Source organism: Paenibacillus sp. ClWae2A (genome assembly GCF_032452295.1).
Classification (GTDB): domain Bacteria; phylum Bacillota; class Bacilli; order Paenibacillales; family Paenibacillaceae; genus Paenibacillus.
Window position 1 is genome coordinate 1 of sequence record NZ_JAULSQ010000019.1, and the last position, 57671, is coordinate 57671.

Annotated in this window: 48 protein-coding genes and 1 riboswitch (1 of these 49 running past the window's edge); of the genes, 35 read left to right on the plus strand and 13 right to left on the minus strand. The window is 46.6% G+C overall.

Going from position 1 to position 57671, the window contains the following annotated elements:
* The first annotated feature begins 231 nt into the window (after positions 1-231).
* The 8 genes from xylB (at position 232) to QVE09_RS29310 (ending at position 15604) form a co-directional block, all read left to right on the plus strand.
* Entirely contained in the window at positions 232-1725 is a 1494-nt protein-coding gene (xylB, locus tag QVE09_RS29275; RefSeq protein ID WP_315939675.1) for a xylulokinase, read from the plus strand.
* Between the two features lie 227 nt (positions 1726-1952).
* Positions 1953-2669, plus strand: coding sequence for a glycosyltransferase family 2 protein (locus tag QVE09_RS29280; RefSeq protein WP_315939676.1), 717 nt, complete (start codon positions 1953-1955; stop codon positions 2667-2669).
* 1082 nt (positions 2670-3751) lie between these two features.
* Positions 3752-4822: a glycosyltransferase gene (locus tag QVE09_RS31600; protein WP_397387121.1), complete on the plus strand. Its 1071-nt coding sequence runs from the start codon at positions 3752-3754 to the stop codon at positions 4820-4822.
* 247 nt (positions 4823-5069) lie between these two features.
* A complete protein-coding gene (locus QVE09_RS29290; protein WP_315939678.1) occupies positions 5070-5696 on the plus strand; it encodes a bifunctional 4-hydroxy-2-oxoglutarate aldolase/2-dehydro-3-deoxy-phosphogluconate aldolase in 627 nt (208 codons plus the stop codon).
* 166 nt (positions 5697-5862) lie between these two features.
* Positions 5863-6789 carry an alpha/beta hydrolase gene (locus QVE09_RS29295; protein WP_315939679.1) on the plus strand — a complete coding sequence of 309 codons (927 nt, stop codon included), beginning with the start codon at positions 5863-5865 and terminating at the stop codon, positions 6787-6789.
* A gap of 226 nt (positions 6790-7015) precedes the next feature.
* Positions 7016-9409: an S-layer homology domain-containing protein gene (locus tag QVE09_RS29300; RefSeq protein WP_315939680.1), complete on the plus strand. Its 2394-nt coding sequence runs from the start codon at positions 7016-7018 to the stop codon at positions 9407-9409.
* Positions 9410-9801: 392 nt separating this feature from the next.
* On the plus strand, positions 9802-10929 hold the full coding sequence (locus tag QVE09_RS29305) for a transglutaminase domain-containing protein (RefSeq protein WP_315939681.1): 1128 nt from the start codon (positions 9802-9804) through the stop codon (positions 10927-10929).
* 163 nt (positions 10930-11092) lie between these two features.
* Positions 11093-15604, plus strand: a complete 4512-nt coding sequence (locus QVE09_RS29310) for a collagen binding domain-containing protein (RefSeq protein ID WP_315939682.1) — start codon at positions 11093-11095, stop codon at positions 15602-15604.
* Positions 15605-15737: 133 nt separating this feature from the next.
* Here QVE09_RS29310 and QVE09_RS29315 read toward each other — a convergent pair whose 3' ends face one another.
* The 3 genes from QVE09_RS29315 to QVE09_RS29325 form a co-directional block, all read right to left on the minus strand.
* Positions 15738-16379 (minus strand): class D sortase, encoded by a 642-nt coding sequence (locus tag QVE09_RS29315; protein ID WP_315939683.1) that lies wholly within the window; start codon positions 16377-16379, stop codon positions 15738-15740.
* 278 nt (positions 16380-16657) lie between these two features.
* A complete protein-coding gene (locus tag QVE09_RS29320) occupies positions 16658-18139 on the minus strand; it encodes an amino acid permease (protein WP_315939684.1) in 1482 nt (493 codons plus the stop codon).
* Positions 18140-18255: 116 nt separating this feature from the next.
* A riboswitch (Lysine riboswitch) is annotated at positions 18256-18471 on the minus strand.
* Between the two features lie 147 nt (positions 18472-18618).
* A complete protein-coding gene (locus QVE09_RS29325; protein ID WP_315939685.1) occupies positions 18619-19761 on the minus strand; it encodes a virulence factor in 1143 nt (380 codons plus the stop codon).
* 242 nt (positions 19762-20003) lie between these two features.
* Between QVE09_RS29325 and QVE09_RS29330 the strand changes: the two genes are divergently transcribed.
* A complete protein-coding gene (locus QVE09_RS29330; protein ID WP_315939686.1) occupies positions 20004-20423 on the plus strand; it encodes a hypothetical protein in 420 nt (139 codons plus the stop codon).
* Positions 20424-20471: 48 nt separating this feature from the next.
* Here the strand turns inward: QVE09_RS29330 and QVE09_RS29335 are convergent, their stop codons facing one another.
* Positions 20472-21170 carry a response regulator transcription factor gene (locus tag QVE09_RS29335; protein ID WP_017692253.1) on the minus strand — a complete coding sequence of 233 codons (699 nt, stop codon included), beginning with the start codon at positions 21168-21170 and terminating at the stop codon, positions 20472-20474.
* Between the two features lie 344 nt (positions 21171-21514).
* Between QVE09_RS29335 and QVE09_RS29340 the strand changes: the two genes are divergently transcribed.
* From QVE09_RS29340 to QVE09_RS29365, 6 genes are all read left to right on the plus strand, one after another.
* Positions 21515-24364 carry an ATP-binding protein gene (locus tag QVE09_RS29340; protein WP_315939687.1) on the plus strand — a complete coding sequence of 950 codons (2850 nt, stop codon included), beginning with the start codon at positions 21515-21517 and terminating at the stop codon, positions 24362-24364.
* Positions 24365-24747: 383 nt separating this feature from the next.
* Positions 24748-26094, plus strand: coding sequence for a cytochrome ubiquinol oxidase subunit I (locus QVE09_RS29345; protein ID WP_253440938.1), 1347 nt, complete (start codon positions 24748-24750; stop codon positions 26092-26094).
* Positions 26091-27125 carry a cytochrome d ubiquinol oxidase subunit II gene (locus QVE09_RS29350; RefSeq protein WP_315939688.1) on the plus strand — a complete coding sequence of 345 codons (1035 nt, stop codon included), beginning with the start codon at positions 26091-26093 and terminating at the stop codon, positions 27123-27125. Before QVE09_RS29345 ends, QVE09_RS29350 begins: the two co-directional genes overlap by 4 nt.
* Before the next feature lie 8 nt (positions 27126-27133).
* Positions 27134-27331 (plus strand): cytochrome bd oxidase small subunit CydS family protein, encoded by a 198-nt coding sequence (gene cydS / locus QVE09_RS29355; protein ID WP_315939689.1) that lies wholly within the window; start codon positions 27134-27136, stop codon positions 27329-27331.
* A 71-nt stretch (positions 27332-27402) separates the two neighbouring features.
* Positions 27403-28449 (plus strand): MBL fold metallo-hydrolase, encoded by a 1047-nt coding sequence (locus QVE09_RS29360; protein WP_315939690.1) that lies wholly within the window; start codon positions 27403-27405, stop codon positions 28447-28449.
* Between the two features lie 215 nt (positions 28450-28664).
* Positions 28665-30290, plus strand: a complete 1626-nt coding sequence (locus tag QVE09_RS29365) for an ABC-F family ATP-binding cassette domain-containing protein (RefSeq protein WP_091038559.1) — start codon at positions 28665-28667, stop codon at positions 30288-30290.
* Positions 30291-30404: 114 nt separating this feature from the next.
* Here QVE09_RS29365 and QVE09_RS29370 read toward each other — a convergent pair whose 3' ends face one another.
* Entirely contained in the window at positions 30405-30593 is a 189-nt protein-coding gene (locus QVE09_RS29370; protein WP_017692261.1) for a hypothetical protein, read from the minus strand.
* Positions 30594-30883: 290 nt separating this feature from the next.
* On the opposite strand from QVE09_RS29370, the gene QVE09_RS29375 reads away from it, so the two are divergent.
* Entirely contained in the window at positions 30884-31771 is an 888-nt protein-coding gene (locus tag QVE09_RS29375) for a cation diffusion facilitator family transporter (RefSeq protein ID WP_315939691.1), read from the plus strand.
* Between the two features lie 91 nt (positions 31772-31862).
* Here the strand turns inward: QVE09_RS29375 and QVE09_RS29380 are convergent, their stop codons facing one another.
* Together QVE09_RS29380 and QVE09_RS29385 are read right to left on the minus strand one after the other, a co-directional pair.
* Complete coding sequence (locus QVE09_RS29380; protein WP_315939692.1) at positions 31863-32372, minus strand: hypothetical protein; 510 nt, start codon at positions 32370-32372, stop codon at positions 31863-31865.
* 372 nt (positions 32373-32744) lie between these two features.
* The gene (locus tag QVE09_RS29385) at positions 32745-32909 is read right to left on the minus strand and encodes a DUF1328 domain-containing protein (RefSeq protein ID WP_017692264.1); all 165 of its coding nucleotides are present in this window, start codon (positions 32907-32909) and stop codon (positions 32745-32747) included.
* 220 nt (positions 32910-33129) lie between these two features.
* Between QVE09_RS29385 and QVE09_RS29390 the strand changes: the two genes are divergently transcribed.
* The 11 genes from QVE09_RS29390 (at position 33130) to QVE09_RS29440 (ending at position 45589) form a co-directional block, all read left to right on the plus strand.
* Entirely contained in the window at positions 33130-33639 is a 510-nt protein-coding gene (locus QVE09_RS29390; protein WP_017692265.1) for a DUF948 domain-containing protein, read from the plus strand.
* A gap of 68 nt (positions 33640-33707) precedes the next feature.
* A complete protein-coding gene (locus QVE09_RS29395; protein ID WP_315939693.1) occupies positions 33708-34241 on the plus strand; it encodes a hypothetical protein in 534 nt (177 codons plus the stop codon).
* A gap of 94 nt (positions 34242-34335) precedes the next feature.
* A complete protein-coding gene (locus QVE09_RS29400; RefSeq protein WP_017692267.1) occupies positions 34336-34680 on the plus strand; it encodes a YflT domain-containing protein in 345 nt (114 codons plus the stop codon).
* A gap of 534 nt (positions 34681-35214) precedes the next feature.
* Positions 35215-36384, plus strand: a complete 1170-nt coding sequence (locus QVE09_RS29405; protein ID WP_315939694.1) for a PP2C family protein-serine/threonine phosphatase — start codon at positions 35215-35217, stop codon at positions 36382-36384.
* Positions 36381-40106, plus strand: a complete 3726-nt coding sequence (locus QVE09_RS29410) for a response regulator (RefSeq protein ID WP_315939695.1) — start codon at positions 36381-36383, stop codon at positions 40104-40106. The genes QVE09_RS29405 and QVE09_RS29410 overlap by 4 nt, the downstream gene beginning before the upstream one ends.
* An 86-nt stretch (positions 40107-40192) precedes the next feature.
* Positions 40193-41065: a CheR family methyltransferase gene (locus tag QVE09_RS29415; RefSeq protein ID WP_017692270.1), complete on the plus strand. Its 873-nt coding sequence runs from the start codon at positions 40193-40195 to the stop codon at positions 41063-41065.
* Positions 41066-41081: 16 nt separating this feature from the next.
* Complete coding sequence (locus QVE09_RS29420) at positions 41082-42758, plus strand: response regulator (protein WP_315939696.1); 1677 nt, start codon at positions 41082-41084, stop codon at positions 42756-42758.
* Between the two features lie 86 nt (positions 42759-42844).
* Positions 42845-43183, plus strand: coding sequence for an STAS domain-containing protein (locus QVE09_RS29425; RefSeq protein WP_036606989.1), 339 nt, complete (start codon positions 42845-42847; stop codon positions 43181-43183).
* 18 nt (positions 43184-43201) lie between these two features.
* Positions 43202-43654 (plus strand): anti-sigma B factor RsbW, encoded by a 453-nt coding sequence (rsbW, locus tag QVE09_RS29430; RefSeq protein ID WP_315939697.1) that lies wholly within the window; start codon positions 43202-43204, stop codon positions 43652-43654.
* The gene (locus QVE09_RS29435) at positions 43651-44424 is read left to right on the plus strand and encodes a sigma-70 family RNA polymerase sigma factor (protein WP_047841571.1); all 774 of its coding nucleotides are present in this window, start codon (positions 43651-43653) and stop codon (positions 44422-44424) included. The genes rsbW and QVE09_RS29435 overlap by 4 nt, the downstream gene beginning before the upstream one ends.
* A gap of 136 nt (positions 44425-44560) precedes the next feature.
* On the plus strand, positions 44561-45589 hold the full coding sequence (locus tag QVE09_RS29440; RefSeq protein ID WP_397387122.1) for a magnesium transporter CorA family protein: 1029 nt from the start codon (positions 44561-44563) through the stop codon (positions 45587-45589).
* Between the two features lie 20 nt (positions 45590-45609).
* Here QVE09_RS29440 and QVE09_RS29445 read toward each other — a convergent pair whose 3' ends face one another.
* The 4 genes from QVE09_RS29445 to QVE09_RS29460 all read right to left on the minus strand — a co-directional run bounded on the left by QVE09_RS29445 (position 45610) and on the right by QVE09_RS29460 (position 47625).
* Positions 45610-45975: a DUF5665 domain-containing protein gene (locus tag QVE09_RS29445; protein WP_017692276.1), complete on the minus strand. Its 366-nt coding sequence runs from the start codon at positions 45973-45975 to the stop codon at positions 45610-45612.
* 84 nt (positions 45976-46059) lie between these two features.
* Complete coding sequence (locus tag QVE09_RS29450; RefSeq protein WP_315939699.1) at positions 46060-46467, minus strand: YtxH domain-containing protein; 408 nt, start codon at positions 46465-46467, stop codon at positions 46060-46062.
* A gap of 64 nt (positions 46468-46531) precedes the next feature.
* Complete coding sequence (locus QVE09_RS29455; protein WP_017692278.1) at positions 46532-46789, minus strand: GlsB/YeaQ/YmgE family stress response membrane protein; 258 nt, start codon at positions 46787-46789, stop codon at positions 46532-46534.
* Between the two features lie 134 nt (positions 46790-46923).
* The gene (locus QVE09_RS29460; protein WP_315939700.1) at positions 46924-47625 is read right to left on the minus strand and encodes a phosphatase PAP2 family protein; all 702 of its coding nucleotides are present in this window, start codon (positions 47623-47625) and stop codon (positions 46924-46926) included.
* Between the two features lie 177 nt (positions 47626-47802).
* On the opposite strand from QVE09_RS29460, the gene QVE09_RS29465 reads away from it, so the two are divergent.
* On the plus strand, positions 47803-48822 hold the full coding sequence (locus tag QVE09_RS29465; RefSeq protein WP_091038570.1) for an asparaginase: 1020 nt from the start codon (positions 47803-47805) through the stop codon (positions 48820-48822).
* A gap of 139 nt (positions 48823-48961) precedes the next feature.
* Positions 48962-49687 carry a pirin family protein gene (locus tag QVE09_RS29470; protein WP_315939701.1) on the plus strand — a complete coding sequence of 242 codons (726 nt, stop codon included), beginning with the start codon at positions 48962-48964 and terminating at the stop codon, positions 49685-49687.
* A 148-nt stretch (positions 49688-49835) separates the two neighbouring features.
* Here the strand turns inward: QVE09_RS29470 and QVE09_RS29475 are convergent, their stop codons facing one another.
* Positions 49836-50060, minus strand: a complete 225-nt coding sequence (locus QVE09_RS29475) for a DUF1128 domain-containing protein (RefSeq protein ID WP_017692283.1) — start codon at positions 50058-50060, stop codon at positions 49836-49838.
* A gap of 158 nt (positions 50061-50218) precedes the next feature.
* On the opposite strand from QVE09_RS29475, the gene yyaC reads away from it, so the two are divergent.
* The 5 genes from yyaC to QVE09_RS29500 all read left to right on the plus strand — a co-directional run bounded on the left by yyaC (position 50219) and on the right by QVE09_RS29500 (position 56651).
* Positions 50219-50776, plus strand: a complete 558-nt coding sequence (gene yyaC / locus QVE09_RS29480) for a spore protease YyaC (RefSeq protein ID WP_315939702.1) — start codon at positions 50219-50221, stop codon at positions 50774-50776.
* A gap of 60 nt (positions 50777-50836) precedes the next feature.
* Positions 50837-51628, plus strand: coding sequence for an alpha/beta fold hydrolase (locus tag QVE09_RS29485; protein WP_315939703.1), 792 nt, complete (start codon positions 50837-50839; stop codon positions 51626-51628).
* Between the two features lie 270 nt (positions 51629-51898).
* Positions 51899-52603, plus strand: a complete 705-nt coding sequence (locus QVE09_RS29490; RefSeq protein WP_315939704.1) for a DUF6483 family protein — start codon at positions 51899-51901, stop codon at positions 52601-52603.
* A 95-nt stretch (positions 52604-52698) separates the two neighbouring features.
* Complete coding sequence (locus tag QVE09_RS29495; protein ID WP_315939705.1) at positions 52699-53946, plus strand: class I SAM-dependent methyltransferase; 1248 nt, start codon at positions 52699-52701, stop codon at positions 53944-53946.
* A 191-nt stretch (positions 53947-54137) separates the two neighbouring features.
* Complete coding sequence (locus QVE09_RS29500) at positions 54138-56651, plus strand: O-antigen ligase family protein (RefSeq protein WP_315939706.1); 2514 nt, start codon at positions 54138-54140, stop codon at positions 56649-56651.
* Positions 56652-57107: 456 nt separating this feature from the next.
* Here QVE09_RS29500 and QVE09_RS29505 read toward each other — a convergent pair whose 3' ends face one another.
* Positions 57108-57455, minus strand: coding sequence for a dehydrogenase (locus tag QVE09_RS29505; RefSeq protein ID WP_315939707.1), 348 nt, complete (start codon positions 57453-57455; stop codon positions 57108-57110).
* A gap of 160 nt (positions 57456-57615) precedes the next feature.
* On the opposite strand from QVE09_RS29505, the gene uptA reads away from it, so the two are divergent.
* A protein-coding gene (gene uptA / locus QVE09_RS29510) for an undecaprenyl phosphate transporter UptA (RefSeq protein WP_264932937.1) crosses the window boundary here: on the plus strand, positions 57616-57671 show its beginning. Its footprint extends 559 nt past the window's final position; only the first 56 of its 615 coding nucleotides appear in the window; the start codon lies at positions 57616-57618; its stop codon lies off the right edge, out of view.

Genomic DNA, 57671 nt, shown 5'->3' on the forward strand with positions numbered 1-57671 from the left:
TACTGTTTTGATATAAATGGTTGTCTAAGATGGTGCATGCAAAACGGAGTGAACAGAAAGGACCCGAGGAAGCGAAGCGTGCGCATTTATCCCCGGATTTCACCCTTGCCAAAGGGTATAAAGGAAATCCGGGGGTAACGGCGATCCAAGGGTTTTCTGATCACGGAGTGGCCACATGAGCATCAAGGGTTTCATTTATACAATCCTGTTACAAACGAGAGGAGTTAACCTATGAGTTACGTAATTGGCGTCGATCTTGGAACCAGCGCGGTTAAAACGGTGCTGGTCAATCGTGAAGGAAAAGTGGCATTTGAAGCATCCGAAGCATATCCGTTGTACCAGCCCAAGGCCGGATACAGTGAACAAAATCCCGAAGATTGGGTAGAGCAGACCATTGTTTCCTTGCGTAAATTGCTCGAAGTGTCTGGCGTACAGCCTTCGGAAATCGAAGGATTGAGCTTCTCAGGTCAGATGCACGGCCTGGTCTTGGTGGATGCTGAAGGCAAACCGCTGCGTAATGCAATCCTGTGGAACGATACACGCACAACGGCTCAGTGCCGCCGGATCGAAAAAGTGCTGGATGGCAAGCTGTTAAGCATTGCCCGGAACCGCGCCCTTGAAGGCTTTACATTGCCAAAAATTCTGTGGGTTCAGGAGAACGAGCCTGAATTGCTGCAGCAAGCATCCTTGTTTCTGTTGCCAAAAGACTATGTGCGTTATCGCCTGACAGGGGATTACGCCATGGATTATTCCGATGCAGCGGGTACCTTGCTTCTGGACGTAGCAGGCAAGCAGTGGAGCAACGAGATTGCAGAAGCATTGGATTTACCGATCTCCCTTTGTCCACGTCTTGTGGAATCGTTTGAGGAAGTGGGCACCTTGTTGCCTGAGATTGCGGACCAAACGGGTCTGGCGACTGCGACAAAAGTATATGCAGGTGGCGCGGACAATGCATGCGGTGCCATTGGCGCAGGCATTCTGAGTGAAGGACAGACGATGTGCAGCATCGGCACGTCCGGGGTTGTGCTTTCCTACGAAGAGCGTAAAGATCTCGATTTCGAAGGCAAAGTACACTTTTTTAACCACGGAGAGAAGGATGCCTTCTATATTATGGGTGTAACGCTTGCCGCAGGATATAGCCTGTCCTGGTTCAAGGATACGTTTGCAGCGGACAAATCCTTTGATGTGCTCTTGCAGGGCATTGATCAGATTCCGGTGGGCAGCAACGGATTGTTGTTCACACCATATATCGTTGGGGAGCGTACACCTCATCCGGATGCGAATATCCGTGGCAGCTTCATCGGTATGGATGCGGGACACAAGCTGGAGCACTTTGGACGTGCGGTGATGGAGGGCATTACCTTCTCGCTGCGGGAGTCGATTGATATTCTGCGTGGTGCAGGTAAAACCGTCAATGAAGTCATCTCCATTGGTGGTGGTGCCAAAAATGAAGCCTGGTTGCAAATGCAGGCGGATGTCTTTAACGCCACGATTGTGAAGCTGGAGAGCGAACAGGGTCCTGCGATGGGTGCAGCCATGCTGGCTGCCTATGGCTGTGGCTGGTTCCCGTCCTTGCAGGAATGTGCAACGGCGTTTATTCGTCCAGCGAAGTCCTATGAGCCGAACCCGGAAACGGTTGCCGTCTATTATGGACTGTTCGCACTGTACCAGGAAGTCTATGGGCAGACACGTAGTCTTAATGATCGTCTGGCTGAATACCGTTAATTCATTCACTTCACTATTCACTACATTAATCTTGTGATTACACTAAAAGCATCCGCGAAGGCGGGTGCTTTTTTGTCGTTCATTAAGATTAACCCCATGAAAGGTTTCCTTGGCCTGCATATCCGTATTCCGACTCTGCATAGATTGGGAATAGAGGATTGTGATTCGTCCAGGCATCGTGTGTCCGACATTTTAATAGGTAGAAGCTTGAGCATGGGGGTGAAGCTTTGGATGGACATGAGGAACATGGAAGACCACATATTACCTTGTCGATGATCGTTCGTAATGAAGAGAATCGGTATCTTAGGCAGGCACTGGAGAGACATCGTCCTTGGATTGATCGCGCAGTAATCATTGATGACGGAAGCACGGATGGAACGGTCGCGCTGTGCAGGGAACTTCTGGACGGTATTCCACTCGTATTAGTGGAGAACACAGCTTCACGTTTTGCAGACGAGGTAAGCCTGAGAAAACAACAATGGGAAGAGACGGTGGCGACCGATCCGGAGTGGATTTTGAATCTGGATGCGGATGAGATTTTAACCAGTGACTTTGGGTTGTTACGGGATCTGTTGCTCAGTGGCAATGAAGATGCGATCTATTTCAGATTGTTTGATATGTGGAGTGAGACGCATTACCGGGAAGATGAGTTCTGGCAGGCGCATGCCTACTATCGGCCATTTCTGATTCGTTATCACCCGGGGATGAGCTATGAATGGAAGGAGACACCCCAGCATTGTGGTCGTTTTCCGTTAACGATCCAGCATTGGTCCTATGGATGTCATGCTCCCCGGGTGAAGCACTATGGTTGGGCGCGGGAAGAAGACCGCATCCGCAAATATGAACGCTATCAAGCACTGGACCCTGAAGCAAGATACGGTTGGAAAGAACAGTACGAATCGATATTGGATCAAGAGCCACGACTGTTGGCATGGTTCGAGTAAGGAGAGGGGGAGTGAGCACGTTGAAGAAAGACCCGTTACGCGAATCGCAAAAAGAATCCCAACCTCAAGTAGAGCTGAATTCCCAAGAAAATGAAAATCAGAATGAGAAGCAACATGAGAGCGAAAATGAGAATCAGAAAGTGAGCCAGAATAATCATCGACCGCCCAGACGTTCTGCTAAATCGCAAGAAACCCGCCAATCGGAAAAGCTTGAAGCGCTTGGGCAAGAAAGAATACTGATCGCCAGCCCGGTTCGCCAGACAACTCCGGTGCTTCGTGAATTTCTGGATTCTCTGCATGCACTGGAAAGAACAACAGTGAAGACGGATTATCTGTTTGTAGACGATAACGTGGAAGAAGCCGCATCGAATATATTGTGTGAATTTGTGCTTCAGCATGAGGGAACGGTTATTCAAGCAGATGAACATGGCAGCGGTAGTCCTGACAACAAAGGGGTGTACACTAAGGATGAGGGAGGACATTATTGGCAGGATGAACAGATTTGGCGTGTAGCTGGTTTGAAAAATCGCATATTGCAATATGCACGCGACAATCACTACGATGCGGTTTTCCTGATTGATTCTGACTTGGTGCTGCATCCGCGGACGCTGGAGCAACTTGTATCGAGTGGCAAAGACATTGTTTCCAATATCTTTTGGACCCGCTGGCAGCCGGATGCCAGGGAAATGCCGCAGGTATGGCTGCAGGATGAGTATGCTCTGTATCGCCGCGGTGGCAAAACAGTAGACGGAACCGAGGCGGAAGACGAGGGCACGCAAACGACTGCTTTTCTAAATCAGCTGCGGATCCCGGGTTGTTATGAAGTTGGAGGGTTAGGGGCATGTACCCTTATTCGCAAAAATGTTCTGGCAGCAGGAGTTTCGTATGACCAGATTCCCAATGTATCCTTCTGGGGCGAAGATCGTCATTTCTGCATCCGTGCTCAGGCACTGGGTTTTCGTTTGTTCGTCGATACTCATTTCCCTGCGTACCACATCTATCGATTGTCCGAACTGCCGGGGGTATCTGCCTTTAATCGTAGGGCGAGACGAGGTGAGGAGACGATCAGTATTACCCTGTGTATGATTGTGAAAAATGAAGAAGCTTCCCTCGCCAGATGTCTGGACTCGGTCAACGGGATTGCTGATGAGATTGTAATCGTGGATACCGGATCAACGGATGGTACCCGTCAGATTGCTTCCAGATATACGGATCGTATCGTTGATTTTGAATGGGTGGATGACTTTGCAGCAGCACGCAACTATGCCTTCGATCAGGCAAAGAGTGAATATATTCTGTGGCTGGATGCCGACGATGTGTTCCAACCGGAAGATCGGGCGAAACTGATCGCCTTAAAACGTTCACTGGACCCGGATGTTGATAGTGTAACGATGGATTACAATCTGTCATTCACAGCAGATGGCAAGGTAGCCTACAGTCTGCGCCGGAATCGTCTGGTGCGTCGGGATCGGCAATTTCGCTGGATTGGCGCAGTGCATGAATATCTGGCTGTAGCGGGCAATCTGCTGCATAGTGATATAGCGGTTACACACAAGAAAGATAAGGAGTATACCGATCGGAATCTGCGGATCTATCGCAAAAGGGAACAGGCCGGAGAGGAATTCGGGCCGCGTGACTTGTACTATTTCGGTAATGAACTGAAGGACCATGGACAGCATGAGGATGCGGTGAAGTACTATGAGAAGTTTCTGGATACCGGGCTGGGCTGGGTGGAAGATCAGATCGCTGCTTGCCAGAAAATTGCGGATTGTGAAGCTGCACTTGAACATCCGGAACAGGAAGTCACGGCGTTGTTCAGATCATTTGCCTATGATTTGCCAAGAGCCGAGATATGCTGTCGATTGGGTGGTTATTTTGCCGACCGTGAAGATTATCCCAAGGCTCTGTTCTGGTACGAACAGGCGACTCGTGCTGTACGTCCTGATGATCCTATGGTGGTGCTAAATGAAGCAGCCTGGACCTGGATGCCGCATCTGCAACTATGTGTGTGTTATGACCGGATGGGTAACCGTGCCAAGGCCCGAGAACATAATGATATCGCACTCGCCTATCATCCAACACATCCGAGCATGTTATATAACGATCGATACTTTAAAGATTTGGAGAAGGATAACGTATTGGAAAACGCTTAGTATTTTCAGGCGAAATGCGGCCTCTTTCGTGGAATTGAATGGGTGAATCAGCCCATGTTCCATGGAGAGGTTTTTTGCATTGTAATAAACGTACATCATAGAGTTGGTGACAGACGCATTCACATTGAAATGGATTAATGTATTTCATCCAGGGGAGGATATGCTTTACAATAATGAATAACGGAAAAGCGGTAAACATGATTATCTGTCTTCGGCTGCCGAATTGATGAAGCAAGGGGAATTGGATATGAATCTGACGGAAGTACTATTGGAGTCGAGGCTGGTCGCGATTGTGCGCGGTATTAGCCGTGAAGCGGCAGTAACAGCTGGACAAGGCATGACAGGTGGTGGAATCCGACTGATGGAAGTCACACTGAACACACCTGGAGCACATGATATTATTGCAGACTGGCGTGAGCGGCATGAAGGAAAGGCTTATGTTGGAGCGGGTACGGTACTGAATGTACAGATGGCCAAGGAAGCTGTCGCTGCAGGAGCACAATTTCTGGTGTCACCCAATGTCGATCTGTCTGTCATTGAATATGCTGTAGAACATGGTGTCGAGATCTGGCCTGGAGCCATGACACCCACGGAAATTGTCGCTGCCCATGAAGCGGGAGCACGAGTTGTGAAGCTGTTTCCGATGGCGAGTCTGGGCATTCCGTATCTGAGGGAGATCAAAGCTCCCCTGAACCACATCCCGCTGCTGGCAACAGGTGGTGCCACACTGGAGAATATTGCTGATTATTATGCAGCAGGCGCAGCTGCAGTGGGTCTGGGAAGTGCACTTTTACCACGAGAAGCTCTTGTAGCAGGAGATCATGAGAAGATCGCAGCTTGCTCACGGAGATTTGTGGAAGTAGCGAAAGTGTAGGCACAGGCGCCGGTCCAAAAGTACGTAGATTTGGGTATATATAAAGGTATCTTTTAAAACAATTTTAAATCAATCGTTATCATAAAAACCCATGTCGTTTAACGTGCCGTTCATTCTATTGTTTTATGATGGATGTATGCCAGAATTCGGAGAGGAGAGATGCCCTGTGAAAGCTAAAACAATGATAGGCGGCATGCTCGCCGTGGCCGCAGTAACGGCAGGTGGATTATGGAAGGCAGCGGTAAAGAGCCAGACACCCAAGAAAATTCCAATCACCCTGACACCCCCAATGCCGTTTGAGGATGTGACCTTTGACAGTGGTGGAGGTCGGGTGCATGGCTGGTTCATCCCTGCCAGAGCCGACATTCCGAAACCATGGCCGCTCGTTATTATTGCACATGGCTGGGGCTCCAATCGCTCCCGTGTTCTTCGTTACGCACGTCCGATCTGGGAAGCCGGATATGCCTTATTTATGTATGATGTGCGTAGTCATGGGGCCAGTGATCCGGTTCGTGCTGCATCTGCCTATTTGTTCCGGGATGATCTGCTGGCGGCGTTGCAGTATACGACTGCACGACCAGAGATTGATGCGGATGCCATCGGAGTGCTTGGACATTCTTTGGGGGGACTGGGTACGATTCTTGCAGTGACGGAGGGAATTCCTGTATCAGCAGTGATTACGGACTCGATGCCATCGCAATTTGAGGTAATCGTCAGTTCAGAGCTGAGACGCCGGCGTCTGCCCTTGTTTCCACTGGCTCAGTTAATTCCGAGAATCTGGTTCTGGCGACTGGGTGAATCTCTGAAATCTTATCGTCAGCGTGATCCGGTGATGATGCTGAATGAACGGCGCAGGGGGATGCAACTGCCGATGCTTATGGTGCACTCCAAGGGAGATAATTTCATTCCCCCGAGTGAGCTTGAATATTTTATGTCCAAAGCCGATCCACCTGTTGAACATCTATGGGTCAACAGCGGAGGACACAGTTGTTCCGAGGAAGATCCCGCCTTCTGGGACACCGTTATTCCCTTTTTGAAAACCCATGTTCAAGGTCAGGCGAAGTCGAATGATTCGTCTATAGCGAGTAGTTGACAAGGTAGAATCAGCCTACATAAGAGTGCAGGCTAACAGAGAAAACGCCAACGTGGTTGGCGTTTTTTTGCTATTATTAGCAATATGCAGAAATTCACATTTGTAAAATTGCCCCGAAAACGACGATTAAAAAGGAAGCTTATGGTATCATAGAATAGACTGGCAATATTCATGCGAGGTTATTTGTTATGCTTCTTTGTATGAAATTGAAGGGAGAGGTCCAGATTTGAGTTTGAATTGGAAGTTTAACGTACGTATCAAAATGTTCGCAACCAAAGCAACAACCGCAGCGATGGCAACACTGCTGCTTGCTTCGCAAACACCAGGTTTTGCAGGCAGTGCATCAGCCGCGAGAGCTGAACAGGTGACCGAAGCGACAACGGGGGAAAATGAGCAACTAGACGCAACGAGCAATGACGTGCCTGATGGAGCGAAAATCTCATCCAGGCAAGCCAGTGAAAATATACTGAAATTATTTCCATTGTTAAAAAAAGCAACGATCTCATCTGTACGATTCGATTCACCTAATTCCTATCCACCGCCAGACTACAAGGCATGGGAGATCGGGTTCCAGATTACACAAGGCAACCATACGTCGGGATTCAGTGGAACTGTACATGCAGGCACAGGGGAAGTGTTAAGTGTACATTTGCCGTCGGATATCCTGGATAAACATGTCTCGGAATCGGATGTGAAGCTAACCAAAGCTGAAGCTGAAAAAAAGGCCGTGGCACTGTTGTATCAAGCGATTCCAGGTCTTAAGGACAATGAATACGCTCCGCTTGGAGATCTGTATTCTTCCATCGAACAACAGTCATTGTTTGGCAGAACAGAGTATCGATACGGGTACCAGTTAAAACATGATGGATTGTTATCTGACGCAGAGACAGTCTACATTAATGTGGATGAAAGTGGTTTGGTGACAGGTTACTCGCGAGGTACTACCGAAGCCAAGTATCCCTCATCGAAACCGGCAGCTTCAGAAGAGAAGGCCAGACAGCAGTTTGAAGAACAGTTCGATGTGGAACTGGCTTATATCTCCAAAGATCGTTTGTCTTCCAAGCAGGGTCTGCAGTACTACCTAGCATATACACCAAGAAATATCAGTATCGTTCCGATTGAAGCCAATACGTTGGAACGAATTAATACATTAACAGGTAAAGCTGTGGATGAAGATTCTTTGCAGCAGGATACGAAGTTAAAAGGTGATGTAACTCCTTTTGTCCCGGCCAATGGTACGAGGTTAAATGTTCAGCAGGCCGCCAATCGGGTCGCAACGAACTTTGACATTCCCAAGGGTTATAAGCTGGAACATAGCCAGTTGGGCAAGGGATATTACTCGAGTCCGAACAGTCAGGTATGGAGTCTGAGCTGGAGTGATCGAAGTGCCAATATGTCCTATATGTTCATGCGGGATATCTCAGCACAGGTCGATGCAGTTACCGGACAGATATACAGCTATACGATGATGCAACGAATGGGACCGGAGATGGAACAGGAGAAACCGGCTGAGGAGAAGGCAGGCAAAATGGTAACCCGGCAGCAGGCTGAGAAACTGGCGATGAACACGGTGATTGCGCTAGTTCCAGATGCTACGGAGCAGTTCCGGCTGGCTAACGTGATTGAGGTAGATGATGCGCGTACTTTTATGTTCCAACGTTATCTGAACGGAATTCCGGTTAAGGATGATACGGCACAAGTACAGGTGTTGAACAACGGGACAATTAACGAGTTTTATACGCGTATTGCGGCAACGCCTGAACAACTGCCGGCAGATGTTAAGCCAGCCATCAGTTATGATGAGGCCAAGGCACTCTATCTGGAGGAGTTCAAGCTGGTTCTGGCGTATTCCCGTTACGGTGGATATGGTATGAACGGTGTTCAAGTCATCCCGGCGGGGGTGAACCTTGCTTATATGCCTACACGTGATGAGAATTCGATCTATGGCAACTATGAAGCGCTGGATGCGAACACAGGAGAGTGGAAGCTTATATACGGGGACACAAGCTCTGCAACCAAGGCTGAACCTACGGATATCTTGGGTCATGTGGCCGAAGCAGCTCTTCGCAATATGACACAGCATGGCGTATTGCTTGCTGATGAACAGGGACGTGTATTCCCGGATCGTGTGATCACCCGAGGAGATTGGTTTAACTATTTGGCAAGAGCGATTAATCCAAATATGGATCTGTACTATAGTGGGGACGGAGATGACAAGCTGTACGCTGATGTGACACCTGACAGCCCGTATTATAAGGCAGTTCGGGCATTAATCGATCAACGCTGGCTTGCCGGAGCGGACCCTGAACAGAATTTGAATCCGCAGGAAGAGATGACACGTGAAGAATTGGCGGTATTGCTCGTACGTATTTTACGCTATGAGAAGCTGGCCGGATTCTACACGTTGCCATCGGATCTTCCGAACATCGCGGATGCCAGTGCCGTTACGAGTAAGGGGGCGGTTTCCCTGAGTTTGAAGCTGGGATTGCTCCCTTCGATTGAAGGACGGTTCATGCCTGCACGCAAAGTGACGGTAGCTGAAGCGTCACAGGTATTGGAAAGGCTGGCGAAGCTTCAAGGTAAAACAGATACGTTTATGAGTGGGAATCGTCTGTATTAGACGAGGAATCACTCATATCGTGCCCGTGCGAATCATAGGATGAAGATAACGGGTAATCGTGATTCAATGAACTAAAGATCAAAGGGACCTTCCATAGAAGGTCTCTTTTGATTTGATTTTTACAAAAATTATATTATTTCAACTAACATTTACACGATAACGGAGAGGTCAGAAATAACTTGAGGAAGCGAAGCGTGCGCCTTTATCACCGGATTTTTCCTTTTGAATAAAGGATCAAAAAAATCTGGGGATAACAGCGATCGGAAAGTTGTTCTGACATCGGAGTGTTCGTGTAAATATTCTTTAGTTGAAATGATATAGAAGAATGACGACAGAGCCTTTTGTGATACAATAGGGCGTGAGAACTTTGCAAAGAAGGGTGGGTTCCTTTCATGGGTAAGAACGGGAAACGAATTATCACCATACTGCTGGCAGGCTGTCTGATTGCTGTAGCGTTACCACGTACGGTTGATTTGGATCAACTGTATGCTGCATCAGGGACATCAGATATATCCACGGCAACAGATTTGCGCCAGACCTTGCTTACCGCAATGTCACAGCGAACGGAGGAACTTGTTTTTACATACAAAGGCAATGTGAAAGGCCTCAAAAAACAATTACAAACCTCCATCGATGAGGCAATGAAGAGTGACCCCTATATCCAATATACCGTTAAAAGTTATGCATTTAATTATAAAGGCTCCAATGTGTCGGCCGAGGTGCATGTGACTCTCTCCTATCGGGAGACCAAGGAGCAGACCGATTATGTGAATCGTAAAGTCACGAACGTGTTGAAAGAAATCATCAAACCAGGCATGACGGATCATGAGAAGGTCAAGGTCATCCATGATTGGATTGTGCTTAACCTTTCCTACGATACTTCGTTGAAGAAATATACAGCCTACGACGGGCTTGTTACAGGCAGTACCGTGTGTCAGGGATACTCATTGCTGGCTTATCGGATGCTGGAGCGAGTAGGTATCGATAACCGGATTGTGGAAGGCACAGCAGGTGGGCAGCTTCATGCCTGGAATATCGTGAACCTGGACGGCAAGTGGTATCACATGGACACCACATGGGATGATCCTACCCCTGATCGCAAAGGTAAGGTTAGCCACAGCTATTATTTGCTAAGCGATGATGAGATGGCACGTGACCATATCTGGACAGGCAAAAGCAAGTACCCCGCTGCGCCAGCTCCATATCGAGAAGCTTTATTAAAGCTGGTGAAGGCCGGAGATAGCAAAAAAGCCGCTTATCAGAAGCTGTACCATGCTCTGGACTACTCCCTGTATGATGAACAGGATGCCGTTAAAGGCCATGCTGCGCTGAAGACCAAGGTTCAAAGTACACTGAAGGAAGGCGGAACCTCGCTTACGTTCAGGTACAAGGGTACGGAGGCTGGACTGATTGAAGATTTGCAGGATTTGTACCAGCTTGGCATGAAATCGATATCTTATTATGTGTCCAAAATGGAAGGTACTACCGATCTGCGCGTCAAAATTAACTGGACACGATAACAACCGTTTGAACAGGATGCTCCGCTTGAGGAGTATCCTTCTTTGCGTTCAATTTGGTGTTCAAAAATGAGGATTTTAGTGTTGTATATTTTTTGTATATGTCGCTTTGCTATTCTAATCTTCGGCGTATGCCAACACTACGTACGAGGAGGATATGCAAAAAATGAGGAAAAAAGTGAGCATAGTGATCATTGCTCTGTTGCTGGTCACACAAATGATGCAGGGTTGGATATTTACACCAATAATGCATGCTCAGGATGAATTAACTAATTTGCCAGCCAGTGCAATCAGCGATACAGCGTCAGAAGAAGGTTTGGCAGGTTCGGAAGAGGTGAACAACGTTGACGTTGCTGCCACTCCGGAAGAAGAGGGGGAGGGAAACCTCAACCAGAGCAGTTTAGCAATGGCAGCTGCAGGTCCGGTAATTACAGATCAATTGATTACCAGTGTGCAGATGTACAATCAGGTACCAGAAGACAACGGGAATGGCACGATTGAAGTCAAAGGAGATAAAATCGAGGATATTCGACCACGCATTCAGGATGAGGTGGCTGTAGTCTTTACATGGGGACTTGCAGATGACAACCACAACTACAGCGATGGCTCTACGTTCACCTTTAACTTGCCCGATAAATTCATCATCGGATCGCAGCTTAAGGGTAATCTGGATGGCGGTGTTGGGGAGTATGTGGTGAATCCAGATGGCACAATCATCTTTACCTTTAATGAACTGATCGAGCATGCGCAGCTGGAAGGTAACTTCTACGTGTGGATTAAGTTCGATGAGAGCAAGATGGAAGATGGCTTGAAACAACAGATAGACTTTAGTTCCGTAGGGCAGGGCATCATTGATGTGCATTTTGCCAACACAGCCGTAGATAAGTTGAAGAAATCGGGAAACGCAAACAAAGAAAACTTCAACTCCGACGAAATTGAATGGACCGTAGATTTTAACCAAGGCGAGAAGGCTTTGAAAAATGCGGTTCTTACAGATACGTTGCCAACAAACCTTGAACTCAAGGGCAATATCGAAATTCGCGAATTGGAAGTGCAATTGAATGGATCTGTAAAAGCAGGTCCAGTAGTTCAAACGGAACCACAGTTTCCAATCCAATTGGGGGATACAGATAAGGCCTATCGTGTGACCTACACGACAAGTGTTAAAGCACCAACCACTGCTCCGTTCACCAACGTGGAGTATCAAAACCAGGTTGCGCTTACAACGGATCAGAGTGAGCACAACGAAACAGATATTGGCCGAGTTCGTGTGAGTTTTAATGAGCCTTTGAACAAGTCAGGGCAAGATAGTGCGTATGATCCGGTGACACAGACGATCACATGGAAAGTGCAATATAACTACAATCAGCAAGAAATCATGCAAACGAATGCATGGATTGAAGACCGCTTTGATACGGCAAAACAGCAACTGATCAACAATTCCGTCAAAGTGTATCAAGTGGACATTAATGCAAGTGGAGCGGCTTCGAACAGAACATTGATCAATCCAAATGAATACACACTCGAAGCGATGGGTACAGGGTTCGATGATGGCTTCAGATTACATTTTAAGAACGATATTACCAAGGCCTATGAGATCGAATATGATACACAAACCATTCATCGTGTTTATACAAACGACACCATTACGAACAGAGTGAACATGTATGATGGTACTTCCAAAACAGGCCGAAGAGACATTCAGGAAGTCATTTTTGCAAAGAGTGTGAAAAGTGAAAACTTCAACACAAAAGAAATCGAATGGCAGATTGTTTTGAACCGTGATTTGCAGGACATGACGGATATCGTCATCACGGATAATTACGAAGGCAGACACATGAAGCTGATTCCGGGTAGTCTTCAAGTGAGTGGGGTTAACAAAGAAGACTTCGAACTGACTCCAGACCCGGCTGATCCAACGTATGAAAAAGGATTCTCCGTTCGCCTGAAGGACGGCGTTACAATTAACACGGAACATGTCATTACCTATACAACAAGCTTTGACCCGACGGCAGGTATGCCAACGGATAATGAATATCGCAACTCTGCCAAGATCGATTGGGAAGAATCCAATGTAGCACAGACTGCGATTACCAAATCTGCTGTTGTCAAACCTCAAGAGTACACCATTCAAAATGGTAACAAAAAGGGCGAATACAGCGCCAAAGACAAAAAGATCACATGGACAATTGATGTAAACTACAACTTGTTTGATATTCACGAAGCCATCCTCAAGGATGCCTACACGGGTAACCAATCTTTTGTAGACGGTTCATTAAAAGTTCATGAGTTAGAGTTACAGGGAGCCAATAACGTTACTGCTGTAGGTAGCGAGGTTCCGCTCACACCTGGTCAATTCCAGCTGAACCCGGACGGTAAAGGTTTTACATTGGATCTGGGTAACATCGGCAAAACAGCTTATCGCATTCAGTACCAGACCAGCCTGGATGGACCTTATTCCGTCGAAGGCACATATGGTAACCAGGCTGTTCTAACCGATGGTGACGGTGGTGAAGTGCGCTTTAATAGATCAGCGAGCGTCACGCCAGTTCACGGTGGTGTGTATGTACAAAAAACAGGTCAACAGATCGGTACAACGGATAAAGCATCATGGACGGTGAATATCAATCCAAGTCAATCTTATGTTCCAGCGGATTCTCAATTAACAGATACCCTGTCGGAGAACCAAATTCTATTGGCTGATTCATTGAAATTATATGCAACGAACCTGCCTGCCAACAATTCAGGCAATGTATCCAACAAAGCTGGACTGGTTGATCCGGCTGATTATGAATTGAACGTGGAGGGCAATACATTTACCTTCACCTTCAAGAAAGATATCCATACTGCATTCATTCTGGAATACCAGTCCTATATTAATGCCGATCATGGAGCTCGAATTGAGAATAAGGTTGAATTTGCAGGTCAATCTTCTTCGGTGGTAGGGGAAGGCAATCAGGCGGGTATTAAAGTTTCATTAGCTGGAGCAGGTGGAGGTGCCTCCACAGGTTTAGGCAAAATCAGAATTCACAAAGTCAGTGATACAGGGGTTCCGCTGGAAGGAGCCATATTCGCAATCTATAATGCATCTGGAACTACGCTTCTGGAAACATTGAAACCAACGGACGAGAATGGAGTAGTTGAAAGCTCCAGAAACTATCGATTAAACAATCTGACCAATGGTGTACCTTATAAGTTAAAAGAATTATCTGCACCAGCAGGATACTTGGTTGATCCTGAATATGGCTCTGCCTCAGGTAAAACAATTGAGTTCAAGGATGCGGATATCGCTTTTGAAATTGAAAATAAAAAGATTCGTCAAGGCTTCGAATTAACCAAGGTGGATGCTGCTGACAGCACGAAAACGCTAAAAGGTGCAACATTCGAACTGTACCTGAAAAATGGTCAAACCAGCCAGTTGATCGATACGATAACTTCGGGTGAGGATGGAAAGATCGGAGCAACAGATCTGGAGCCAGGGGATTATGAGTTGATTGAGGTCGAGGCACCTGAATTCTATCAATTGGATTCAACGCCCATACCTCTTACCATTGTAACCAATCAAACTCAGATTGTTACGCTCACACATACCAATACGCAGGGCACAAATGCCAAGCTGGTGGTGACCAAAGTGAACGCCAAGGATCAATCCGTGTTAGCTGGAATTGAATTCGAACTGCGTAATGGTACAAATGCGGTGGTTGACACACAGGTTACGAATATCCATGGGGTCATTGAATTTGATAACTTGCCGTATGGTCCATATACATTGGTAGAGACCAAGGCAGAAGGCTATGTTATTGAACAGCCAGAGACGCTTGTATCTATTATCAAGCCGGAAACTCAATTGACGATTGAAAATAAAGAAAATGATCGTTCCGTGAAATTGATTAAAACCAATGCGGGTCGAACTCAGCACCTTCAGGGAGCAGTATTTGAATTACGGGCTCAAACTGCATTGATGGATGCCAATGGGAATTGGGAGTTCCACAAGGTAACAGGTCTGGATGAAGCTACACTGACAACCAATCAACAAGGTGAAATTGTACTTAAAGACCTGGATATCAATAAATATCAGTTGGTTGAAATAAAAGCACCTAACGGATATATCTTGGACACAACACCAGTACCATTTGAAATTACGAACATACAAACGGAAGCTGTAGTTGTGGAAAAAACGAATCAGGCTATCCCGGTATCGGGTGGTGGATCGAGTGGACCTTATAATCCGGGAACCCCTACTACGGGGGGAACACCAGATCCGGAGAAACCAGTAAATCCGGAACCAGGAACATCAAATCCGTCGGTTCCAGGCACGGTTGTTACTGAACCTACAGAGTCTGGGGGAGGAACCGAAAGCCCGACAGATGAAGATGGCGGGGTAGCGCCACCGACACCAGGCGTATCCAACGGTGAAGACACTGCACCTCCTGTTGGGGATACAGATGCACCGGATGGGGATGGTGCACTGGCACCTCCTGCTGGAACGGATACAGATGGATCACAGGGCAATGGAAATTCTGCATCACAGCCAAACGGAAGTCCTGGATCTCAGGGAATGCTGCCACAAACAGGTGAAGAGAGCACAATGGCTTACACTGCTGTGGGCATGATGCTGATGGCGCTTGGTAGCGCGGGATTCATGTACTTCCGCCGCAGACAATTGCTTCAGCGCTAGATCGCAGCACGTAATGCAGGAACAGATCATATTTGGATAAAAAAACACCCTCTAACTTTCACAAGTGACTCAGCGTCATCATGTGAATTACTAGAGGGTGTTTTATTTTATTTCAGCTGCACCTTAGGGAAGATCAATATCCGGCAACCTCCGGATTCACTTCAATAGCTCTTACAATTAGGCGATGTGTTGGATTGACGAGTGGATCACAGGTAATTAAGGTAAGGACCTGGCCAAGTCCGGGGTCTTCCAGCACAGACAAGTCATTTGGCTCCACAACGGATATCTGATCTACCTTATACTGGATAATCGTTCGATCTGCCAAGGTGACTTGCATCGAATCACCAATCTGGAGTTCTCCCAGACGATTGAACAGCCGTCCTTTTTTGTGGGCGCGATGAGCGGCTATGGCGGCATTACCCTTGTTACCGATCCTAGTGGTTTCGACAAGATGGGTTGCAGCTACCTTCATGTTAGCTTCCGTTGCACCCTCCAGAATCGGTAAGCGGACATCAATCTTGTCAATCGATAGTATCCCCAACGTATCCGAAGAGGCGTCTTGCACTGTATCTGTACTATCCGTAGTCGGCTCGGCAGAAGCTGCATCTTGTATGCCCTGTTCGAAGGAGTGATTAAGCTTAGACAAGCCGTTTTGCAATTGCTCCAGATCGTTCATGACACGGGTTTGCTTCCAGTCATAATACGTTTCCCGCAGGAAAGGAAAGCTGATGATCAGGATGCCCAATAGAACGAGCAGAATAGAGAATTTTTTCATTATGCATCAACTCCCGTTGTCCAAGAAAAATAGTATACCTTTCTCTATTTTACTTACCGACCTATACAAAATATGGACAGGGACAAAAGGACGTACAGAAATGTTCGAAGGGGGAAGCCGACATAAAACAAAACCTCCCCGTTTCGCCACAGTAGGAAAACTGCAACGCCACGGGGAGGTTTTTTAATATGAAGTTAAATCGTATCAGCTGTATAAGTTGATAACAGCGATCGGAAGGTTATTCTGTCATCGAAGTGGCAGGTGTAAATATTGCTTCGTTAGTGCTTATCAGCTGGTGAATCGGTAGGTGTGAAATCACATTCCAGCAGCGGCACCACTTTGGTCTTTTTGATCCATTTGTAACCGAGCCACAACACCAGGAACAGGGGTACGCTCAAGTAGGCAACGATGGCTCCACTCCAGTCGATCTCGTCACCCGTGAATGCCTGGTAGTTCTGTCCGATGATCACGATAATACACAGGGCAAAAGCAAAGATCGGCCCAAACGGGAACCAGCGTGCACGGTAAGGCAGATCGCTCAGATCCTTGCCTTGTGCAACGTATGCACGACGGAAGCGATAATGACTGATAGCGATACCTAGCCAAGTGATAAAACCACACATACCGGATGCATTCAGCAACCAGGTATACACAATGCCATCGCCGAACAGGGAGGCGAGAAATGCCAACATACCAACAGCTGTTGTAAGCAGCAAGGCATTCATGGGAATACCCTTTTTGTTCAGTTTACCGAGGAAACGAGGGGCTTTACCGTCTCGGGCAAGGGCATAGAGAACCCGGCTCGAAGCGTACATGCCTGAGTTACCGGCAGAGAGTACAGAAGTCAGAATAACGGCATTCATGACGGAAGCCGCAATGGCGAGTCCGGCTTTCTCAAACACCAGCGTGAACGGGCTGACACCGATATTTTCCAAATCACCTTTGAGCAGATTCGGATGAGTATACGGGATGATCAGACTGATCACGGTAATCGCCAAAATGTAAAAAATCAGAATGCGCCAAAATACCTGACGAATGGCACGGGGGACATTTTCGCGCGGGTTTTCACTTTCACCGGCGGCTACCCCGATAAGCTCGGTACCCTGGAATGAGAATCCCGCGGCCATGAATACCCCTAACACGGCGAAGAATCCGCCATGGATGGGCGCATCACCGATGGTGAAGTTACTGAAACCAACCGCTTCTCCGCCCATAATACCAAAGATCATGAGCACACCAACGGCCAGGAAGATGATAACGGTAGCAACCTTGATAATGGCGAACCAGTACTCGGACTCTCCATAGCCCTTAACAGACAACACATTCAAGGCAAAGATCAGCACGAGGAACAATAAGCTCCATAACATGGACGAACTGTCGGGGAACCAGTATTTAATAAGTACTGTAGCGGCAGCAAGCTCTGCTGCAATGGTTACCGCCCAGTTGTACCAGAAGTTCCAGCCCATGGCGAACCCGAGAGCAGGGTCTACAAAACGTGCGGCGTACGTATTAAATGAACCGGAGTCCGGCATAAAGGTAGCAAGCTCACCAAGGCTGGTCATTAGGAAATAGACCATGATGCCAACGGCTGCATAGGCAATTAATGCTCCACCAGGGCCTGCGGTTGAGATGGCGGTACCACTTGCGAGAAACAGCCCGGTACCAATTGAGCCACCGAGGGCGATCATCGTCATATGGCGTGCGCGTAATCCTTTTTTCAGGGAAGGTCCAGTTGTTGTTGGGTTACTGCGGTCTTGCATGGAAACACTCCTTCATTCGATATACTGATGTTTGCGATAATTGCTTCATAAACAAAAAGACCACAGGCATCAGCCTGCGGTCTTTAATATTTCAATGTCCGCACCATGTCCCAGATGATTAAGATAGCTCAACACAGAAGAATTCATACCTTTATATAAAGGAAATGTACTTCCGTGACAGTTCTGCGCCTTTCGACAGCAGCCCCAGCCCACCGGACCGTGTAAGGAACGTCCAGTGAGCTTCGGCGGGTGCACCTTTCGGCTGATCTCATAAGCGGCTCCTTAGCGCCTCCTTCAGCGTACTGATCGCACCCGCGACCTCTACCTCACCATCAATGGATGAGGTGTATCTATTGTCTATGAAATTATGAACAACACAACTTAACACGATGTGTTCAGTGTAGTAAACAGACAATCAGTATAACGCGCATGGTTTTCCAGTGCAATAACAATTGTTGGATGTGAGGTCTGAGAGACGACTATTCCTCTTTCTTGTTACGGCCAGCCATCTGCTGCCATACCGTTCCAGCGGCCTGTTCGCCCGATTCGATCCGCTCCAGAGCCATCTTGGCCTGCAGACTGACTTCAAACTCGGGATCATCGGCTGCAACTCGCAACGCTTGCTCTGCTTCTTCAGTTCCGACTTCATAGAGAAAACGTGCTGCACGCCAGCGTACAAGTTTACTTTTATCTGATAACGTGGCTGTCATCGCTGGAGTGGCGGCAGGGTCACCGATATCCGACAAGGTGTCACCGGCAGTACGTCGTACCGCGGGAGAACTGTCCTGAAGCGCTTCATACAGCAATTCCATCGCTTCCGGTGTACGAATGTCACCCAGGTATACGACGGCCAAGCGGCGAATCTGCATTTTGTTGTCATGCAGAGCCTGGGCTACGAGAGGCAGTCTTTCGGCTGTAGGCTCCATGCCGTCAAATGCCGCATAGCGAACATTCCAGTCCTCGTTTCGCAAAGCATCTTCAAGTTCAGCTCCATCCAATTCACGGCGGCGCTCGACGAACTCTTCGGATTTGGTACCATGTTCAATGGCCTGTTTGATAACCTGCTCAAGTCGTTCTGGGGGGTAAGCCGCTTCCAATTCCTGCTCGACTTCACGTGCGATGTCTGGTAACTCGCCATATCGAACGCCGTAATCACTCAGTTTGCGTTCTTTGATCATCGTTGCACTGGCGACTTCCGTCACGGCTTTGACAAAACGGTCTGACAACGAGATTCGTTCTTCCTTGGTTCCGGCCTTGACCCTGATTTGCATCGGTACGCCTCGGAAGAATTGTACAAATACCTGTGCTTCTCCGAAGTGCTCGCCTGAACCATCTTCGGATTCAATCCAGTCTAGATCGATGCCTTGCTGTCCAAGGCGATTTTGGACTTCGCCCAAGATAACGGACCAGTCGGCATTCCCTTTACGATCAAGTGCCACAAAGTCTGTCGTGTGGAACACACTCTTTACACCGGGAATATGAAGCATCTGGCGAATGAACGCCGGAGCAGATCGTTCGTTGTCCAGTGTATATGTTTTGCGAATTCCGTCCTCCAGACGTTCATCGAGATGTAGCATCATCGTATTTGGACTTGGTGTTGGTTCAATGGAAACAATATTCATCAATGTAACCTCCTATAATACCAGATTCATCTTTAACTTCCCGTAAATTAAATCACACGGGTATTTCTCTATTTTACATCAATGTGTGGAATCTGCGAAATCAACCAGAAGTGAAGTGGACATGTCTAACACTTAATGTGAAGAAGTACGAAATTTGTTAACACTTCTTTCATGTTCACGCACAAACATTTTTAAACGTAAGTTGGCACAATAAAGATAAGAATCAACTGGAGGTTATACCTATGGAACCCATTACCGTGCTCTCGGATGGAAAACGTCGTATTGCATATGAGAATATTATTCAATTGTTCAGGAACTGGATTGAGGACTCAACATCTGGTTCTGCAATAGAAACACATCGGGGAAGTTGGGAAAATTCCCGTTATTGTATTGTTGATTATCAGATTGCGGAAGAAGCGGTGTCAGCAGCAAATGCCATTCGGGCTTTTATGCCACAACTTCCGTTACTGGTCATTACGGATTTCAAATCCCTTATTCGGAAGCGTCACCTGCAACAGATTACAGGTACAGGTGAGATGAAGATGATTCTTTGGAACGAGCAAGACCCGAATCAACTCATCAAGGATATGGAAAGCTGGTTGCATTCGTCGTCTGTCCATAAATCAGAAATAGCCATACCGCCCATCTTATCCATGAGATAAAAGAGGGATATGGCCAAAGGTGTTTAACTTTCAATCGTTACGATCGTATTAGATCACATATTTGTAGCCTGTTCCCCAAACCGTCTTAATATAACGTGGGTTCTTGGGGTCAGGCTCAATTTTTTTACGCAGACTTGAGATATGAACATCAATGGTACGATCCAGATAGGCGCGTTCGGAGCCTTTGATCCGATCCATCAGTTCATTACGTGTGAACACTTTACCCGGATTTCGGTACAATTCCTTCATAATCTCAAACTCAATATGAGTGACCTCGATTTCAACGCCATCCACAAACAGGGTTCTTCTGTATTCATTCACATTTACATGTCCAGTAACCTCTGCCTGCTTGTCCTCTTTTACCGGTTTATCCTGATAAGAAATGATTGATCTTCGCAGCAGTGCTTTAATCCGGGCATCCAACTCTTTCAAACTAAATGGTTTGCACAGAAAGTCATCCGCACCATTATGCAATGCGCGAAGTCGATCATTAAGCATGGTGCTTGCCGAGATCATCAGAATGGGCACAGTGGAGTGCTGGCGAAAGGCTTCTACGAGATCATTTCCATCCATTTCAGGAAGCATGAGATCCGTTACAACAATATCCGGCTGGAATTGTGGAAACAGTTGAAGTGCCTCACGGGCATGATGAACCCGTTCAGTGATGTATCCTTCCTCCTCAAGAAAGAAAGCAATCATGTCGGCCAGATTTTTCTCATCTTCTATAAGAAGTACTTTGATAGTCATAGGGTCACACTCCTGGTGAAAATAATATGTTAAGAAAATGCTAAAAAAACAAGGTGAATTGCGAATAAATGCCGCAAATTTTTTAATGTTTCTATCCCAAAATATAGGATGTATATGTAGAGAAGAAATAAGCTTTTTTGATGAACTTCAATATTCTAGCATAAATGCAGTTTGGTTGCCGATCAATCAGAATTTCCCAAATCTACACCAAGTACTAATTACAGTATAATGGATCAGAACGAGTTAAGGGGAAAAAAGTAAGATTGTATCCGCTTAAGTTTATAGGGGGAACCAACGTTGTTGTTGAAAACAGAAGAAAAAATGATCTATGAGGGCAACTGCATATGGATCGTATAAAGGCGAGACAAATGCTGGATTGGGTCGTGTTGAAGCTGAGAATACCCTGGATTGGGACAAGTATTCTGATCATTCTGGGATCACTAAGCACTATTTTTCCGTTTACTTTATTCTATGGTGTTCAGTTTATGATTGGTAGCGCGGCAGCACTCGTTGCTCTACGTTTGCATGGGGCCATCTATGGATTTGTTACCTTCACAGTCATCCATCTGCTGAATACCGTCTTTGTTGGCTTCCAGCCGCACAATTTATCTATAATGCTTGCTCATTTCATGGAATTAATCTGGATGCTCGTTTGGCAGAGCCGTTGGAAGAATGGAAGCTTAATCAAGGCTAATGCTGTCTTTTGGGTAGTGATGTTATTTCCTGTTATCTATGCCGGACATTTTATGTTGGGTATGAATATAGACGATGTGAAGTATGAATATATGTATATTGCTGTGATTGGTATGGTGAATGCGCTGCTTGCGGGAATTGTAGTTGATTTCTGGATCACAACGGGTGAACACAGATCAAAGCGGACGGGAACCATTCCACTAACAAGAATTGCGTTTAAATACGTAGTTGCCTTTGTGGTATTTGTTTCTCTCGTACTGTTATCCGCAGATAGCCGCAGACAATTGAGTCAAATGAATGATGCCATATTACGGGATATGAAATATGCAGCGAGTGCGGTTGTTCAGGATCTTGATGAAGAGTATGTTACCTCCGAGAATATGGATCAGAATATGGCGCGTTATCATCATCTACTGGGTGTGAATGTGATTCTGCTGAATCGCAATGATACAGTCGTCGCTTCTGGTTTGAATACACTACAGGCGGGCGAGTACTTGGACATGGACAGATTCCGTCTTCTGAAGAAGTCGAGGGATAACCTCATTCTGTTAAGTTCCGCAAATATCCATTACAGCGATGTATTGAATTATTGGAAACAAGCCTCTTTTATCTATGAAGCAGAAATGACAAGGTTAACACCTTATCGGGTATTCATTGTGACTGACTCGTCCAAGTATTACCCCCGAATTGAATCGATTTATCTGACCACGCTGCAATCCCTGTTCGCGATCATCGTGGCTTCCATGATTGTAGCGGCTCCTCTCAGCAGAAAGGTTGTTAGCCCGCTGTTAAGACTGACCAGGATGACAGGCTCTCTGCCGAGACTGCTGTTTCGAAATGGGAAGCCGGAGTGGCCAACCAGCCATGTAACCGAAGTACAGATCCTGATTGGTAATTTGCGCAAAATGGCAGATGTGCTGCTGGAACAATTCGAACAGATTCGTCACGACAAGTTAACGCTGGAGGACAGGGTTATTGAGCGTACCAAGGAACTCAAGAATAGTGAAGAGGTCAAACGTGCCATTATTGAATCCTCTATTGATGCCATTATCGCTGTGGACTCCAATGGACTGATCGTTGAGTTTAATCCCGAGGCTGAAAGAATGTTTGGATTGCGTCGGGAAGAAGTGATCCTGCACAAGGAAGTGCCGTCTCTTTTTCAAGGGGCCAGCTGCAAGGAGATCAAGATTTTGCTGGAGCGATTTGAATATGTGGAAGGTAAAAGATACACCATCGTTGAAGAAATTTCAGGTATTCGCCGGGATGGTTCCGTATTTCCAATAGAGTACAAAATTGTTGAGATCCAGTTGGGCAAAAATGAGACATTATATAACCTGTTTATTAAGGATATTACAGAGCGGACCAGAGCAGAAGAAGATCGTGTACGTCATGCCCTTGCGCTGGAGAAGCTGAACTCGGAGTTGTTCAATGAGAAGATGGCCATTCAGGAACAGCGAGATATCAGTGAGCAATTTATTGAATCCGTACGGGAAGGACTCGTGATGTCTGATCGATCAGGGACCATAACCATCGTCAACCGAAGGATAGAAGAGATGTTTGGTTTGGGTGATTTTATGGGCAGATCCATTGAAGATTTGGCGCAGGCGATTGATACGATGGTATTAACGGACAACTTCAATCTGATGGAACAGACGAGAGCATTCCTGAATGGAGAAACGGCGTTTATCGAGACCGAATTTATATTCAATAATGTGGATAAAAGTGTATTTTCCTTGTACATGAAGCAGATGGATGTCCCGGGTAAAAACCATGGGTTTCTGCTGGTGTTCCGTGACCGGACAGGAGAAGAACGGCTGGATCGGATGAAAAATGAGCTGATCAGTGTGGTATCTCATGAGCTTCGAACGCCTGTAGCCACCATAATGGGGTATGTGGAACTAATGATGATGTATGACCTTCCGGCAGCTCAGCAGCGGGAATTCATGCAGACCATCTCTTCGGAGGGCAAGCGGCTGAGCAGTTTGCTGGATGATGTACTCGATATTCAGCGCCTTGACAACGAAGGTATGACTTACCACATGACGTATGTACCGCTGGTTGAGTTGGTAGAAGGGGTTGCCGAACAGTGGAATATGAAGTCTGCCCAACGTATCTACGTGCATACGTTTAATGGAGACTTTTTTGCTTATGCTGACCAGAACAGGATGGTTCAGGTTCTTCATAATCTGGTGGGCAATGCAGTCAAGTATTCTCCGGGAGCCGATCGCATTGATGTAACATTATGGGAAGAAGAGGAATGGTTATGTCTTGATGTGCGTGATTACGGAATAGGTATTGCGGAGCAAGAGAAGGACATGCTGTTCAACAAATTCTATCGGGTGGATAATTCGGATCATCGGCAGATTGGTGGAACAGGAATCGGGTTGTACATTTCTCGTAAAATTGTAGAGGATCACAAGGGTACGCTGACCTTTATATCTGCACCGGGCAAAGGAAGTACGTTCAAGGTTCGACTGCCCAAGCAGGACGTATTGGTGTGAATTTAATGATGGATGAAGAAATGCATTTCGCTTTTTTATGAATAATGTTTGTGTACGAGACCTACGGATAGAGCCTTTGCCCTTTAGCGCGTAAGCGTGAAACGGGGAAAGGCTTTTTTTGTTTTTCAATTTCCCGGATAAAAAAACAACTTCTTTTGCAAACTGTCTATAGAGCCATAATTTGCATCCCATGCAAAAGGAGGACGGCAGGTATATGTTCCGTAAACAAGAGAAAACACTCATTATTGTCTGTCTGGTTGCAGCTGTGGTTGTGCTGTATGCCGTTGTGAAGAGCATCATCCGAATCATGAGTTATTGAGATACACGTTCAAGCAGAGTAACTGCTGTTGTACATAACGATTATGTGAAAGAGGAGTGTAACCATGTCATCCCTGGACCCTGTTTTGCTCAGCCGGATACTAACCGGTCTTACCCTGTTTGTGCACATTATTTTTGCCTCTATCGGTGTAGGCGTGCCACTTATGATTGCCTTGGCCGAGTGGCGAGGACTCCGAACCAATGATATGCATTACACCTTGCTGGCACGCCGGTGGGCGCGAGGTTTTGTCATCACCGTTGCCGTTGGCGTCGTTACAGGCACCTCGATCGGATTACAGCTCAGTCTGCTGTGGCCGATGTTTATGCGGGTAGCGGGTCAGGCCATCGCCTTGCCGCTGTTCATGGAGACGTTTGCCTTTTTTATAGAGGCGATCTTTCTTGGAATTTACCTCTATACGTGGGATCGTTTCAAAAAGAAATATACGCATATGCTGCTGTTGATCCCGGTAGCTCTCGGCTCATCTGCATCTGCGATTTTCATTACAACGGTGAACTCCTTCATGAACCAGCCTCAGGGATTCACCCTGATTAATGGCATCATGAAGGACATACATCCCATTGCTGCCATGTTGAATCCGGCAACACCAACCAAAGTGTCCCATGTACTCGCCTCATCCTACACCTTGAGTGCAGGTATCCTGGCGGGGATCGCCGCCTTCAGTTTGCTTCGGGGACGGGATCATGTGTATTACAAAAAAGCACTGAAACTCACAACGGTATCTGCGCTTGTATTTGCCATCAGCACCGTCATGATCGGCGATTCCTCGGGTAAATTCCTGGCGAAGTATCAGCCGGAGAAGCTGGCTGCCGCAGAATGGCATTTCAAGACGATGAAAGAGGCACCGCTCGTCTATGGCGGCATTCTGGATGAGAACAATGAAGTGAAATACGCGATTGAAATTCCTTATGCTCTTAGCATTTTGGCGGGTAATCGTCCCGATACGGAAGTAAAAGGGCTCGAAGAATTTCCCGCGGATCTGAGGCCACCACTGTCCATTCATTATATGTTTGACCTGAAGGTCACAACGGGAGTGATCATCCTGATGATTCCTGTGTTATATGTATTGCGGCGGTGGTTGCCAGGGCGCAAGCCATATCCCAAATGGCTGCTGCTCGGCATTGTCTTGCTGGGGCCACTGGCCATGATTGCCATCGAACTGGGGTGGATGTTCGCCGAAGTTGGCAGACAGCCTTGGATCTTACGCGGGTATATGAAGGTGTCGGAAGCAGCTACGACGTCAACTTCGGTAGGATGGATGCTAGTGTTGTTCATCTTGCTGTATCTGATCCTGTGTTTCTCGTGCATTCGGGTACTCAGCAAGCTGTTCCGCAACAAGGAAGCAGAGAAGGAACTGGAGTCTCTGGGTCTTGAAGGAGGGATCGTGCATTGAGTTTCGAAATTACAGGTATCGCAATATTGTGGACGTTTTTGTTCGGTTACCTGATCGTTGCTTCGATTGATTTTGGCGCCGGGTTCTTCAGCTTTTATAGCATTTTGACCGGGCACGAGAACAAAATTCATAACATCATTCAGCGCTACCTGTCTCCGGTGTGGGAAGTGACGAATGTGTTTTTGATCTTTTTTGTGGTTGGACTGGTCGGATTTTATCCGGACAGCGCCTTCTATTACGGGACAGCCTTGCTGGTTCCGGGTTCCCTGGCTATTGTGCTGCTTGCGATCCGGGGTGTGTATTACGCCTACAATACCTACGGCAACCATGGGCAGAACAGCCGGATCTATATGGCATTGTACGGGGCGACGGGATTGCTGATTCCGGCGGTATTCTCTACCATTTTGGCGATATCAGAAGGCGGAATTATTGAGCAGGTGGGCGATCAGGTGTTTTTTCGCTGGCGTGAATTTTTGACGAATCCCTATACTTGGTCGGTTGTTTTGCTTGCACTGGTTAGTGTGCTCTACATCTCGGCGATGTTTCTATCCTATTATGCGAAGCGGGCGGGGGATGAGCCGGCATATGAGGTGCTTCGAGAGTACGCGCTGCTCTGGAGTTTGCCAACCATTTTTGCGAGTTTTCTGGCATTTCTGCAAATTAACAAACAGAATCCCGCACACTTTGAGCAGATGGTGAATATTTCGTGGATGTTCATCGCTTCGTTTATTTGTTTTGTCATTGCCGTGTCGCTGGTGTGGAAAAGTAAATATCTAGGTTGGTGCTTTGTCGCTGTCATGCTTCAGTTTGCCTTTGCCTGGTATGGTTACGGGCGATCCCACCTTCCGTACATTCTGTATCCTTACATCAATATTTACGACAGCTTTACGAATCGCACGATGGGGATTGCGCTCATTACAGCGTTTAGTCTGGGGTTACTCGTGCTCATTCCTTCGCTTGTGCTGATTATGAAGCTGTTCCTGTTTGATGCCAATTATGTGCGCGGTAATTCTGGTAAAAAGAAAGGATGAGTCTGTCCATGCTACTGAACATGTTCTTACTCATGACTCCCTTGCTGGATCCACTATCTACCGAGGGAGTCACGGGGATACCCGGTATAACCGGATTGAGCTTTTTTGAGACATTCACCATTATGTACGCCCCTCCACTGATCATTGCGGCTGCTATTGTCTTTCTGTTTGTATATCTGGCCGTATGTAAGAACCCAAAGGATTGATTGGCTGGTACGTCCATTCCCGTTTGGGGTAATCTGTTGTTAAGAAATGAGGAAGGGAGGAGGGCCCTTTCATGCCAAAAATCCGTTATAACAACATTGATAATGTAAGTACGGACAAAACGCTGAAGGAATTCAAGCAATGGAGGGAGCAGCGGCGCAATAAAGTAAAGGACTACTCCTACACCGTGCCCAAACACCCGCCTGAACTGGATTATCTGCATGCTAATCGGGATGACACAAGTATTACCTGGATTGGTCACTCCACGTTTTTCATTCAATATTATGGATTGAACATCGTGACTGACCCGGTGTGGGCCGAAAAAATGGGATTTCAACGAAGGCTCGGTGCCCCCGGCATTCCGATTCAGGATATTCCACCATTGGATGTCATTCTAATATCCCATTCCCACTATGATCATCTGCATCTGGCTTCCTTGCGCAAGCTGATTACAGCCAAGACGTTACTGATCGTACCCGATGGTCTGAAACGCAAGATGATTCGCAAAGGGTTCCATCGATGCCAGGAGATGAAATGGTGGGATCATATGACACTTGGCGGAGTCAAAATAACTTTTGTCCCTGCACAGCACTGGACGCGCCGAACGTTGTTTGATACCAATACGTCCCATTGGGGCGGTTATGTATTGGAATCAATCCATCCTGCAACGACTTCAGCAGCGGAGAGTGCTGCAACAACGAGCAATCAGGATGAGTCATCCACGGAATTAGGGAAGAACGAAACATCCAAAACATCAGGCGGTCCGCCTGTGTTGTATTTTGTGGGTGATACAGGTTACTTCCAGGGATTCAAAACGATTGGAGAACGCTTTGACATTGGTGTTACCCTGATGCCTATCGGTGCCTACGATCCGGAGTGGTTCATGACTTCTCAGCATGTGACACCTGAAGAAGCGCTGCAGGGGTTCGTTGAATCCGGCTCCCAGCTCATGGTACCAATGCATTACGGCACATTCAAGCTGGCGGATGATACGCCCAAGGAAGCACTGGATCGGCTGGAAGTTGAACGTGAACGACTAGGCATTGGTAAAGAGCGGATTAGGGTGCTTGGTCATGGTGAGACGCTCCGCATTCACCACGAGAAAAGCAAACAGGACTAACAAAAGCGAGCCAAATATGTTAATGTAGGGATATGCCTGCATGAACAGTACATTTACCAAATCTTTAATAAGTAAAAAGCGGCCAATTTTCGAATTTGCCGCTTTTTTGTGTTATAATATGGTGCCAGAATAGGCATCGGGATATTGAATCCATGATTTACGCAACTTGCTATTCATGCAGTATGCAGATTAACCAATAAAGGATGGTATGCTTAATGATCAGTACAAGCGGCATCACGCTCCGCTACGGAAAACGTGCACTTTTTGAAGATGTAAATATCAAATTCACACCAGGAAACTGTTACGGCCTCATCGGCGCCAATGGAGCCGGTAAATCAACATTCTTGAAAATTTTGTCCGGTGAAATTGAATCAAACTCGGGAGAGGTGCACATCACCCCGGGCGAACGTATGGCCGTTTTGAAGCAAAACCACTTTGAATATGATGAGTATCCGGTTCTCGAAACCGTAATTATGGGTCATAGTCGTCTCTATGCCATTATGAAAGAAAAAGATACGCTGTATGCCAAAGCGGACTTCACTGAAGAAGACGGCCTGCGTGCAGGTGAGCTTGAAGGTGAATTTGCGGAGCTTAATGGCTGGGATGCTGAGCCGGATGCAGCGGCACTCCTGATCGGTCTGGGTATCGACCGTGACATGCACGATAAGAAAATGAATGAACTAAGTGGTAACGAAAAAGTTCGTGTCCTGCTTGCACAAGCATTGTTTGGTCGTCCAAACAACCTGTTGCTCGATGAGCCTACCAACCACTTGGATCTCGAATCCATTCAATGGCTTGAGAACTTCTTGATGGACTATGAAGGTACTGTTATTGTGGTATCCCATGACCGTCACTTCCTGAACAAAGTATGTACGCACATTGCGGATATCGACTTTGGTAAAATCCAGTTGTACGTAGGTAACTATGACTTCTGGTACGAATCCAGCCAATTGGCACTTGCGTTGCAACGTGATGCCAACAAGAAAAAAGAAGAGAAGATTAAAGAGCTTCAAGCCTTTATTCAACGTTTCTCTGCGAATGCCTCGAAATCGAAACAGGCAACTTCCCGGAAGAAACAACTCGACAAAATCACGCTGGATGATCTTCGTCCATCGAACCGTAAATATCCGTTTATCAACTTCAAACCTGAGCGTGAAGCCGGTAAACAATTGTTGACCGTAGATCGCATCAGCAAATCCATTGATGGTGTGAAAATGCTGAATGATATCAGCTTTGTCGTGAACAAAGGGGATAAAATCGCATTTGTTGGTCCAAACGGGAATGCCAAGTCCCTGTTGTTTGATATTCTTATGGGTGAAACGGAATTGGATAGCGGCGAATACACTTGGGGTGTGACAACAACTCAAGCTTATTTCCCGAAAGACAACTCCAAATATTTTGACGGTGTAGACATGACGCTTGTAGATTGGCTCCGTCAATATTCCAAAGATCAGGATGAAACGTATCTGCGTGGATTCTTGGGACGTATGCTGTTCTCAGGTGAGGAATCCTTGAAAAAGGCAAGTGTACTCTCCGGGGGCGAGAAAGTTCGCTGTATGCTGGCGAAAATGATGCAGACTGGTGCTAACGCATTGATTCTGGATGAGCCTACGAACCACTTGGATCTCGAATCCATCACAGCGCTGAACAATGGTATGATTGATTTTGACGGCACAATGCTGTTTACATCCCATGACCATCAGTTCATTCAAACCATTGCTAACCGGATTATCGAAATTACGCCGAATGGCATCATTGATCGCCAAATGAGCTATGACGAGTATCTGGAAAGTGATGAAATTAAAGAACTGCGCAATAAAATGTATCCGGTAGAAGCTTAAACTAAGCATCAACTACGGAGCATTATTATAGGAACAGCAAAGAACCGCAAGCCTCTGTGAAGAGGGCTTGCGGTTCTTTTTGTAATTCAATGGGTTTCTCTGCGGCTTTAAGACCTAAGATCCACCAGTACGGCGACGTTGGTTGTTAGGCTTCTTGTTGTTTTGACTCTTCATCGCTTTAGGTCCGCCTTCAAAGTAGGCGCTGGATTGGTTACCGGAATTTGCTTGTTCTTTCTTCTGCGCCAGCTTTTGGCGTATAGCATCCTGCAAACTGACCTTTTTCGGTTCGTTATTTTCGCTCATCGTTATTTCCCTCCCGGTCTTACAGTGAGCCGTCCAGATTGGACGGGATGTACCTATTTTATACGTTTTATAAAAGCCCCACAAGGGCAACCTGATAAAATGCTCAAAACCTTTGGTTTTACCCAGGCCAACATTTTTTCTCATTAACTACAGCCCTGCCGTCTGGCAACTTTGTTTCGGCTTGCCTACAGCAATGCAGCCTGGCAACACTGTTTCTGTAGACCCACACGCTCCGCATTTGGTAACATGGAAAAACCGTAATACGAAACGTTAAAGGAGTGTCGCCCGGTTTGAACGCTTATGAAGAAATTCGAAAAGGGGAGCGAGGGGCTTGGGTTAGTATCGTAGCCTATCTCGTCTTATCCGCCTTTAAGCTGATCTGTGGATATTTATTTGCTTCCAGTGCTTTGCTGGCCGATGGTTTCAATAACCTTACGGATATTGTGGCCTCCGTTGCTGTATTGATCGGGCTTCGGATCTCCCAGAAACCACCTGATTCGGATCATGCCTATGGTCATTTTAGAGCGGAGACGGTTGCTGCCTTGGTGGCTTCATTTATTATGGCTATGGTTGGGCTGCAAGTATTAGTTGAAGCCGTCCGTTCCTGGTATGAAGGAGCCTTTGTTGCTCCAAATCTGTGGGCGGCAGCGGTGGCTGTAGTCTGTGCTGTGGTGATGTTAGGCGTATATCGTTACAATCACCGTCTGGCTAAACAAATTAATAGTCAGGCTCTGATGGCTGCGGCGAAAGATAATCGTTCGGATGCCTGGGTCAGCATAGGCGCTGCAGTTGGAATCATAGGTGCGCAGTTTGGACTTCCATGGTTGGATAAAGTAGCCGCCATTGCTGTAGGTCTGTTGATCTGCAAGACAGCTTGGGAGATTTTTCGGGATTCTACACATCGTCTTACCGATGGATTTGATCAGAAGGAACTGACGGATCTCAGATCCTCAGTAGCACGTGTTCCCGGCGTTGAAATGATCAAGGATGTGAAGGCACGTGTGCATGGCAGTCATGTACTTGTAGATGTGGTCATTGAAGTGGACGGGAGTCTAAGCTTGATTGAAGGCCACCAGATCTGTGACCGAGTGGAAGAGCGGTTGAAGCGATCGCATAACATCATGCATGTACATGTACATGTGGAACCGAAGACGGAAGAAGTCACAAGGAACCCTTGAACAGGGAGTGAACATCTTGGAAAATCAAAAGAGGACAGCCGCGATTGTGCGTGCTGTCCTCTTTACTTATCGTTAGAACGATTATACGATGTTACTGAATGGCAACGTGGATCCACGCTTTACCTTTCCAAGTGTACACTTGGACCCACTCGCCACCGTCGAATCCGTCAACCACTTCACCTGTTGTATCGATGACTTGGGAGCCTAATGCACCGATTGGTTTACCGTTAGGTGCATCATAGAACCAAGTGCGCTCCAGGAGGTTTAGCAACATCGTTGGTGCCAGTACTTCATCGCCTGGTTTTACGAGTGGCTCTTCAAACATTTTGTCATCTGTAGTCGTAGCTGGCGTTTCAGTTGTAGTTGAAGTACCTTCTGCACCTGTAGTGTCTGTTGTTGTACCTGTTACAGTCTCAGCAGTACCTTCTACTGTTTCTACAACAGGTTTGTTCACTTCAACAGCTGGAGTTGTCGTCGTTGTTGTAGCCTCTGTTCCTTTTTCCGGAGTTACCGTTCCAGTAACCGCTTCCTCAGCACCTGCAGCGGCAGCCATCGAACCCATCAACGTTAAAGCAGCAGCAAAACTTACGATTTTTTTCATTTTCTTTTCCTCCTCGGTTTGTTATGTAATTTGTTGTCCTGTGTTAAAAATAACCAAGCAAGCTACCTTATGAATCACAAATTATAACAATATTTTCTTGCATTCTCCAGTGTCAACTGGCGCATATGTGGGTATATAGCAAGCCTGTAAATATCATACTTCAGTGGGATAAATCCGGGTTGGCTATCTCAAAAAAGTCCTGTTTTTTTGGGATTCATACGAGAGTGGATTGGAATAAAGCAGAAGGGAGTGAAATACATAATATAGAAAAGTTGACCTATGTCTGAACGCACAAAAGCCAATCGGCTTGGTAGCACGATCGGCTTTTGTATGTATTCGTTAATAATGATTCAGTCATATCAGAGCCTGAGGTTATCGCATTCGGCTGCGTCCCGTAATCAGGGAGATTACGAACAGTACAACAAAGATGAAGAAGAGTACTTTCGCGATTGAAGCAGCTGCTTCAACGATACCGAAGAATCCAAAAATACCTGCTACCAGTGCAATAATTAGAAATAATACAGACCATTTCAACATAAGTATTCATCCTTTCGTTTGCTTGATTGTGGAGTGAGTTGTGTTCACCTCACCGCCTTGTGTAGTCTAACTTTAACCGAGTGCTAACCGCTTGAAACATTAGTTTTTTTTCCAAGCGAAGGCATATATGAAGGGATATATCATATTGTTTCGTCCGGGAAATCGCCGGGTAACTATAGCAATAACAAACTGATGCACATATGGAAAGAGAGGTTCTTCTATGATCTATCAAATTAGCGTGGCCCTGATTGCAGTGGCATTTGCAGTACTGGTATTCTTTTTAATTCGTACCTTGAAATCCGCTCAGGGTTCTTTGGACAATGTCTCACAGACATTGCAAGAGGTACAGAAAACCATTGATGAACTTAGTTATGAAGTGAAGCAGACGGTAAGACATGCCAATGATATTACGGTGGATGTACAGCACAAAATGAAAAAAATTGATCCTGTTATGGAATCTGTTGAGAATCTGGGTGAAGTGTTGAATGAAGTGACGGCAGCAGCTAAACAAGTCTCCACAACGCTGATGGCGAAATTTCAGACCAAACGTAACAACGCTGAACAGACCAAGCACGCTGAATCGGTTCATGTAACTGCACCGCCTGCTACATCAACGGATCGTACCCTGCAATCCTATGAAGCTACATATAATGGTGAAGCAAAGGGCGGGAAAAACTGGATGAAGTATATTGATGTTGCAGCGAATGTATGGCAACGGATGCGCAAGTAACATGACCGCTTTGTAACCCATGAAGAAGCCTTCAGAGCGGTGATGAACCTGATGAAAGGGTGAGAATCATGATGAAACTACTGCTTGTGATGTTTAGCGTAATTTCTCCCTTTTCCGTTCAACCGGCAGCGGTACCCGCTGCTCACGATATGCAATGGACGGCAATGGAAGAGAAGGCGTCAGAGGTAACTCTGGCTGTTGATCGATCCGAGACTTTCCAGCATTTTCGGACTCTGAATGGCATTTCTCTGGATGACACCATGGATGATTTGTTGGCCAAGAAGGGCCAGCCGGGGCATAAGCAGGAAGATCCTTATCTAGGGTGTCCTGAATATCACTTTCATGATGTGAAAGTTGGCTTGTGTGAAGATACGGATGTCATTCAATATGTGCATATCGATGCATCTGAGAATCACATCATGTTAAATGGAGAAAGAATCGAGATGAATATTGAAGCGATCCATCAAGCTCTCGGGAAACCTTATTATGTCGCAGAGGACGGAGAAGTGTTTCTCCGTGGAGACCAGGCTCTGAAGGTATATATGAAGTCAGGCTCTCAGCAGATTGAAGGCATTGATCTTTTTGATGACACAGTTTCCTAGGATTGGTTATTACCGAATCGTTTCAACCCCATATAGTATGGTTATATATTAAGTAGCTCGATACAGAGGATTAAATCAGAGGAGAGTGGAAACGATGAATTCAACCAATGAGCAAGCTTATGCAAAAGTGGTAGAAAACGGAGTCCAGGCGGTAGAAGCGGTGAAAGAATTGCAGATTACCGGATACCTTGCTGATCAAATCTTTGTTCTCGCCCATGAGAAGGATCGTACAGATCGTATTGCTGATACAGCAGATGCCAAAGAAATTGGCATAAAGGAAGAAGGCGTATTTGATTCCTTGGCGAATCTGTTCCGCTCACGTGGTGATGAGCTCCGGGCCAAAATTGTTTCGATGGGCTTTACCGAAGCCGAAGCTGACTTCTACGAGAGTGAGTTAGACAAAGGTAAAGTACTCGTAATTGCCAAAAAGAAAGATTAACCCGATATACGTTCAAGTTGAAGTTTGCTGAACATGGACAAGCTTCTGAATCATTTATGTAAAGTGCTTAACCAAAAACATAGATAAGGAATGGGGCTTTCCCCATTCCTTATCTATGTTTTTGCAAGTTTGGAAGCGGGGTCAGGACGCTGCAAAAACAGGGTGGGTCGCGGGGATAATCCCCTACGATGGTGCCATTTACTGATAGAGGTTGTTCAAAAGGTTCGCTTTTGATTACGAAGGATGCCTAGTGGCATCATCAGCATCGAATATGGAATTCAGCCGAAATGTCCGTTGCTCACGTAGTTTTCCCTACGCTCCGCTACTCCATTTCTAGCTTTATCCCATCTTCTCGGTACTGAAAACCGCCCCTTTTTGAACACGTATTAATAGAGTTTTTTTGTTTTTACGATTATAGTTATACTAGGAATTATTATGTCTACTGCCGTTTTGTATGCAAAATTTGTATAATCAACGTTCGTTTTAACCTAATAAGAATCGACAAACCCGGACGCCACAGATAAGGAGATATCAATGAGAATACTTATTGTTGACGACAATCCGACGAATGTCATTATCATTCGAGAAATTCTGAAAAAAGAAAACTATCGTGACATTGTAACGGCGAGTTCCGCCATGGAAATGTTTGAAGTGTTGGGAATTGGGGAGGAAAGCAACGAACTTCGTCCAAGACCGTCGGATATTGACCTGATTTTACTAGATATGATGATGCCCGAGATGGATGGCATCGAAGCCTGCAGTATTGTGCAGAAATTTGAAAATCTGAAGGATATACCGATTATTATGGTGACTGCGATCGGGGACTCCAAGAAACTTGCCGAAGCATTGGATGCAGGTGCATCTGACTATGTGACCAAACCGATTAATAAAGTCGAACTGATGGCCAGAATTCGACTCGCACTTCGTTTGAAACAGGAGAAGGATTGGCATAAAGAGCGTGATCAACGTATTCAGGATGAGCTCAAGTTGGCAGCGATGGTCCAAAATGCTGTATTAAGTCCGGCAATTAGAGACCCGTTGTTCCAAGTGCATGCCATCTATAAACCATCCTTTGAGCTTGCGGGTGATCTGTATTCTTGGTACCCCCTTGGGGAAGGCCGTTACGGAGTACTGTTGCTCGACATGATGGGACACGGGATATCTTCATCCCTGTTTACGATGTTTATCGCTTCTGTGTTGAAAGATACGGTTACCACTTATGTGGATCCAGAGAAGGTCATTCAGGAGTTGAACCGTCGTTTTAACCAGCTCCATCTGGAGAAACAATTGGTCCAGTATTATTTCACGGCAATTTATCTGGTTGTTGATACACGGATGAAGCGCATTGATTATGTTAATGCAGGGCATCCACCTGCTTTATTTTTCCGAAACGACGGCAGTGTGACCACATTTGACAGCGTCTGCTGTCCTGTCGGTTTATTTGACAAAATGGATATTGAACCACAAACGATCCATTACGAGGGCGACGGGCATATTGCAATCTATACGGATGGCTTATTGGAAGCTGTTCAGGGCGGGCAGGAGGAGCAACATGAATTCCTGATCGAAAAACTGGCCGGCTCCCATCAGTGGGATGAAGCTGCTATGCAGGCACTATTTTTCGACGACGAAATTCCCCAGGACCGGGATGATGATAAATGTCTGGTCTGGATTACTTTGGATAAAGGGGCGGGGGATGAATGAAGATCAGGAATAAACTGCTGATTGGTTTTACCGCTCTGATGGCCATTCTGATCGTGCTCACGTTTGTGAGTTATGAACGGCTAAACAGCAGTAATCAACAGATTGATCAGATGTATCAGGAACGTTATCTCAAAGTAAGGTTCACTTCTGCTGCACGTGGAGAGGTCAATGATATTGCCAAAGTGCTGGCTAACTTGTTATTGAATCCGAACAATTCGATTAGTGCTGCTGAAGGTGACCTGAAGGAGATGAAGGATCGGGGGGATGGTTACCTCGCAGAAGTAAGAAACCGGGCAGACAGTGCACCTGAACATCAACTGGTGGATCGTGTGAATACGGCGTGGACCGCTTATACATCTTATGCAACGAGACAGATCAACCTGATGTCCCAAAACCGGGTAGAAGATGCGAATAACTACCGCAATTCAACAGGACTCGCGGTGCAAAAAGAAACTGTGGATAGTTTGAATGCTCTTTCACGTTATCAGGACCAAGAGATTGATGCCGAGATCAAGAACGCTAACGCAGCGTATACGAGAGCGGTGCAGATCACGATAAGTATCATGATTGCGGGGTTGTTGCTTGCATTGGGTGTCATTATGTGGGTGCTGCCGAGTATTACACGGGGGCTGAACACTGTATCTATGATGATTACCAGTTTTGGTAAAGGGCGTTACCGAACCATTCGGCGCATTCAGGTCAAATCAACGGATGAGATTGGTCAGATTGCCAGTGTGTTCAAAGATGTATCCAGTGATCTGGAAGAAAAACTGGAGATCGAGAGGGCTTATGTACAGGCTCAGCAAGATCAAAACTGGATGAGTTCGAACATCGCAAGAGTCCCGGAGTTGCTTCGGGGGATTGGATCTATTCGCCAAATCTCACAGATGTTTATCAGTGAGTTCACACCTGTGCTTGGTGCTCAGTTGGGTGTTGTCTATCTGATCGATGAGGAAAAACATCCCGACGAACTGAGACGCTACGGTGCATACGCATTTGAAGAGAACGAAGATGTTGGTAAGGAAGTGTATCGCATCGGTGAAGGCCTGATTGGTCAAGCCGCGCTGGATATGACACCGATTATTCTGGAAAATACGCCTGATGATTACGTGCATATTGGTTCAGCTTCAGGCTCAACACGTGCTGCGGGTATCATGATCTATCCTGTCGTGTTTGAAGATGAACTGATTGGTGTAGTTGAAGTGGCTTCCTTTGAAGGTTTCAATGAACTGCACAAGCAGTTATTTACACAACTGATTATGAACCTGGGCGTAATTTTGAACAACGTTCGACGTCGTTTGCGTGTGGAGGAACTGCTGCGTGAATCCCAGGCACTGACTGAGGAACTGCAGGTTCAATCGGAAGAATTACAGACACAGCAAGAAGAACTTCGTCGTTCCAATGAGAATCTGGAGGAGCAGACAGAGGCGCTTAAACGTTCAGAGGAATTGCTCCAGCGTCAGCAGGAAGAACTGGAGCATTTCAATACAGAGCTCATTGCCAAGACGCGGGCGCTTGAAGAGCAGGTGCGTGAAGTCGAAGAGAAGAATGACGAAATAGAGAAAACAAAGACACAGTTGGAACAGCAAGCTACACAGTTGTCGATGACAAGCAAGTACAAGTCCGAATTTTTAGCGAATATGTCACATGAACTCCGTACACCATTGAACAGTCTGCTCATTTTGTCCCAGTTATTGTCGGAGAACAAGGGTGGAAATCTGACTGACAAACAGCAGGAATATGCGCAAACGATCTACATGTCGGGCGCGGATCTGCTGAAGATGATTGATGAGATTCTGGATCTGTCCAAGGTGGACGCAGGTAAGATGGATATCAATTATGAGACCGTTCGAATGGAAGAGCTGACCAGCTTTGTTCAGCAGAACTTTGGACCGATGGCGAATAAAAAGGAACTGAACTTGAATATCGAGTTCGACAACGATCTGCCGGAATGGGTATACACCGACAGTCATCGCGTCAAACAGATTTTACGGAATTTGTTGTCGAACGCATTTAAGTTTACCAATCGAGGTTCGGTTAGTCTGATTGGACGACGGATGAAACCGGAAGAGCTGCCGGGTTATATGAACACCAATCAGCAATATCTCGGATTCAGTGTGAAAGATACGGGCATTGGCATTCCATCGGACAAGACGGATCTGATCTTTGAAGCGTTCCAGCAAGTAGACGGGACTACAAGCCGGAAATACGGTGGAACTGGCCTGGGATTGTCCATTAGCAGGGAGCTGGCACGTTTGCTTGGTGGCGCAATACAGGTGGAATCATCCGAAGGGGAAGGTAGCTGCTTTACCTTATACCTGCCGGATAATCATGAAGAGGAAGCGCTGGCGGAGGAAGGTGCTTCAAGAGAAGCGGCTGTATCCTCAGAGGATCTTTATGAACAGTCCATCGAAACACGGACCATGCTTTCAAGTCATCAGTCCATTCTCTCTCCTGATCCGGAGCGTAGCGTGGGTAAAGATCTGTCTCCTTCCCATACTCCAGATGTCACGCAGATCGAAGATGATCGGGAGAATATCATGGAAGGCGACAAAATTCTCCTCATCATTGAGGATGATGTGAACTTTGCACATATTTTGATGGATATGGCGAGAGGAAGAGGATTCAAAGCACTTGTTGCCCTTCAAGGTGATAAAGGACTTGAAATGGCACGTCAATATCTGCCGGATGCCATTATCCTGGATATTCAACTGCCGGTGATGGATGGTTGGACCATTCTGGGCGAGCTGAAGAGCAGTTCGGCAACACGTCACATTCCGGTACATGTGATTTCAGTCATTGATGATATGAAGCAAGGGCTGATGATGGGTGCCATTGCGTATCTGAAAAAACCTTCGAGCAAGGATTCACTGGATAAAGCATTCTCGCATATCAAATCATATACCGAGAATCAATTGAAACGACTGTTGATCGTCGAAGATGATGAGATTCAGCGTAAAGCCATTATTGAATTGATTGGTCATGATGATGTTGCAATCACCGCTGTATCGACAGGTAGTGAGGCTTTGAATGAATTACACAGCCAGCGTTATGACTGTATGGTACTGGATCTGATGTTAACGGATATGACCGGGTTTGAGTTGCTCGACCAGATTCGCGATGATGAATATCTGAACGATCTGCCGATTATAATTTATACAGGCAAAGAACTGGATTCCAAAGAAGAAATGAAGCTGCGCAAATATGCGGAATCCATCATTATCAAGGATGTGAAGTCACCGGAACGTCTGCTGGATGAGACCACTTTGTTCCTGCATCGGGTAGAAGCCAATTTGCCGGAAGACAAGCGTCGAATCTTACAGAAACTACACAACAAAGAAACGTTGTTTGAAGGCAAAAAAATATTGCTTGTAGATGACGATATTCGTAATGTATTTGCCCTTTCAAGTGTCCTTGAAGGCTATCGGATGGATGTAACGTTTGCAGAGAACGGCCGAGAGGCATTGGAGATTTTGGAGAAAAATCCGGAGTTTGATCTGGTACTGATGGATATGATGATGCCAGAAATGGATGGTTATGAAGCGATGACACGAATCAGACAGATCCCGCAGTTTGAAAAGTTGCCAATTATTGCGCTCACGGCCAAAGCGATGAAAGAGGATCGCGGTAAATGTATTGAGGCCGGAGCATCTGATTATGTGAAAAAACCGATCCAGACCGATCAATTGTTATCCTTAATGCGCGTATGGCTGTATTCGTAAGTTCATTATTCGTATGCTCATTGTTTGGGTAATGAAAGACAATACGACGAATACGCAAGTAACAAATGAAGAAGTGGAGAGAACTTATGACACCGTGGGAACCTACCGAGACGGGGGCAGATTTGGTCCGTATGCCGCAAGATGAAGAACGCGAGCTGATCGAGATTGAGTTGCTGTTGGAAGGCATGCACCGTTTATATGGATATGATTTTAGAAACTATGCCCTGCCATCCCTGAAACGAAGAATCTGGCATCATGCACATGCTGAAGGTGTTAAGAGCATATCCGGCTTGCAGGAGCGTGTTCTTCATGACCGCTCCGCGTTTGACCGTTTTGTACAGAACTTATCCATCCCTGTAACGGAAATGTTTCGAGATCCTTCGCTTTTCCGAATGTTTCGGGAAAAGATTATTCCTATCCTGAGAACCTACCCGTATATCCGAATATGGCATGCAGGATGCTCTACGGGAGAGGAAGTTTATTCGATGGCGATCATGTTGCATGAGGAAGGACTGTATGACAAGGCAAGAATCTACGCAACGGATATGAATGATCGCTCTTTGCAACAGGCCAAAGAAGGCGTATATGGTATTGAGAAAATGAAACTATTTACTACAAATTATTTGGAGGCAGGGGGTACCAGAGCCTTCTCCGAGTACTATACAGCGAAATACAATTCGGTGATATTTCATCCTTTTCTAAGGAAGAACATCATTTTCGCCGAGCACAACCTGGCAACAGACCGGTCATTTAACGAGTTTAATGTTATCTTTTGCCGTAATGTCATGATTTATTTTAATGATGAACTGCGGAACCATGTGCACGGGCTGTTTCATGAGAGCTTGAGCCACTTTGGTATTCTGGTTCTGGGGTCAAAAGAATCGATACATTTTACAGAGTTCAGTGATACCTATGAGCCGTTAGACCGGACCGAAAAAATATACCGGAAGATCAAATAGGGGGTTAGCGTTAGCCATGGGGCTCAATGAACCAATCCACATATTATTGGTAGATGACCGCCCTGAGAACTTGCTTGCTCTTGAAGCAGTTCTGGAATCGGAACAATATAAACTCGTTAAGGCAACTTCCGGAGAAGAGGCACTCCGCTGTCTGCTAAAAGACGAATTTGCGGTTATCGTTCTCGATGTGCAGATGCCTGGAATGGACGGAATTGAGACAGCAAAGTTAATTAAGGCACGGGACAAGTCCAAGGATGTGCCGATTATATTCATCTCTGCGAATAGCAGAGAAGCGGAGCACTTGTTTGCCGGATATTCAGCTGGGGCCATTGATTACATGGTTAAGCCATTTATTCCTCAGATTTTGAAATCCAAAATCGAGGGCTTTGTGGAGATGTTTATCACCAATAAACGACTGAAGACACAGACGATGCTGCTTCACCAGAAGACACAGGAACTGGAGAAGATGAACCAACAACTCATTCAGGCCAAGGAAGAAGCAGAAATTGCAGCCAATGCAAAGACCGAATTCCTGGCGATGATGAGTCATGAGATTCGTACACCGATGAACGGAGTCATCGGTATGGTGGATCTGCTGATGGAGACGGAACTGAAGGAAGATCAGAAGGAATATGCAGATATCGTTCGTCGCAGCGCAGATGCACTTGTCACGGTTATCAACGACATTCTTGATTTTACCAAGATGGAATCCGGCAAAATGGAACTTGAAGAGCATCCCTTTGAAATTGTCTCCTGTATTCGGGAAGTGTTGGGATTGTTTGCTGCAGAAGCAGGCAAAAAGAATCTGGAACTGGATTATTTCCTGGAAGACTCTGTCCCTGAATTAATCTATGGAGATATGGCAAGGCTCCGTCAGGTTCTCTTGAATCTTATTGCAAATGCGATCAAATTCACCGATCAGGGTGGAGTGTATCTGATCGTGTCAGTTAAGGAAGAAAAGGATGGACAAATGGCATTGGAGTTTGCTGTTAAAGATACCGGGATAGGTATTGCTTCAGACAAAGTTGATCGTCTGTTCCAGCCGTTTTCCCAGCTGGATACATCAATGACACGTAAATACGGTGGAACTGGCTTAGGACTGGCAATATGCAAGACTCTGGTTGAAATGATGGGTGGACAGATCTATCTGGATACAACAGAGCAACGGGGAGCCACATTTGTATTTACAATTCAGGCGAAACGTTATGTAGAAACTGAACTTGTCCAGAGGAACGGGGAAGATAAGCCGACGGATGTGAAGAATGAGAATAAATATCCAACGGTATTAATTGTAGATGATCATCCTATTAACCAGAAGTTGATGGCGATTATGCTTGGCAAGCTTGGGTTGCTCTCAGACATTGCTGAAGATGGGCAGAGTGCACTCGATATGGTGAATGGCAGCAGCTATCCCTATGACTATGTGTTTATGGATCTGCAGATGCCTGTTATGGACGGTTTGGAGTGTACACGGCGGATTCGAGAGAGCCTGTCCCAGTCCGATCAGCCAATCATTATAGCCATGACTGCTAACGTGATGGAAGGTATTCAGCAACGCTGTATTGCTGCCGGCATGGATGATTATATTAGTAAACCGGTGAAAATGGGTAATGTAAAACAGAAAATAGCCCAGTTTCAGAAACAACGACAAATGTTAAACCCAGGCCCTTCAGCCATGAATCAGGCCAATTGAAACATTTGCCAAACTTCTTTCTGTTTCACTCGTGCTGAAGTTGGGTTATTAGGTAAGGAAACCATTGATCAGGAGAGAGATGTCTAATGAATACAAATAAAAATGAAAAATTCAATGCAAGAACCGAAACTCAGGACGGCGTGTGCACGGTGTATCTGACTGGCGAACTGGATTTGTCGGTTGCTCCTGACTTCCGCTTGGTGATGGAGCCGCTCGTGGATAACAAGGAACAAGATCTTGTGATCAACATGAAAGAATTGAAGTATATCGATAGTACAGGGATTGGTATCCTGTTATCTGTTCTGAAGGCAAGACACGGAATGGAAGCTCGCTTTGAAGTACAGGAAGTTCCTGCGCAAATTCAGAAACTTTTTGATATGACGGGCATCGCCAAATTCTTTGTCACACAGAAGAATTCCCAATAGGAAAGGATCGAAAAAGGAATGAATGCAGAAGTTCAAAGAGTCACCCTTAATTTACCTGCGACAGCTGATTACGTTGATATTGTAAGACTCAATCTTTATGGAGTAGCATCCAAAATGGGATTTTCTTATGAAGACATTGAGGATATGAAAGTTGCTGTATCCGAGGCCTGTAACAACTCTGTATTATATGCCTACTCACATGAAGGCGGCATGGTTGAAGTTGTGTTCGAAGTGGATGGCGAAACATTGTCCATTACTGTCAAGGACGAAGGTTCCAGCTTCGAAAACATGAATCCTGCTGTGTCACGTGCCGGTCTTCACGACAAAGAACTGACAGAAGCACAGATTGGCGGACTTGGGTTCTACCTGATGCAAGCCTTGATGGACGATGTCAGTGTGGAAAGTGAGACGGGCAAAGGTACGAAAGTAGTACTCGTAAAACGTCTTGCAAGAAGTGAGGAGAAAGTATGAATGAAAAAGTGACTCCCCCAGAGTCCATGTCTGAAGCTATAGGTTTGATCTGGGAATACCAGCAGACCCAAGATAATGAAATTGCAACAGTTCTTATCCGTAAATATGAACCGATGGTCAAAATGGCAGCAGGTAAAATTGCTCGGAATCGCCCCGATCTATACGAAGACTTGTATCAGACCGGGCAGATGGCCTTGATTCGTTTGCTGAAGCAATACGATATCAACCTGGGTATTCCGTTTGAACCTTATGCCATGAAGAGCATGATCGGTCATATGAAGAACTACTTGCGTGACAAATCCTGGTATATTCAGGTTCCCCGGAGGATTAAGGAAAAGGGAGCCCTTGTGCAACATGCCATTGATGAGTTAACCGTTAAGCTGGAGCGCTCACCCGGTGTGAACGAAATTGCTGAATACCTTGATTTGACTGCAGAAGAGACGATTGAAGTTCTGGCTGGTCGGGAATGTTACCACTATGTATCACTGGATTCTCCTTTATCTCAGGATGACAGTGCAGCAACATTGGGTGAACTGATCAGTGCAGATGTTAATGACTATGATTCGGTCGAAAAACGGATGGACTTGCAACAGGCATTGGGACAATTGAAGGAACAAGAGCAGCAGGTACTTATTCTAGCATTCCAGGATGGCCAATCTCAGCGGGCAATTGCCCAGAAGCTTGGTGTTTCACAGATGAGTGTATCTCGGATTCAGAAGCGAGCTACAGAGAAATTGAAACAGATCATGTCTAATGCTTCAATGTTATGAAAAATGGAACCCTAATGTTGTTGAGTACGGCATAAAGAAGGACACGTCATTGCGCTGAAATGCATACGTGTCCTTTTTGGGATCAAAAAAGACGGATATGCAATGAACGAACATAAGTGCAGGAGTGGATAAAGTGATTGCGAACCAAATCAAGTTGGAAGCCCGCCGTGACAAGTTATCTTGCTCGGACCATTGGCAATGGTGGGATTGGGTTGCACCTGACACCGATAGCATGAACGATGCTTTGGAGGAGCTGACAGAGGCATTTCCAGATATGCAGTATTGGCTTCATAAAATTCCGGAAGTCGAATCGAATTATTTGTCCGTCCGTTTTGTGAATGGTACAGAACCAGTCATATTTGGTTCATTGCTGTATGCGGTCAAGAATGAGAGAGACGACCAGCGTCAAGATAATCAGATGTTTTTTTATGTCGATCGCAATAACCTGGTTACCTTGAATATGGATGACAATACACGATGCATTATGAAGACGGATGAACGTGCCCATATGTTACAGCAATGTAGTGAAGCCAGGGACGGGATGTTTGTACTTTTTCGAGCTATACTGCATTACTACCATGTGGGGATGGATCATTTTGAGATGAACCTGCGTGATCTGGAACGGAAGATGGAATCCCGCAATGCTCGCACGTTGATGGACCAGATTCTCGCCGCTCGATTTGAATTACTGTATTGGAGTAATCTGTTCATCCCTTACTCGGAACTGATGGCTGCTTCGCATGAAGCTTACCTTGATGAAATAAATGAAAATCGATACTTCCAACAGCTCCAACATCGAGTAGAGCGAATGGAACGTTTGTTTAGTCACTACGAGAAAGAAATCGATACGTTAATCTCCATTGATAATGCAATCTCCGGTGTACGTGGCAATGAGATCATGAAAACACTGACGATTGTCACCGCTGTGTTCATACCTGCCACGGCAGCTGGCGCGATATGGGGGATGAACTTCGAGAACTTACCCTTTATCGACAAATCATGGGGAGTTGTACTGGTCCTTGTTGTCATTATCTTAAGCATGATCAGCATGTATGTATGGCTGATGATGAAAGGCTGGACAGGAGATCTGCTGAAAGTGAAATCCTCGCAGCCTTCAGCTGAAGAGACCGAGAAAAAAGGAGAAACTGAAAAGCGTAAGGGGTAGCCTACTGTTGGCTAGTCCTCTTAGTTTTTGTAATCTTCAATATAACCAAGCAAGTCAGCGATATATTGGCCCACAATCGGCATGTTCACGAATTGGCTCAGAATGAATGCCAGCAAACCGAGAACAACAAAGGTACCCACAGTCAGACCGAGACCTCGTGCCATGCCCGCTGTAAAGTTGGTAATAATCCGCTTTTTGGGACTGCTGTAATTCTCAATAATATCCTTGATCTGTGCTCTCTCCAGACTGTCCGCAATCTGGTCCAGACGTGTGTTCAATCGTTTTACCTCATGACGCAATTCAAAAGGATGCTCGCTTGTATCATACTGCTGTGCCGGTGTTCCTCCCGTAATTGGAGTATTGCCGTTGATTGTAACTTTACTCATATTATTCGTCCTCCTCAACTTGCATTGGATAAAAAATAGCCAGCTGGAGTGCAGCTGGCTATTGGTCACTCGATCTGTATCGCCTTACAGGCTAGTCGAGTTAAGTTCTTTACGTGCATCTTCCTTCGCTTCAACAGAAGCGGCAGCCACTTCTTCCGATGCACGGGATGCTTCGTTAGCCACATCAGCGGACGCTTTTCTCACAGAATCCATGACATCATTGCGGCCTTGATTTACTGTTTTTGCAATATCGGAAGTTTTGGAAGAGACCGTTTTAGCCAGTTCAGAGGCTTTGTCACTTACAACCGTTGCCACTTCTTTGGTGCGGTCAGTAACCATGCCTACTTTCTCGGAAAGGTCACCACGCAATTCACGTCCCGGTTTAGGCGCAAAGAGTAATGCTGCTGCAGCTCCCAGCAAACCCCCGATGAAAATACCTTTTGCGAAAGTCGAACCCGTCTGTACAGGATATTGCTCTTCTGCTTTATTCATGTCTAATCACTCCTTCTTCAATTTAAGAAACAAATACGAAACAACGAACACCTTGTTGCCCGAATCAGGCAGCCTGTCTTAGCAGTCTGGACACAAGCCCCAGCAAGAAAACAAAGAGCGCTGTACCAATGATAGCAGGGATGATGGCAAAGTTACCGATAACTGGTCCCCAGTTACCAAGCAAAAGTGCTCCCAGCCAGGCTCCGGCAAATCCGGCAATCATTGCACCGATTATGCCTCCAGGCATGTTGTGACCGGCAAGTGCATCTCCGATCAAACCGATGATGACAGCCATCACAATGCTGATAATGATGCCCCACATAACAACCGCCTCCTTTAAACTTGATGTAGGATGTTGTCTGTTCGCGTTTGCTTACTTCGTATATAAACGCCGTGCAACCCTGTGAAACAATAAAGATGAGGATAAATGAACTGGAAATCAGAGGAATTCATTCTTCAGCGGCTTTGTTTAATGCCTTTAACCATGCAGAAGATCCATGCCAATCCAGCAGCAAATCCGGTAAATACATCTGTAGGATAATGAACGCCCAACATGATCCGACTGATACCAATCAAGAAAATAAAACTGATACCGCATAGAACAGGAAGCCACACACCAGAAGATGTATGTCGCTGTCGTTCAATGGCCCAGATTACAAAGAGCATGCCGTAGAAGCCCATGGAGATCATGGCATGTCCGCTGGGAAAGCTGTACCCGTGAACAACCAGCAGATGATCCAGTTCAGGTCTGCTTCGTCTGAAAAATTCCTTCAATAACGTGTTCAGAATCCACATCATGGCAAAACTGCCTGTGAGCGCATATCCATATATAACAAACCTTGGACTGCGTTGTATGAAGAAAAGAAGAGCAAAACCTCCTGCAGCCACAGCAGAGATTTTGAATGAGCCCAATGCGGTTATGAATGCAGTGTAAGGGAATAGATGAAGACGTGAATCTGAATTCAGATAAAATAATTGCTGAATTTGGTCATCCAGACGAATAATAACATCAGCACCCAACCAGGCACCGAGACTTGCCAGAATGAATACGACCGAAGAACTGAGGGCCAGACCAGCCAAACCCCAGTTAAGGAGTGGACGTAACAACGTGCCGGGAGTTGAACCTGATGAGGATGGTGTAGACATTTTGCGTGGCATAGTGAGTGTCTCCTTCAGTAGTTGTAGTAGATGAACATAGATGATAAAGCTATACCCGAAATGCCTGTCGAAAAAACTGTAAAAACGTCGCTTTTGTACTATACTATTTAAGATATCCCATGCGGCGTCGTGACGCAAAGCAGAGATGAAATCGGGAGCATAAAGGAGAGAACTCGCATGGAGAGTGCCTTGTTAATTAAAGAATACCGTGCAGGCGTTATGGAATGCGCCCATTACGGACACATAAGTATTACGGATGAGTATGGCCGAATCGTATACTCGGCTGGAGACCCTCATTTTAGAGCGTTCACTCGCTCATCTGCCAAACCTTTTCAAGCCATTCCAGGCATTCGGGCAGGGATTGCCAGTCACTATGGCCTATCAGCACAGGAGATTGCCATTATGTCCTCTTCGCATCGTTCGGAACCGGAACACATTCGGGTACTGGAGCAGTTATCCGGTAAAATTGGATTGGGAGAAGAATGCCTGATCTGTGCACCAAGCTATCCGCTTAATGAAGAAAGCCGTAATCAATGGTTACGTGGACAAGGAGAGAAACGGCGCATCTTGCACAACTGCTCCGGAAAACATCTGGGGATTCTGGGGTACAGTCAGATGAAGCAGGTTGATCTGGGCAGTTACGCTGAACCGGATCATCCGGTGCAACGTGAAATTCTTGAAACCTTTGCAGACCTGGCAGGTATTGAGGAAAAAGAAATTGAGCTTGGGACGGATGGCTGCGGCTTTCCGGTATTTTCTTTGCCGTTGTCGGCATTGTCGAACGCTTATCTGAAGCTCGCTTGTCCGGATCTTATCGCTGATCCTTCCACAAGAACAGCTGTAGAGACCATAACATCAGCTATGAATGAACATCCGTTGATGGTAGGTGGCACGGAGCGTGTAGATTCAGTGCTGCTGGAAGACGATAACATTGTAGCGAAGGGTGGATTCAAGGGGGTATTCGGTTTTGGTCTGAAAAAAGAACGATTGGGAATCACCTTCAAGGTGCTTGATGGTTCCGAGGAAGAGTGGGCCTTCATTACCCAATCGATCCTGAAACAGATTGGTTATTCCAATGAGAGAACCATTGCGCGATTGGCTGAAGTGTTCCCTTCGGACATCCGAAATGATGCCGGTACCCTTGTAGGTCATGCAGATAGTGAGTTCATTCTCCACTCACTTGAAGATAGCGTATAACCTTAAGAAGGGGCGTGATTAGAGTTGCCGGACCCCGGGTAAAGATGACATACCAACTGGTATTCATCTATACAATTCATATACACGCATGGACTGCCGCGGTAACGTGGCAGCTCAAAACCCTTGGAGGTGGATGAACATGATTAAAGTGGTGACATCGGAAGAAAGGCACACGTCGGATCGAGGTTGGATACACAGTGAATTCAGCTTTTCCTTTGCAGATTATGATGATCCAAGCAACGCTCATTTTGGCTGTCTGTTGGCTCATAATGACAACACGTTGATGCCGCAAGAAGGCTTTAAGAAACATCCACATCATGATCTTGAACTTGTCAGTTATGTCATATCAGGTACACTGAAACATACCGATAGTATGGGAACAGAACAATTGCTTGAACCGGGTACGGTCCAGGTGATGAGTGCGGGTACGGGAGTCGAGCACTCCGAGACCAATCCGTCGGCGGATGAACCGGTACGTTTTCTCCAGATGTGGTTTTTGCCATCGGAGCGTATGCTGAAACCTTCCTATACAAATCGGAGAATAGAGCCCCAGGAGCATTTGAATCGTCTATGTCCGATTGTATCCGGGCAAGGGGGCGAGGGAACCGAAGGCGCATTGCCTATTTCCCAGGATGTAACCTGTTACCTGTCCCATTTGGAGTCCGGGAAGAAGTTGATGTACCCGCAACACGAAGATCGACGTACACATTTTTTCCTGATCAGTGGTCATGTAGAGATTCATTGTTCGGATGGCAACTTTAACCTCAAGCCGGGGGATGCCGCACGAATTCGCAAAAGCTGTGATCTGCAAATCACGAGCACAGACAGTGAACCTGCCGAATTTGTTCTGGTTGACCTGCCTTAAGGATGGGATGTATTCGTTAAGGATAGTCTGGAAATATAAACACGCGAAAAAGGACCTGTTGCCACGTTGATGTGGAAAACAGGTCCTTTTTAGGCTTGCTTTTGAATAGGACTTCATAGAAGTCACAAATGATTAAAAGCAACACTAGCTAAGATTTACGAAGATTACCCAGTTCCGAAGCGACAGCTTCCACTTCAGAGATACTGAGATGTTCCTTGCTCAAAATCATTTCATACAGGTCAAACAGATCTTCATATTTCTCAAGTGGGAATGAAGAAGCCTGCATGGCGGCACCGCTCGCCATACGAAGTTTGGTTTTGATCGCTTCAATCATATATTCCATATTGGCTGCTGTTGCTTGTGTTAAATCCATCGTTAAGTTCATCCCTTCCGTATCGGAAACTCTTGTTATTGTATCATGATTGGAAGCGCTCAGGCCAATGCTTTTGCGGGGAAACGAAGCATCGGTTACAATGATGGATACAACAACAGGGTTTAATGGAAACCTGAGTGTACTGGAGGGAATACAGCTTGGCAGCGTATAAGCGAGAAATGGTTCGCCATCAAGGAAGAGAAGTCCGCAAAGGCGTGCCTGCAGAGAATCTGGTCTTATTTTTCAAAAACATCGTTCAACTTCATTCTCCAGGTGAAATTACGTTTGTCTGCATCGGTACTGACCGTTCCACCGGGGATGCTCTGGGTCCACTGACAGGAAGTTTACTGCAAGAGAGCGGAATGGAGAACGTAATTGGCACGCTGTCTTCCCCTTGTGATGCAGATACGCTGGAGAAGAAATTGGCACTTATTCCTGCACACCATGCCATCATAGCGATTGATGCATGTCTGGGTCCAAAGAATGCCGTAGGTACATACTATCTCTCCAATAACCCACTCACTCCAGCCCAATCGGTTGGAGGCAAGCTACCCCCTGTGGGACAATACAGTGTAGCAGCTGTGGTTAATGCTAATGGACCAAGACCCTATTCCATTTTGCAGATGACCTCGCTTCATATGGTCATGGGGATGTCCCGAACGATTGCAGACGCCGCAATTGAAGCATGGAAATGGAGACAAACGTTTCATTCATGATATGTAGGCTTAATAATATACAACCTGAATTATTTAATTCGCGCAGAGAGAGGGATTCATATGGAAAAAGTGATGTGTGATGGAACGACGATTTGTTATGCCGAACAAGGTAAAGGAGAAGCACTCATTTTGCTCCACGGATACTGTGGCAGTTCATCGTATTGGGATGAGGTTGTACCCGAACTGGCACGCAGCTATCGCTGTATCGTACCTGATCTGCGTGGACACGGAAAAACAGATGCACCTGTAGGAAGTTATACCATCGAACAGATGGGCAACGATGTATTGCAGTTGATGGATGGGCTGAAGGTGGAAAAGGCAGTCCTTCTGGGACACTCGATGGGGGGATATATTGCGCTCTCAATTGCACAACGTCACCCGGAGCGTTTGAATGCATTTGGTCTGATTCATTCGACAGCCTATCCGGACAGTGAAGAAGCCAAGGAGAAACGCCTGCACGCTGTATCCACCATTCAAACTGAAGGTATCGTAAATTTTGTAGATGGACTGGTTCCCGGCCTATTCGCACCGGAACATGTGGAATCGTTATCTAAGCAAGTCACACGTGTGAAGGAAATTGGTTACCAGACTGCCCCTCAAGGTGCGGTTGGTGCTGCACTTGCTATGCGTGAACGCCCGGATCGCCGCGATGTGTTGTCCGCTACACCTTTACCTGTATTGCTGGTTGCGGGAGAAAAGGATGCAGTTATCCCGCCAGAACGTACATTTACAAGTGACAAGCCACATATCGTGCAAGCCGTGATTGCGGGTGCGGGTCATATGAGCATGTATGAAGCTCCTGAAGAGTTAATTCAGGTCATTAAACAATTTATGGCTGGATTATCGAAGTAATTGATGAAGTGATTTATGTTGATTTCATTAGAATATAGTTTGGTTTCTGGATGATTCTACTTCTTGTGGAGGAGGAGTACCCAGTTACATTCCAACTAACCCCTGCAATGTCCCTTTGGGATAGGTAGGGGTTTAGTATGTTCATGTCCAGAGCATAGACGTGCGTGTCTTGTTTTTGGCTTTTTGTGACGGCATGAATTAAAATAAATATAAAGGAACGATATTAGGGAGATTGAATGTATAGGTTCGAATGATGAGGGGGCATACAGCATGTTCAGAAAAGATTATCTGCTCCGCATGATGGAGGAAATGACTGAAGCAATTGGCAAAGTGTTCACGCTCAAACAGCAACGCAAGCACACCGAGGCATTGTCTGAACTGGATGAGCTGATGCGCAGGCAGTTTGGGATGAACTTATCGCTACTGAACTCGTTGCCAGCAGAGGATGTTATTGAAATGTTCCGTTTTCGCGGAATGATTGAAGTGGACAATCTGCAGCAAGCCGCGAGGCTGATTGAAGAAGAAGCATATATTTATCAAGAGAAGGCCAAAGTGGAAGGCATAGAGGATCAGGAGAGAATGGACGCAGAGGATGAGGCTGTCATTCGATTGATGAGATCAGTTCATTTTTACCTGTATGCATTGAATCATGGCGCTAATCCTAAGTTATTGGACGCACCTGAACGGGTGGAGGGTGTATTAGGGCTCACGAAAGAATATGAACTTCCTGCTCGAACCGAAAGACAGCTTGCCCTGTATCGTGAACAACAAGGACGTTACGACCAGGCAGAGAACAGTTGGTACAGACTGCTCCAGCTTGGTGCTGAATTCCCTGTGAGCTACCGAGATGATGTACAGGCGTTCTATGAAAGGTTGAGCCAACTCACGGATGAACAACTGGAGCAGGGCGGTTTGCCACGTAACGAAGTTGAAGAGGGGTTAGCTGAACTAAGTCGTCAAGAGATGAGCTCCTAAATATGGATTGGATCAAGGTTTGTTACATGCCTTTACTTGGAGAGGGAACGGAATTGTGGTATGGTAACGGTTGACCAAACCAAACCGAAAGTGAGATGTACCCCGTGGATTCATTGCGAAAGCTTATACAAGACATCTTTGAACAGAATTCGCTGATTACAGCGACCTGGAGCCAGCTGCGCAGACGGGACAATGTCTCGTATACCAAAGTGCAAGTCAAGCCGGTGACACTGAAGAATCAGCTGCATTATCAATTTGCATTTCATTATAACAACAAAGTGCTGCACGAGAATTTGACTCCGGCTGAAGCGGCAGAGCGCATGACTTTGTTATGCGAAGAGACGTTTCGTCAAGGTCTGCTCTGTACAACCGAGGCAGACTATCAAATTTTGATCAGCAAAAAATATAAAGTATCCATTCTGACCAAATCTGCTTCCAAAACTGCGGTGGATCTTTCGCATAATCGCAAGAAGCAATATGTATTGGAAGAGGGAGTACCCGTCTCTTTCCTTGTTGAACTTGGTATTATGAACGAAGAAGGTCGTGTGCTGGCCCGCAAGTATGACAAGTTCAGACAGATCAATCGTTTCCTCGAAATGGTGCAGGATGTCATTCCGCATCTACCTGAGGGACGTCCGCTGACCATCGTTGACTTTGGTTGTGGCAAGTCTTATCTGACATTTGCGTTATATCATTATCTGTCTGTACAACAACGTCGTTCACTCAAGATTATTGGGTTGGACTTGAAGGCAGATGTAATTGAACACTGTAATGATCTGGCTAATCGATTGCATTATGGCGATCTGAAGTTTCTGGTTGGAGACATCGCGGACTACGATGAATTGAACGAAGTGGATATGGTTGTCACGCTGCATGCCTGTGATACAGCTACCGATGCTGCTTTGGAGAAGGCAGTTCGTTGGGGAGCTTCTGTTATTCTGTCTGTTCCTTGCTGTCAGCATGAACTGTTTGACCAGGTAGAGGCTTCCGTGATGAATCCGTTGTTGTCTCATGGCATCCTCAAGGAACGTTTTTCCGCACTGGCTACGGATGGGATTCGTGCCAAGTTGCTTGATCTGATGGGATACAAGACACAATTGCTTGAATTCATCGATATGGAGAATACGCCTAAAAACATATTGATTCGAGCTGTTCGCGGTCAGGCGGGCGAAGTGACGGAGATGTGGAATGAATATACAGCTTTCCGTGATTTCATTCATGCCGATCCATATTTAGAGCGGGCTTGTGCGGATTTGCTTCCTGGTGATGGCAAGCAGGTTATCGGGAAATCAAAATCGAGCAAAGAAACCGTTCAAGATTCCGCAAATTGCGATACTTGCTGAGTGTGCCAATGCCAATCCAGGGACATACTGTAATTAGGGTCTCTGAATGTAAACTTAAATAGAGTGCACATACTTCGTAGCAAGCAACATCATAGCTGTCAGGTATATATCTATAAGACAGAAGGACCCGATATCGGGATCTTCTGTCTTTTTGTTATGCATATGGAGCGGTGGAAGGAGGGGGTATAAGGATGGAGAATAGGACAATGGATAAGGGCGTTGTATGGTATAAACGAGGGTATGCGGCTAATGAGGAAATGATGGAACAGGTGTTTGGAGGGTCTCACCACGCAAAGGGTACAGAATATGTAGATAACAGGGAAGATACATACAACAAAGATCATACGTATAAAAAAGATGATAAAAATAATCCGAATGGAGATATCCAGACCGATGCGTCAGGTAGTTTTTCTCAAAGTTTGAGGTGTAAACGTTATTCAGGATCGGGGTGGACTGGGGCAGTGGGCATACTCTCCATTGTTTTGCTGCTCGCAGGGTGTCTGAGTCGAGGGTTGTACTATTCCGCCGATCTGTATCCTGTCCTTCTGATCGCAGCAGGAAGCATATTGATCATTTTTTTTCTTTTCCTTGTAGGTAATCGTCCTCAGAAGGCGAGTGAACGAATCCCCATGTCATTGGTACAGAGTCAGGGGAACATCGAACGAATGGTTGAGACAATATTTCAATCTCTCGGGATGTGGCGTGTGCTGTGGCCGCTGGGGATGATGATTTGTTTTGGGCTACATGCATGGGCAGGCTCGGTGAGTAAACAGGGCAGCATGGATGAAATGCTGCGGTGGAGCCTGCTTGCGCTGTTTACTCTGCTAACCGCAATACTGGCTGCGCGCACGGATGGTGCGCTTTGGTTAGCCTGTGGTTGGCAGATGGCAGGCGGCTTGCTTGTGCTAAGCGGCATCCTTGCCGTGTGTGGGATATTGCCGCTGCCTTACGGAGTGATGCGGACTGCTGACCCCGAGATCAGCTCCGCCGGTGCACGACTCGGCGGATTATTGCAGTATCCTAATGCGTACGGTGCCATTGTTGGCATGTACGGATTGGAGCGGCTGACAGCCGCCGCGCGAGTCATAGCCCGGCCTGTGCCGGCCGGGCGACTCATCGCGGCAGTGCTGCCGCTCATGCCAGCGCAAGCGGCGCTCCTGCTGAGCGAGTCGCGCGGCGCTTGGCTGGCGACCGGCTGCGCCGCGGTCGCCGCCTTTGCTTTGCAGCAGCGCGGTGCTCGCCTGCCGCTGCTGCTGGCCATGGCCGCGCCACTGGCGTGTGCGGCCTGGCTGTACCGCCAGCTGGCTGCTGCCCAACTGGCGCCTGCACCCGTGCCCGGCCTGCTGGCACTAGCCGGGGCATGGGCAGCTGCGCTGCTCGGCACGCTGCTGCTGTGCCGCCTATGGCACAGCGGCGCCGCCAAGGCTCCGCGCGCCGCTGCCTGGACGGCCATCGTGCTGGCCGGAGCCACCGCCGCACTGATGGCCGTGGCCTCCACCGCCGATCGCCTCGCGGCGGGTGTCGGAACTGGGGTGTCCCGCCTACAGATGTGGCGGGATGCCCTAAGGTTGTGGACCGAGGCCGCATGGCTTGGCCACGGGGGAGATACATGGCGCAACATGTTTCGCGCCATTCAATCCTCGCCTTATGTTGGAGGCGAGGTTCACAACGGCTTGCTCGATCTCGCCCTGGACACGGGCATGATTGGCATCCTGCTTGTCGCAGGGTGGTTTCTCCTCACCCTGCGAAGCATCTTTTACTTCGCACCGCAGCTCATGCCATCCGTAATTACTTTTGGCCTGCATGGGGCGATGGACTTTGACTGGAGCTTCACAATATTCTGGATGCTTTTTATTTGGCTTGGTTCATGGGCATCCGCATTGAAGACGGAAGCATTGGGAGTCCAACGATCCGGCGGAACTGTGGAATACAATCCCTCCAGATCTAAATCGAGATCTAAATCCAGATCTCTTTTCTTGCGATATTTACCAACCCAATCCCGCTCATCAACTGTCCCGATGAGTTCCTTCTGTCATATTCTTCAGCGAGTAACTGCTCGGCTAATACGGGTATCGACAGTGATGATCATCCTTTTCTGGCTGGGCGGAACAGTCTGGCTGACCTCCCGATACGCTGTAGCAGAAGTGCAGTACCGTCAGGCGCTGTCTGAACCGGATGGCACTCCAGCACAAAAGTTGCATCTTATGGCTGCCCTTCAGTCTAACTCGAATCGACCGGATATTTTGATTTCCCTTGCACGATCTCTCCCGGGACGAGAAGCAGAATCACTCCTTTTGAACAGCCTGTCCCATTCTCCGATACACCCTCAGATTTACATCGAACTGGGACGATTAGCAGCCCAATTTGGCGAAGGGCAGCAGGCAGGAGAATATTTTGAACAAGCGATCGTATTGAATCGGTATGATGGCATTGGCCAATCCGTGGCTTTGTATTGGATGGAGCAGGCAGCGCGGCGGGAATGGAAGGCAGGATATAGAGATCAAGCCCGACAGACTGCCGCCGCTGGTGTACAGATGTATGAACGGTATCAACTGTTGGCTGAGGAAGTGGAAGCAGGAAACGTTCGCAATGATCGTCGTTTTGTACTGGAAGAACATGCTCCAGGCTATGGAGAGAACCTGCGCAGGCTTGCTTCGGCTTCTTATCTTCCGTTTACTCCAGAGTTGACCAAGCGGAGCCCTTGAATCACTGCTGGATCTTGACGTTTACCCAAGCGATATGATGATGGATTTCAGCGTCTAAAAAGTCTGGGAGTCCAAGCTGGCTACTCCTTGCGGAAGCTATGCGATTTTCTAAGGAACACAGGACGTCTTGTTTGGCCTTTAGCTCCTCTTTTCAAATTGTAAGGAACATCAGACACGTTATTTCCGGAAATTCCCTAACAAAAATCCTATAAAAGGCCAAAAATTCCGATATAACGTGTCTCAGATTCCTTAGATTTCTAAGAGTGCTTCAAATCCTTGAATAAGACGCCTCAGATTCGTTACCGCTCATGGACTTGGGCTTAGGTGTGAGCATGAAAATATACTCACAGTTTATATTCATGCCCACGTGGAGGTCGGCTCCATGCTCTGCTCGATCCGCAAGCTAGAAGACGACCCTGAATTCCACCTGGAGCGAAGCTTTACATTCCTCCATATCTACAGACGATAACCGCCAAATGCGTGCTGAAACGCATCTTTTAATGGCTCAACTTCTACTTCCCACAGCGTGGCGATCTCTGCACTGACATCCTTGTTCCACCACTCACATAACTTTTTACGGTTGTCGCGATTCTCCCCAATCCAGAGCAGATTCGTAATCACCTTACCGTAATAATAGTCTTCCGCCTGCTTCATCCGTTCGGGAGAGACATATATTTTTAGCCTTTTGGCTGTTCGGTACAATTCCTTGCTGCATGCTCGGCGAATTCCTCTGGCGGAAGGAAGGTTTTGACCGGATTGCGTATGTTTGACCGGTGGTGAACCGGGCATTGACTTGTGTGACATCTTCTCACGCTCCTCTCCCCTTACCATATGCGGACTGCTGCGAACGGGACACTATCCCAACCTCGTGAAGTAGCAACGTCCACAGCCCTGTGATAAAATAGGGACGAACATCCATGGTGCGGAGGGGCACCGCCAATCAGGATGGAGAAAGAGGGTTGAGATGGACTTTATTCATAACCTTGTCAGCCAATTGTTCGATTGGATTCAAAGTCTTGG

Excerpts from the sequence above, each read along its gene's own strand:
- xylB (WP_315939675.1), top strand. The coding sequence starts at position 232 with ATGAGTTACGTAATTGGCGTCGATCTTGGAACCAGCGCGGTTAAAACG.
- QVE09_RS31600 (WP_397387121.1), top strand. The coding sequence starts at position 3,752 with ATGATTGTGAAAAATGAAGAAGCTTCCCTCGCCAGATGTCTGGACTCG.
- QVE09_RS29290 (WP_315939678.1), top strand. The coding sequence starts at position 5,070 with ATGAATCTGACGGAAGTACTATTGGAGTCGAGGCTGGTCGCGATTGTG.
- QVE09_RS29305 (WP_315939681.1), top strand. The coding sequence starts at position 9,802 with ATGGGTAAGAACGGGAAACGAATTATCACCATACTGCTGGCAGGCTGT.
- QVE09_RS29310 (WP_315939682.1), top strand. The coding sequence starts at position 11,093 with ATGAGGAAAAAAGTGAGCATAGTGATCATTGCTCTGTTGCTGGTCACA.
- QVE09_RS29315 (WP_315939683.1), bottom strand. The coding sequence starts at position 16,379 with ATGAAAAAATTCTCTATTCTGCTCGTTCTATTGGGCATCCTGATCATC.
- QVE09_RS29320 (WP_315939684.1), bottom strand. The coding sequence starts at position 18,139 with ATGCAAGACCGCAGTAACCCAACAACAACTGGACCTTCCCTGAAAAAA.
- QVE09_RS29325 (WP_315939685.1), bottom strand. The coding sequence starts at position 19,761 with ATGAATATTGTTTCCATTGAACCAACACCAAGTCCAAATACGATGATG.
- QVE09_RS29330 (WP_315939686.1), top strand. The coding sequence starts at position 20,004 with ATGGAACCCATTACCGTGCTCTCGGATGGAAAACGTCGTATTGCATAT.
- QVE09_RS29335 (WP_017692253.1), bottom strand. The coding sequence starts at position 21,170 with ATGACTATCAAAGTACTTCTTATAGAAGATGAGAAAAATCTGGCCGAC.
- QVE09_RS29340 (WP_315939687.1), top strand. The coding sequence starts at position 21,515 with ATGGATCGTATAAAGGCGAGACAAATGCTGGATTGGGTCGTGTTGAAG.
- QVE09_RS29345 (WP_253440938.1), top strand. The coding sequence starts at position 24,748 with ATGTCATCCCTGGACCCTGTTTTGCTCAGCCGGATACTAACCGGTCTT.
- cydS (WP_315939689.1), top strand. The coding sequence starts at position 27,134 with ATGCTACTGAACATGTTCTTACTCATGACTCCCTTGCTGGATCCACTA.
- QVE09_RS29360 (WP_315939690.1), top strand. The coding sequence starts at position 27,403 with ATGCCAAAAATCCGTTATAACAACATTGATAATGTAAGTACGGACAAA.
- QVE09_RS29365 (WP_091038559.1), top strand. The coding sequence starts at position 28,665 with ATGATCAGTACAAGCGGCATCACGCTCCGCTACGGAAAACGTGCACTT.
- QVE09_RS29370 (WP_017692261.1), bottom strand. The coding sequence starts at position 30,593 with ATGAGCGAAAATAACGAACCGAAAAAGGTCAGTTTGCAGGATGCTATA.
- QVE09_RS29380 (WP_315939692.1), bottom strand. The coding sequence starts at position 32,372 with ATGAAAAAAATCGTAAGTTTTGCTGCTGCTTTAACGTTGATGGGTTCG.
- QVE09_RS29385 (WP_017692264.1), bottom strand. The coding sequence starts at position 32,909 with ATGTTGAAATGGTCTGTATTATTTCTAATTATTGCACTGGTAGCAGGT.
- QVE09_RS29390 (WP_017692265.1), top strand. The coding sequence starts at position 33,130 with ATGATCTATCAAATTAGCGTGGCCCTGATTGCAGTGGCATTTGCAGTA.
- QVE09_RS29395 (WP_315939693.1), top strand. The coding sequence starts at position 33,708 with ATGATGAAACTACTGCTTGTGATGTTTAGCGTAATTTCTCCCTTTTCC.
- QVE09_RS29400 (WP_017692267.1), top strand. The coding sequence starts at position 34,336 with ATGAATTCAACCAATGAGCAAGCTTATGCAAAAGTGGTAGAAAACGGA.
- QVE09_RS29405 (WP_315939694.1), top strand. The coding sequence starts at position 35,215 with ATGAGAATACTTATTGTTGACGACAATCCGACGAATGTCATTATCATT.
- QVE09_RS29410 (WP_315939695.1), top strand. The coding sequence starts at position 36,381 with ATGAAGATCAGGAATAAACTGCTGATTGGTTTTACCGCTCTGATGGCC.
- QVE09_RS29415 (WP_017692270.1), top strand. The coding sequence starts at position 40,193 with ATGACACCGTGGGAACCTACCGAGACGGGGGCAGATTTGGTCCGTATG.
- QVE09_RS29420 (WP_315939696.1), top strand. The coding sequence starts at position 41,082 with ATGGGGCTCAATGAACCAATCCACATATTATTGGTAGATGACCGCCCT.
- QVE09_RS29425 (WP_036606989.1), top strand. The coding sequence starts at position 42,845 with ATGAATACAAATAAAAATGAAAAATTCAATGCAAGAACCGAAACTCAG.
- rsbW (WP_315939697.1), top strand. The coding sequence starts at position 43,202 with ATGAATGCAGAAGTTCAAAGAGTCACCCTTAATTTACCTGCGACAGCT.
- QVE09_RS29435 (WP_047841571.1), top strand. The coding sequence starts at position 43,651 with ATGAATGAAAAAGTGACTCCCCCAGAGTCCATGTCTGAAGCTATAGGT.
- QVE09_RS29445 (WP_017692276.1), bottom strand. The coding sequence starts at position 45,975 with ATGAGTAAAGTTACAATCAACGGCAATACTCCAATTACGGGAGGAACA.
- QVE09_RS29450 (WP_315939699.1), bottom strand. The coding sequence starts at position 46,467 with ATGAATAAAGCAGAAGAGCAATATCCTGTACAGACGGGTTCGACTTTC.
- QVE09_RS29455 (WP_017692278.1), bottom strand. The coding sequence starts at position 46,789 with ATGTGGGGCATCATTATCAGCATTGTGATGGCTGTCATCATCGGTTTG.
- QVE09_RS29460 (WP_315939700.1), bottom strand. The coding sequence starts at position 47,625 with ATGCCACGCAAAATGTCTACACCATCCTCATCAGGTTCAACTCCCGGC.
- QVE09_RS29465 (WP_091038570.1), top strand. The coding sequence starts at position 47,803 with ATGGAGAGTGCCTTGTTAATTAAAGAATACCGTGCAGGCGTTATGGAA.
- QVE09_RS29470 (WP_315939701.1), top strand. The coding sequence starts at position 48,962 with ATGATTAAAGTGGTGACATCGGAAGAAAGGCACACGTCGGATCGAGGT.
- QVE09_RS29475 (WP_017692283.1), bottom strand. The coding sequence starts at position 50,060 with ATGGATTTAACACAAGCAACAGCAGCCAATATGGAATATATGATTGAA.
- QVE09_RS29485 (WP_315939703.1), top strand. The coding sequence starts at position 50,837 with ATGGAAAAAGTGATGTGTGATGGAACGACGATTTGTTATGCCGAACAA.
- QVE09_RS29490 (WP_315939704.1), top strand. The coding sequence starts at position 51,899 with ATGTTCAGAAAAGATTATCTGCTCCGCATGATGGAGGAAATGACTGAA.
- QVE09_RS29495 (WP_315939705.1), top strand. The coding sequence starts at position 52,699 with ATGTACCCCGTGGATTCATTGCGAAAGCTTATACAAGACATCTTTGAA.
- QVE09_RS29500 (WP_315939706.1), top strand. The coding sequence starts at position 54,138 with ATGGAGAATAGGACAATGGATAAGGGCGTTGTATGGTATAAACGAGGG.
- QVE09_RS29505 (WP_315939707.1), bottom strand. The coding sequence starts at position 57,455 with ATGTCACACAAGTCAATGCCCGGTTCACCACCGGTCAAACATACGCAA.